We start from the raw sequence: 55234 nt of genomic DNA on the forward strand, positions 1-55234 counted from the left end.
CCCGGCGGGTGGGGGGGCGGCCCGCCGGGGGGCGGCCGATTCTTCGGGCGGGGTTTGGGCCCCCCCCCCGGGTTGGGGGGCCCCCCCCCGGGCCCGGGGGGCCCGCCCCCTCACGCGTATGTGTATGTGTCCGCGGCGGCGACGCCGAAGGCTCAGTTGCCGCCCTGTTCGTCGCGACGACGCTGCCAGCGCTGTTCGATCCGGTCCATCACGGAACGGCGGGGTCGGCTCTGCCGGCGAGCGGCGGACGAACCCGGCACGGCCTGCTCACCCGGCTTGGGAGCTTTGCGCCAACCGGTGACGGCGAGCACCGCGCAGCCCAGCATGACGAGGAAGCCCACCACGCTCAGCCAGATCTGAACCGCGACCATTCCAGCCATGAGGAGCGCGATACCCACCAGGAAGCCCACGACCGCCTGGTAGACCCGTCGCCGGGTGTACGTACGCAGCCCGCTTCCCTCAAGCGCTGTCGCGAACTTGGGATCTTCGGCGTACAGCGCTCGCTCCATCTGCTCGAGCATTCGCTGCTCGTGCTCCGAGAGCGGCACGGAGTCCTCCTCATCGTGCAGTCGCCGGGGCGACCGGGGGTCCCCTTCAGGATAGGCAGGGAATCGGCCCCGTGAAACCCGCCCTCTACGCCAATTCACCGACCGGAGCCCTTCATGGCGCCCCGATGCGCTGAGGCGTGCATTCCCCAGCGAACGGTCCGTCATGCCGGACGGTCTCCCCCGATCATACGGCGCCGAGCACTCGATCGGGTGGTCTGTGGCGTACTCCATCTGCCGCCGCGCCCCTGATCAGCGGCGCGCCACGGGAGCGGGCTCAGGCTTCCGCGGCCCCCCGGGCCTCACCGAGCACATGGAGCTGGGTGGCCACCGAGTGGAACGCGGCGAGCTCGGCCGCCGCGGCCTCCAGCTTCAGCAGCGCCTCCAGGGCACCCGGCTCGGTGTCCACCAGGACCCCCGGCACCAGGTCCGCGAAGACCCTTACCCCGTGCACGGCGGCGACGTGCAGGCCGGCGGACGCGACCAGGGACGTGAGCTGTTCGGCGGTGAACCGGTGCGGAACGGGATCACTCTCGCCCCAGCGTCCGTCCGGGTCGTCGAGCGCGTGCCGGGCCTCCTTGAAGTGCCCGGCGAGGGCGCGGGCCAGCACGGCTCCGCCGAGGCCCGCGGCGAGGAGGCTGAGCACGCCCTCGGGGCGCAGCGCGTCCACCACGTTGCGGACACCCTCCGCCGGGTCGTCGACGTACTCCAGGACCCCGTGGCACAGCACCGCGTCGTAGCGGCCGCGCTCGACCACGTCGAAGAGGCCGTGCGCGTCGCCCTGGACACCCTGCACGCGGTCGGCGACGCCGGCCTCGGCGGCACGCCGCTCCAGCGCGAACAGCGCGTTCGGACTGGGGTCGACGACGGTGACACGGTGGCCGAGGCGGGCCACGGGCACGGCGAAGTTGCCGCTGCCGCCGCCGGTGTCGAGTACGTCGAGCGACTCCCGCCCGGCGGCCTTGACCTGACGGTCCAGAGCGTCCCTGAGGACCTCCCAGACGACGGCGGTACGGAGAGAAGCGCGGGGGCGCATCGGGTCCGACACGGCAGTTGACTCCTCGGCGCGGCACCGCCAGTCGACGGCGGAGCGATCTTCGAGCCTCCCGGCGGGGAGGCAGCAGGCGCCTCCACCCTATTGCCTCCGCCGCCGTGGCCGGGCCCCCGTCCCACGCGCGCCGGATCCCGCGGGGAGCGCGCGGCGGATCGCGTGACGAGCGGGCGCCCGGCGAACGCCCGTACACCGTCGGCCCCGTGCTCCGCCCGAGGTCCCCGGCCGGTCAGCCCGCGTCCGGAACCCCCCTGTCCACCCCGTCCCGGTCCTGGTCCCGGCCCCCGTCCGGGCGGGGCTGGGGCAGCACGGGCTGCAGCACCAGCAATCGCTCGACGAGGCGCAGGAACATGGCGACGTCGCGTATCAGATCGTCGGCGTCGCGGGTGGTGGCCGCTCCCTGGATGCCGGCCTCCGCGCGGGCACGGCGGGTGGCGCCGGAGGCGAACAGCGCGCTCCACTCGGTCAGTTCGGGCGCGATCTCCGGAAGTACCTCCCAGGCGCTGCGGATCCGGACCCGGCGCCGGGAGACGGGCTCCGGGCGGGCGCGCGCGGCGAGGACCGCGGCGGCGGTGCGCAGCGCGGCCAAGTGGGCTGTCGCATAGCGCTCGTTGGACGTCTCCAGTGCCGCCGCCTCGTCGAGTCCGGCGCGGGCCTGGGCGAGCAGGTCGAGGGCGGCGGGCGGGGCCGTGGCCCGGCGGAGCACGGGGTGCACGTCGCCCGCCGGTCCGGTCAGTGAGGGGGCAGGGCCGGTGGCGCGGCGCCGACGGGCGGCGGCTGCGGACGAATGGGCCATGACGAACCTCCTGTCGTCGTGTGACGGCACTGTGGCCGTATGTGCTCATCGTGCGGTATGCCACTGACAATCCGTTCTGACCTGCGATTTTGCTTCGATCGAAAGTTCGGGTTAGTTTTTGCACTGACCAGTCAGTTCAAAAATAGTTCGATGTGTTCCAGAGGATGGGGGAGCTGTGGACGGTCCGCACGGACTGCGTGTCACGGCCGAGGACTTCGGACTCGAAGGACCCCGCGGGTGGGTTTTCCGCGGGGTCCGTCTCGACGCGGAGCCCGGATCGCTCGTCGCGGTCGAGGGGCCGTCGGGATCCGGGCGCACCTGCCTGCTGCTCGCCCTGACGGGCCGGATGAAGGCCACCGGGGGAACGGCGGCCGTGGGTTCGTCGAGGCTGCCGAAGCAGATGGCCGCGGTGCGCCGCGTGAGCGCGCTGGCCCACGTGCCCGGGGTCACGGACCTCGACCCCGCGCTGACCGTCGGGGAGCACCTGCGGGAACGGGCCCTGCTGCAGCGGCGGTTCGGGGGTTCGCTGCGCGACCTGCTGCGGCCTCGCGGCAAGCGTGCGGACACCGTCGCGTCGCGCGTCGGCGCCGCGCTGGCCGCCGCCGGGCTCGACCCGGACACCCTGCCCAAGGGACCGAGGACCGCCGTACGCGATCTGGAACGGCTCGAAGCGCTGCGGCTGTCGCTCGCGCTGGCCCTGATCGGCCGCCCGCTGCTGCTCGGCGTCGACGACACCGACCTCAAGCTCTCGGAGGCCGAACGGACCGAGATCTGGGCTCTGTTGACCTCTCTCGCCGAGTCCGGCACGACGGTCGTGGCGGTGTGCAGCGAGGCTCCCGAGGGCGCCGTCGTCGTGTCCACCGCGCCGACCGCAACGGCGAGGACCGCCGAGGGACGGGAACCCGACGCGACCGCCCCCGCCGCGGCCTCCGAAGAGGCCGCCGCCGCGAGTGCGGACACAGACGTCACCGGTACGGACACAGCCGCAGCCGCACACACAGCCACAGCCACAGAAACCGCCACCGCCGACACCGCCGACAGCGACAGCGACAGCGGAAACCATGACCGGGAGACGGCCGATGCGCTCGCCTGAACTGGCCTTTCTCGAACTCCGCCGCTTCGGCCGGGGCAAGCTCCCGAGCGCCGCCCTGGTCGCGCTCCTGCTGCTGCCCCTGCTGTACGGCGCGCTCTACCTGTGTTCGTTCTGGGACCCCTACAGCCGTCTCGACCGCATCCCCGCGGCGCTGGTGAACGACGACGAGGGAGCGACGGTCGGCGGCCACGAGGTCGCCGTCGGGGACACCATCACCGAGGGGCTGCGCGACAGCGACACCTTCGAGTGGCACGAGGTGAGTTCGGCCGAGGCCCGCCGGGGCGTGGAGGACGGCACGTACTACCTGTCGCTGACCATGCCGGGCGACTTCAGCAAAAGGATCGCGTCCAGTTCCGGGGCCTCGCCCGAGACGAGCGCGCTCCAGGTGCGGACCAACGACGCCAACAACTACATCGTCGGGCAGATCTCCCGCACGGTGTTCAGCCAGGTGCGGACGGCCGCCTCCACGAAGGCCTCGCGTTCGTTCCTCGACAAGATCTTCATCTCGTTCTCGGACATCCACGGGAAGACCGTGAAGGCCGCCGAGGGCGCCGACCGGCTCAACAACGGCCTCGGTACGGCGAAGAAGGGCTCCAAGGCTCTCGCGGACGGACTGAAGGAGGCCAAGAAGGGCAGCGGAAAGCTCTCCGGGGGCCTCACCAAACTCACCACCGGCGCGAGCGATCTGGAGGACGGATCGCGCCAGGTCGCGGACGGCACCCGGGCGCTGGCCGGCAAGGTCGACGGGGTCGCGGACAAGGTGGGGCCGTTCCTGAAGGACAACGAGAAGTCGATCGGCGACACGGCCCGGCTGGTCGCCGACTCCTCCGCGGGGATCCGCCATAACCTCGCCACCCTGGTGAAGACGGCGCCGGCCGCGGCCAAGGGCGCGCGCACGGCCTCCGACGCGCTGAACGCCGTCCACCGCACGCGCTGCGAGACCCTGCCCGTCCCCGACCCGGCGTGCCCCGAGCTGACGAAGGCCGCCCAGGCCGCCGCGGACGTCGTCAAGGTCACCGACGACGTGAACGCGCTGATCGACGACCAGGACGGCGACCTCGGCGCGCTGGACAAGAACCTGGCGACGCTGGAGAAGCAGGCCCGCGCCCTCGCCGCCCGCTCGCCGCATCTCTCCGAGGACCTCGACGACGCCGTCTCCAGGATCGACAAGCTGAACGAGGGGGCCGCCGCCGTCGCCCGGGGCGCCAAGCGGCTGCACTCCGGTCTCGGCACCGCCGGGACCGGCGCGGCGGACCTCGACAAGGGGGTCGGCCGGCTGAGGACCGGCGCGAGCGGCCTCGACGGCGGCCTGTACAAGCTCGTCGGCGGCTCCGGGAAGCTCGCGGGCGGCCTGCACGACGGCGCCGGGCGGATCCCCGACTACGACAAGCCCGACCGTGACCTGCGCACCGAGGTCATGGCCGACCCGGTGCACATGGCCTCCAGGGACCTGCACAAGGCACCCAACTACGGCACCGGTTTCGCCCCCTACTTCATCCCGCTGTCCCTGTGGGTCGGCGCGATGGTGGCGTACATGCTCATCCAGCCGCTGAACCGGCGCGCGCTGGCGGCGGGCGCCCCGGGGTGGCGCATCGCGCTGGCGGGCTGGCTGCCGGTCGCCGTCGTCGGTGTCCTGCAGACGGCCGCGCTGATGGCGGTGCTGCACTGGGCTATCGGTCTCCAGATGGTGCGGGCGGCGGGAACGGTCGGCTTCCTGTTCCTGGTGACGGCCTGCTTCGCGGCGATCGTGCAGTGGCTGAACGCCCGCTTCGGAGCGGCGGGCCGGATCCTCGTCCTGGCCCTCCTGATGCTCCAGCTGACCTCGGCGGGCGGCACGTACCCCGTCCAGACCAGTCCGGGCTTCTTCAACGCGATCCACCCCTACCTGCCGATGAGTTACGTCGTCGAGGCCCTCCGCAGGCTCATCACCGGCGGCGGCCTGGAGCCGGTACGAACGGCCTGCGCCGTGCTGGCGGCCTTCACCGTCGGCGCGCTCGCGCTCACCGCCCTGACGGCCCGCCGGAGGCAGGTGTGGACCCTCTCCCGGCTGCATCCGGATCTGAGCCTGTGACCACGCGCGCGGGTGCTCCTGTGACAATCGGAGCCATGGAAAGCAGCAGCACCACGGCGGGCGGCGGCAGCCGCCGCGAGGCGACCCGGCAGAAGCTGTACGAGGCGGCCGTCACCCTGATCGCCGAACAGGGCTTCTCCGCCACCACGGTGGACGAGATCGCCGAGCGGGCCGGGGTCGCGAAAGGCACGGTCTACTACAACTTCGCGAGCAAATCGGTCCTCTTCGAAGAGCTGCTGCGCCATGGCGTGGGGCTCCTGACCGCCTCGCTGCGGGAGGCGGCGGAGAAGACCGACCGGGACGGCGGCAGCAAGGTCGACGCGCTGGACGCGATGATCCGGGCCGGGCTCCTCTTCATCAACCGGTATCCGGCGTTCACCCAGCTCTACGTCGCGGAGCTCTGGCGCACCAACCGGGCCTGGCAGTCCACCCTGATGGTGGTGCGGCAGCAGGCGGTGGCGGTCGTCGAGGGCGTTCTGCGCGACGCCGTGGCGGGCGGGGAGCTGAGCGAGGAGATCGACATCCCGCTGACGGCGGCGGCGCTGGTCGGGATGGTCCTGGTGGCCGCCCTGGACTGGCAGGCCTTCCAGCCGGAGCGCTCCCTGGACGACGTCCACGCGGCACTCTCCCGGCTCCTCCAGGGGCGCGTGAGCGGCCACGGCTGAGGCGGGGCGCCGAAACCCGTGGCGCCCGGCCACCGGTCGGGCGCGCCATGGGGCCCGGCGCCCCGCACCGCACGCACGAAAGCGCCGGTCCGCCCGGCCGCGTCCCCCGCGGGCCGTCCGTACCGGCGCTTCGCCGTGCTCCCCCGTACCCCCGTCGGGCCCCCGTTCGGTCGTCCCCCGGGTTCCCCCGTGTCTCACTCCCGCCGAGCGGGCCGGCGGAAGGAGCGGCCAAGGGCGCGGGTTCCGTTCCGCCGCCCCGTGTCGGCGGTGCCGGAGCCACGCCCCTCTCCGTGTCTCCACTCTCTCGTTCGCGCAGGTCGAACCCATCCGTGCGCCTACTCATCTCACCCTGTAGGTACGGATACTCAGACCTGCGTGCTCAGACCCAGGACACCCCTGCCGCCCCCTGGTTACGATCCCCTCCGTGTCCGTACTCCCCCTGGTCTTCACCAGCGGCTGGGCCAGCGGCGTCAACGCGTACGCGGTGGTGCTGCTCCTCGGCCTCTTCGGCGCCACCGGACTGAGCGACGACGTCCCGGCGGCCCTGCAACGCCCTGAGATCCTGGTCACAGTCGGTGTCCTCTTCCTCTGCGAGGCGGTCGCCGACAAGATCCCCTACGTCGACTCGGTGTGGGACTCCGTGCACACCGTGATCCGGCCGGCGGTGGGCGCCTGGGTCGGGGCGCTGCTCGCCGGACACGGCGGCTCGCTCTCGGATCTGGCGGCGGCCGTGATCGGCGGTTCGACGGCGCTGGCCAGTCACACGGTCAAGGCCGGGACGCGGATGGCGGTCAACTCCTCGCCGGAGCCCTTCAGCAACTTCGTGGTGAGCACCGCCGAGGATCTCGGGGTCGCGGGCGTCGTGACGCTGGCGGTCTTCCATCCCTGGGCCGCGGCGAGCGTCGCCGGGGTCCTGCTGTTCACCGGGCTCGCGGTGCTCTGCTTCCTCGTCTCGCGGATCAGACGGTTCCTGCGCCGCCGGGCGCAGCGCCGGGAGGAACGGCGGACGGCCGCGGCGGTGCCCCGCCGGGCGACCGCGCCGCCACGGCCGTCCGGCGGGGCGCCGTGGGCGGACCGCGACTGACGGGACTGCCGACGCAGGCCGATAAAGTCGCCGGCATGGGACGGATTGCGGTGATCGGCGCCGGGATGGGCGCGATGGCGACCGCCGCCCGGCTGGCCGTCGCGGGCCACCGGGTGGTGGTGTACGAGCGGACGGACACGTACGGCGGTGCGGTGCGCCGCTTCGAGCGGGACGGCTTCGTCTTCGACACGGGCCCGGGACTGCTGCCGCTGCCCGCGGTCTACCGCGATCTGTTCGTCAAGACCGGGAAGCGGCCCCTGGAGGAGTGCGTCGAGCTGGTGCAGGTCGACCCGTCGGCCGGCCATGTCTTCGCGGACGGCACCCGGGTGTCCCTGCCGAACGCCTCGCGCGCGGGTGTGCTCACCGCGCTGGACGAGGCGCTCGGCGAGGGCGCGGGCGCGCGGTGGGGCGACTTCCTGGTGCGGGCCCGGGAGGCGTGGGACCGTGCGCGCCGGCCGCTCCTGGAGGAGCCGCTGTGGCCCAACTGGACGGTGCTGGCCGAACGCGAGCCCTATCCCTCGGTGCCGCACCGGAAGCTGCTGCGCACCCGCCGGGCCGGGACCCTCGCCGAGGTCGCCGCGTGGGAGCTGCGCGACACGCGTCTGACGGCCCTCCTGGAGAGCCACGCCCTGGTGTACGGGCTCGACCCGCGCACCACCCCGGCGAGCGCCGCCGTGCTGCCGTACATGGACCACGCCTTCGGCACCTGGTACGTGCGCGGCGGCATCAGGGAACTGGCGCGCGCCGTGTACGAGCGGTGCCTGGAGCGCAGGGTCGAGTTCCGTTTCGGCACCGCCGTCGAGCGGATCGTCGAGAAGGACGGCCGGGCCGTCGGCGTGGAGCTCTCCCCGGGGGGCGGCGCGGCTTCGGGTACCGAGGGCGGTGCCGCGCCCGCCGGGCCCGGGGGAGACACGTTCGAACCCGCGGACTTCGTGGTCGCGGGCGTGGCGCCGGGCGTCCTGGACGGCCTCGTCGCCGGGGCTCCGCTGCGGGGCGGTGACGAAGTGGCGCCGCAGTCCGGCGCGTCCAGCCGGCTGACGCTGCTGCTCGCGCTGCGCGGTGCGCGGCCCGCCGGGGTGGCGCACCGGACGGTGGTCCACTCGGCCGACCGCGACGGCGAGCTGGAGCGGCTCTTCGGCGGGCGCCGCGGGGTGCCCGCGGCACCTACCGTCGTGGTGGCGCGTCCCGACGACCCGGCGCTCGTACCGGACGCGGAGCACGAGGCGGTCACGCTGACCGTCACGGTGCCGTCCGGCGCCCAGGTGTCCGGGCAGGACGTGGAGCGGGTTCTCGACGCCGCCGGGCGGGCCCTGCCGGATCTGCGCGAGAGGCTCCTGTGGCACGAGGTCCGCACCCCGGCCGACATCGCGGAGGCGACCGGCGTGGAGGGCGGCGCCGTTCCCGCCCCGGCGCTCGCCGCGGGCGAGGGCCGGCTGCTGCACCCGTCGAACACCACGCGGACACCGGGGCTCTACGCGGCCGGGGGCTGGGCACATCCCGGCGGGGGTCTGCCGCACGCGGGCATGTCGGGCGCGCTGGTGGCCGGGCTGATCGTGGAGGGGCCGGAGTTCCAGGGCTCGCAGTGAGGGCCCTGGCGGGTGGGTGCCCGGCGGGCAGCGGTGCGGAAGAGTCCCCGGGCCGCTGTCCGGCCGGTCAGTAGCGGTACTGCTCGTCGTACCCGGCGCTGCCGTTGCCCTGGTAGGGGTACTGCTGCTGCTCGGGCGGGAGTTCGCCGCCGTACTCGTCGGTGCGCTGCTGGGGCACCCAGACACCGCCGGCCGGGGTCTCGCCGCCGTAGGTGCCGGTGGCGTACTGGTCCTGGCCGTAGTTCTGCTGCTGCGCGTACTGCTGCTGGTCGCCGCCGTTGTAGGCGCTCTGGTCGTACGTGGCGCCGGTGTACTGCTGCTGGCCGGTGTACGGGTCCGTGTAGCCGGTGTACTGCTGCTGGCCGGTGCCGTAGGCGTACTGCTGCTGGTCGTAGCCCGTGTAGCCGTCGTACGCGTAGGCCTGCTGGTTCTGCCCGGTCGCGTAGGCCTGCTGGTCCTGGCCCGTCGCGTAGGCCTGCTGGTCCTGGGACGGGGACGCGCCGGCGTAGGACTGGTCGGCGGCGGCGGAGTAGGCGGTGGTGTCGTAGACGCCGTAGGAGCCGGTGTCCTCGGGCAGGGGCTGCGGCTCGTAGACCGAGGTCGACTCGGCGGCCGCGGGCTCGGCCGGCTCCGGGGGCGTGAAGCGGTCGGACGGGGCGGGCGTGAAGACGTCGTCCTCGTCGGCGGCGTACGGGTCCTCGCGCCGGTAGGCGGCCACCTCGACCTCGTCGAGGTCGGGGCTCTCCTCGAGCTCGTCGGCCTCCTCCGGCTCGCCGCGGCGGCGCTTGCTGGGCTTGCCGGGCCTGTCCTCCGCGCCGGGGCCCTTGATGGCCCAGCCCTGCGCGAAGCCCTGGCGGAACGACAGCGTCACGTACGTCTGGCCGACCGTGAAGGCGGCCGCGCCCAGGCCGATGACGACGACCGAGTGCATCAGGACGCCGAGGACCACACCGAGGAAGCCGACGAAGGCGAGCAGCCTGAAGCGCAGCCGCGCCTTGTACTGCAGCAGCACCTCGCCGAGCAGCCACAGCGCGACGATGCCGAATGCCAGATAGAGGACCGTCAAGCCCATGTACGCCCCTCTCCCAGTGGCCGCTACGCAGTGTGTCGTACGCGGGTGCGACCGGTCTAGGCCTGCTGCGGGTGATGCAGGCCCAGATTCTCGTAGATTTCCAGCGTCGCCGTGGAGTTGTTGAGCGTGATGAAGTGCAGTCCGGGGACTCCCTCGGCCAACAGTCTCGCGCAGAACTCCGTCGCGAACTCGATCCCCAAGGAGCGTACAGCCGCCGGATCGTCTTTGACTGTGAGGATCCGCTCTTTCAGGACGTCCGGGAACGAAGCGTTCGAGAGTTTGGGCAGCCGTTCCAACATCTTCACACTTGTCACGGGCATGACTTCGGGGATGACCGGCGTCACGCAACCCGCCGCGTCCACCCGGTCACGCAGACGGAGGTAGGACTCCGGCTGGAAGAACATCTGCGTGATCGCGTAGTCGGCGCCGGCGCGGCACTTGTCGACGAAGTGCGAGACGTCCAGGTCCCACTCCGTGGACCGGGGGTGCATCTCCGGGAAGGCCGCCACCCCGACGCAGAAATCGCCGGATTCCTTGATGAGGCGCACGAGTTCGGCCGCGTAGGTCAGACCCTGGGGGTGCGGGACCCACTCGCCCATGGGGTCGCCGGGCGGGTCGCCGCGCACGGCGAGCATGTTGCGGATGCCCGCGTCCGCGTACTGCCCGATGATGTTGCGCAGTTCCGCGACGGAGTGATCGACCGCGGTGAGGTGTGCGACCGGGGTGAGGGTCGTGTCGAGGACGATCTGCTCGGTCTCCTTGACCGTGCCGGCCCGCGTGGAGCCGCCGGCTCCGTAGGTCACGGAGACGAAGTCCGGGGCCACGGCCTCGACCCGCCTCAGGGCGTTCCACAGGTTGCGCTCGCCCTTGGGGGTCTTCGGCGCCGAGAACTCGAAGGAAAAGGTCTGCTTGCCGGTCGCGAGCATGTCGCGCACGGTGCGTGCGCGGTCAGTCCTGGTGGAAGCGGATCCGAGGGCCATACTCGCAGGTTAGCCAGAGGGAGTCGGTCACCCAACCGAACCGCTGGCATTTGTCCGATCTGCCGGGTTCTTGTCCACCCCTCGGACAGCGGCCCCGCCGGAACGCTCCGTGCCGGCGGCCCGCGGGCCTACGCCTCGCGCAGCCGCTTCGCGAATTCCGCCGCCGCCGCGCCCGGATCGTCCGCGTCGGTGATCGCCCGTACGACGACGACGCGGCGGGCGCCCGCTTCGAGCACCTCGTCGAGCCGGCCGAGGTCGATGCCGCCGATCGCGAACCAGGGACGGGCGGTGCCGAGGGCGGCCGTGTGGCGGACCAGACCGAGTCCGGGTGCGTGGCGGCCGGGCTTGGTGGGGGTGGGCCAGCACGGGCCGGTGCAGAAGTAGTCCACGCCCTCCTGGACGGCGGCGGCCTCGGCCTCGGACGCGGCGTGCGTCGAGCGGCCGACGATCACCTCGTCGCCGAGGATCGCGCGGGCCGCGGGAACCGGGAGGTCCCCCTGACCCAGGTGCAGGACGTCGGCGCGGGCGGCGTGGGCCACGTCCGCCCGGTCGTTGACCGCGAGGAGCTTGCCGTGCCGGGCGCAGGCGTCCGCGAAGACCTCCAGGTGCTCCAGCTCCTCCCCCGCCTCCATGCCCTTGTCGCGCAGCTGCACGATGTCGACGCCGCCCGCCAGGACCGTGTCGAGGAACTCGGGCAGGTCTCCCTGGCGCCTGCGGGCGTCCGTGCAGAGGTAGACGCGGGCGTCGGCGAGGCGGTCCCGCGCGGTCGTGGCGGCGGTCTCGGGCATGCGTGGGTCCCCCGTTGTCGGTGCGCGGGGAGCGCGGCGGCCGGGATGGTCCCGCCGCCGCGCTCCCCGTGCCGGACGGTCTCGAACTGGTTCAGACGGCGAGCGCCTGGGCGCGGCGCTTCACCTCCGTGCCGCGATTCTCGCTCAGGGCCTGCGCGGGGGTGCCGGGCAGGGTCGGGTCGGGGGTGAAGAGCCACTCCAGGGCCTCTTCGTCGGAGAAACCGTCGTCCCGCAGGAGGGTCAGGGTGCCGGCCAGGCCCTTGACCACCTTCTGCTCGGCCACGTCGATGAAATCGGCGGGGACGTGCAGCGCGCGGTTCTCACCACGGCGTACGGCGATCAGCTGGCCTTCCTTGACCAGCTGCCGGACGCGCGTCACCTCGACGCCGAGCTGTTCGGCGATGTCGGGGAGGGTGAGCCAGGCGGGGACGAGAGCATCGGTCTTTGCGTCAATCTCGGTCACGGGACAAGCCTGCCATCCCGGACCGACAGTCGGAAGCCGAGGGCGTCCGACCCGGTGCGAGGGATCAGGCCGTGGCGCCCTTCAGCGGCCTCGACGGGTCCGCGAGCAGCTCCGGGTCCATGATGGCACCCGCCTCGATCAGGCGGCGGCCCTGGGCGAGGTCCCTCGGGCGGCCCACCGCCAGGAGGGCGACGAGCCGCGTCTCGCGGAGCCAGCACACCGACCAGGAGGCGCCCGCGGGGTCGCCGCGCCACACCAGGGTGTCGGCGGGCGCGTGGTGGCCGACGTACTGCACGAAACGGCCGAACTGCTCGGACCAGAAGTACGGCACGGGGTCGTAGGCGGCGGGCGTCTGGCCGACGATGTTCAGGGCGACCGTGCGCGGGCCCTGGAGGGCGTTGTCCCAGTGGTGGACGAGCAGGCGTTCCTCGTAGCGTCCCGACGGGAAGGAGGCGCAGTCGCCGACCGCGTAGACGTCCGGCAGGGAGGTGCGCAGGTGGTCGTCGGCGACGATCTCCCGGTGGGCGCCGAGTTCGATGCCGGAGCCGGCGATCCAGGCGGTGGCGGGGCGCGCGCCGATCCCGACCACGACGGCGTCCGCGGGCACCCGGGAGCCGTCGTCCAGGATCACGGCGCCGGGCTCGACGCGCTCCACGCGCGCGTGGGTGCGCAGCGAGGCCCCGCTGTCCGCGTACCAGGCGGCCATCGGCGCGGCCACCTCGGCCGGCAGCGCCCCGGCGAGCGGCCGGTCGGCGGCCTCGACGACGGTGACGGCGCAGCCCGCCTCGCGCGCCGCCGTGGCGAACTCGGCGCCGATCCAGCCCGCGCCGACCACCACGATGTCGTGCTGCCGGGCGAGGACGGGACGCAGCCGGTCGGCGTCGTCCAGGGTGCGCAGCAGATGCACCCCGGGCACGCCCTCGGCGCCGGGGAGCCGGATCGGTTCGGCGCCGGTGGCGACGACCAGGACGTCGTACGGGACGGGTCCGCCGTCCGTGTCCAGTTCATGGTCGCCGGGGCGCACGCCGAGCGCCTCGCTGCCCAGTCTGAGGTCGATGTCCAGGGCCTCGAAGTCGACGTCGAAGGCGGAGCCCTCGGCCTTGCCCAGCAGGACGGCCTTGGACAGCGGCGGCCGGTCGTAGGGCTGATGCGGCTCCGCGCCGATCAGGGTGACGGTGCCCGGGAAGCCCTGCTCGCGCAGGGCGACCGCGGTCTGCACCCCGGCCATGCCCGCGCCCACCACCACGACCCGCCGTGCCGTGAGCCCGTGCGACTGGGACTGTGCCTGCGTCTGATCGCTCACCCGATCACCATAAGCACCTGACAACCCGTCAGTCAGCGGACGTGCTCGGTGACCTGTTCCACACGACCGGTCTCGCGCAGTTCCTCGACCACGCTCGTCCCGGCGCCGGGCCGCGACTCCCACGTCCAGGTCTCCTCCAGCCGCACCCGCCCGTCGGGCAGTTCCACGACGAGGGACACGCAGTGGCCCGACGCGGTGGTCCCGTCGTGCCCCAGCTGGACGTACCGGAAGTCGAGGCGGTCACCCTCGCGGGTGCCCACGAGGTGTCCTCGGACGACGTCGCCGCCCGCGTAGTCGGCCCAGACCACGCCGTCCCGTTCGTGGTACGCGAACCGGGTGCGGGTGCCCACCTGGCCCGGGGCCTGGTCGGCGACGGGGGCGAGGACGAGGCCGTCGAGCGGTCGCGCCATGGGCGGAGGCTCCCTTACTGAGACGGACGGGGGCGGGCTAGGGTGGCCAACGTAAAGCACTCGCGGGAGCCCGGACGCACCGGGCTGAGAGGGAGGCTGGACGGCCTCCGACCGTACGAACCTGATCCGGGTCATGCCGGCGAAGGGAGGGGCTGGACGCCCATGTCGTCTGCACGTTCGTCGGACGTCCTCGTCGTCGGGGGCGGGATCATCGGTCTGGTCACGGCCTGGCGGGCCGCGCAGCGCGGGCTCACCACCGCGCTCGTGGACCCCGGGCCGGGCGGCGGGGCCGCCCAGGTCGCGGCCGGGATGCTGGCCGCCGTCACCGAGCTGCACTTCGGCGAGGAGACCCTGCTGGGCCTCAACCTCGCCTCGGCGCGCCGCTATCCGGACTTCGCCGCCGAGCTCACCGAGGCGACCGGCCAGGACCTCGGCTACCGCCGGTCCGGCACGCTGGCCGTCGCGCTGGACGCCGACGACCGCGCCCATCTGCGGGAACTGCACGCGCTGCAGGTCCGTTCGGGGCTGGAGTCGGAGTGGCTGAGCGGCCGTGAGTGCCGCCGTCTGGAGCCGATGCTCGCGCCCGGCGTGCGCGGGGGTCTGCGGGTGGACGGCGACCACCGGATCGACCCGCGGCGCCTCGCCGCCGCCCTGGTCACCGCGTGCGAGCGGGCCGGGGTGACCGTGCACCGGACCTGGGCGGAGCGTCTGACCGTCGCGGGGGAGCGGGCCACCGGGATCGTGACCACGGACGGCACCGAACTCGGCGCGGACCGGGTGGTGCTCGCCGGTGGCAGCCTCAGCGGGCGTCTGGCGGGGATCCCGGACGACGCCGTGCCGCCGGTGCGCCCGGTCAAGGGGCAGGTGCTGCGGCTGACCGTGCCGCCGCGGTACGCGCCCTTCCTGAACCGCACCGTGCGGGCCGTGGTGCGCGGCAGCCACGTCTACCTGGTGCCGCGCGAGAACGGCGAGCTCGTGGTGGGCGCGACCAGCGAGGAGCTGGGCTGGGACACCACCGTGACGGCGGGCGGCGTGTACGAGCTGCTGCGCGACGCCCACGAGCTGGTCCCCGGGATCACGGAGCTGCCGCTCACGGAGACCCGCGCGGGGCTGCGCCCCGGCTCGCCCGACAACGCGCCGCTGCTCGGCCCGACCGCGCTGGACGGACTGCTGCTGGCCACCGGCCACCACCGCAACGGCGTGCTGCTGACGCCGGTGACCGGCGACGTGATGGCCCACGTCCTGACCACCGGCGAACTCCCCGCCGAAGCCCGCCCCTTCACCCCCCTGCGCTTCGGCGCCACGGCCCGCACGGAGCTGCACGTATGAACGTCGTCGTCAACGGGGAGCGCCGGCGGATCGCCGCGGGAACCGCTCTGGACGCGCTCGTCGCGACCCTCACCGCCTCGTCGTCCGGGGTGGCCGCCGCCCTGAACGAGACCGTCGTGCCGCGCGCGCAGTGGCCGTCCACCGCGCTCGCCGAGGGCGACCGCGTCGAAGTCCTCACCGCCGTCCAAGGAGGCTGACCCGTGGCAGACGATCCCTTCGTCCTCGGTGGTACGACCTACGCGTCCCGGCTGATCATGGGTACGGGCGGTGCACCCAGCCTCGACGTGCTGGAGCGCGCCCTGGTGGCGTCCGGCACGGAGCTGACGACGGTCGCGATGCGGCGCGTGGACGCGTCCGTGCACGGCTCGGTCCTGTCGGTGCTCGGCCGGCTGGGCATCCGCGTCCTGCCGAACACGGCCGGCTGCTACACCGCGGGCGAGGCCGTGCTGACGGCCCGTCTGGCGCGCGAGGCGCTGGGCACCGACCTGGTCAAGCTGGAGGTCATCGCCGACGAGCGCACCCTGCTGCCCGATCCGGTCGAGCTGCTCGACGCGGCGGAGACACTGGTCGACAACGGTTTCACCGTGCTGCCCTACACGAACGACGACCCGGTGCTGGCGCGGAAGCTGGAGGACGTCGGCTGTGCGGCGATCATGCCGCTCGGCTCGCCCATCGGGTCCGGGCTAGGCATCCGCAACCCGCACAACTTCGAGCTGATCGTCGAGCGCGCGGGGGTGCCGGTGATCCTGGACGCGGGGGCGGGTACGGCGTCGGACGCCGCGCTCGCGATGGAGCTGGGGTGTGCGGGAGTGATGCTCGCCTCCGCGGTGACGCGGGCGCAGGAACCCGTGCTGATGGCGGAGGCCATGCGGCACGCGGTGGAGGCGGGGCGTCTGGCGCGGCGGGCGGGGCGCATCCCCCGGCGGCATTTCGCCACGGCGTCCTCTCCCGTGGAGGGCAGGGCGGCGCTGGACCCCGAACGCCCGGCGTTCTGACCGCCGGGCCGCCGACGTCGGTTTCCGGCCGGACGGGCCGCCGGGCCGGAGGCGGGCGCGCGCCGCGACGGCGGGCGGCCGGGGCCGAGACGTCCACGCGCCCCCGCGTGCGCCCCGTATGACGTGCGCTTCGTGTCGTGGGACGGGCCACGAGGGGGGCCGGCCGGCGCCGCCGGCCGGGGCCCCTGCCGCGTCGTCGCAGGTTGTCGTGTTGTGGCCTTGCGGTGACAGACAGGGCGTGATCGGACATCTGTGCGACGAACGAGTCTTCGCACGTGCGGCGCGCGTCACAGCTCGGCTGCAGTCGGGCGCCTGTATCGGCCGAACGGGGCGCCGTGACAGTGGCGGCTCGTAGACTCACCTGCGTGGATACGACCCTTCAGGACCCGCTTGTCGGACACGTGCTCGACGGCCGGTATCGCGTCGAGGCACGGATCGCGGTCGGCGGGATGGCCACGGTCTACAGGGCCTTGGACACCCGCCTCGACCGTGTGCTCGCGCTCAAGGTGATGCACCCGACGCTGGCCGCGGACGCCTCGTTCGTCGAGCGGTTCATCCGCGAGGCCAAGTCGGTGGCCCGGCTGGCGCACCCCAATGTGGTGCAGGTCTTCGACCAGGGGACGGACGGGTCGTACGTCTATCTGGCCATGGAGTACATCGCCGGGTGCACCCTGCGCGACGTGCTGCGCGAGCGCGGCGCCCTGCAGCCGCGGGCCGCGCTCGACATCCTGGAGCCGGTGCTCGCCGCGCTCGGCGCGGCCCACCGCGCCGGGTTCGTGCACCGCGACATGAAGCCGGAGAACGTCCTCATAGGGGACGACGGCAGGGTCAAGGTCGCGGACTTCGGCCTCGTGCGCGCCGTGGACACGGTGACCAGCACGACGGGCACCGTCCTCGGCACCGTGTCGTACCTCGCCCCCGAGCAGATCGAGCACGGCACCGCCGACACCCGGGTGGACGTCTACGCCTGCGGAGTCGTCCTCTACGAGATGCTCACCGGCGCCAAGCCGCACACCGCGGACACCGCCGCACAGGTTCTCTACCAGCACCTCCACGAGGACGTGCCGCCCCCGTCGGCCGTCGTGCCGGGTCTGGCGTACGCGCTGGACGAGCTGGTCACCGCGGCCACGGCCCGCAATCCCGAGATCCGCCCCGCCGACGCGGTGGCGCTGCTCGGCCAGGTCCTGGAGGCGCGGGCCGGTCTCACGGCCGAGCAGCTCGACGCGATTCCCCCGGGCGCCCTGTCCGTGGGCCACGACAACGCCGACGACCGTACGAGCGTGATCCCGCGCTCGCTGTCCGTCCCCCGCCTGCTGCCGGTGAACGAGGACGACGGTTCCATCGACCGGACCAGCCGGTTCGAGCAGAGCAGCCCGTTCACCACCGCGCCGGTCGCACCGCCGCGGGACCCGGGCACGCGGCCGCGGCGCGGGATGCTGCTGGTGGTCACCGCGATCGTGCTGGTGCTCGGCCTCGGCGCCGGTGTCTGGTACATCAACTCGGGCCAGTTCACCAAGGTCCCGCCCGTCCTGGCGAAGACGGAGCAGCAGGCCAGGAAGCAGCTCCAGGGCGCCGGGCTCGACGTCAAGACGGTCAAGCACGCCTACAGCGACACCGTGAAGCGGGGCACGGTCATCAGCACCGACCCCGGTGTCGGTCAGCGGATCCGCGACAACGACTCCGTGACGCTGACCGTCTCCGACGGCCCCAAAACGGTGAAGGTGCCGGATCTGAAGGGCCTCGCGCTGTTCAAGGCGAAGGACGTGCTCAAGGGCGACGGGCTCGCCCCGGGCATGGTCACGCGCGCGTTCAGCCAGGACGTGCTCAAGGGCTTCGTGATCGGTACGGATCCGGCCGCGGGCACCGAGCGGCACTCGGGATCGGCGATCGCGATCGTGGTGAGCAAGGGCGCCCCCGTGGAACTGCCCGACGTGACCGGCTCGTCGGTCGAGGACGCCACCGCGCAGTTGGAGGGCGCGGGCCTGAAGGTGAAGATCGCTGCGGAACGGGTCAACTCGGAGTTCGACAAGGGCCAGGTCGCCCGGCAGACGCCGGACGCCGGCCGCGAGGCCGCCACGGGCGACACGGTGACGCTGACCCTCTCCAAGGGCCCCGAGATGGTCGAGGTCCCGGACGTCGTGGGCGACAGCGTGGACGACGCCAAGAAGGCGCTGGAGGACGCCGGGTTCAAGGTCGACGAGGACCGCGGACTGCTCGGACTCTTCGGCGACACGGTCAAGAAGCAGTCGGTGCACGGCGGCGACACGGCGCCCAAGGGCTCGACGATCACGATCCAGATCCGCTGAACCCGCGGGACGTACGGCCTCCGACCGGGCAGCCGCTCGGAGGCCGCGCTCTCCCCCGCGAGGTCCGCCCGCGCGGTCCGATCCGGCCCCCATGGGTCCGCCCGCGGGGTGCGCGGCGGCGCGTGACACCCTGGCGGGTGTGACCAGCAAGCAGCTCCGCAACCCCGTCGGCGGGCACGTCCCCGTGGCCGGCGGCCTCCATTCCGTCGGTCTGGCCTACGCCCGCGACCTCGCGGCCGAGACCGTGCAGGTCTTCGTCGCGAACCCGCGCGGCTGGGCGACGCCCGCCGGGAACCCGCAGCAGGACGAGGACTTCCGCGCCGCCTGCGCCGCCCGGTCGATCCCCGCGTACGTCCACGCCCCGTATCTGATCAACTTCGGCTCGCACACCGAGGCGACGGCCGAGAAGTCGGTGGAGTCCCTGCGGCACTCGCTGCGGCGCGGGCGGGAGATCGGCGCCCTGGGGGTGGTCGTGCACACCGGGAGCGCCACCGGCGGCCGGGAGCGGTCCGTCGCCCTGAAGCAGGTGCGCGACCGTCTGCTGCCGCTGCTGGACGAACTGACCCATGACGACGACCCGTTCCTCCTGCTGGAGTCGACGGCCGGCCAGGGCTCCTCGCTCTGCTCGCGCACCTGGGACTTCGGCCCCTACTTCGAGGCCCTGGACGCGCACCCCAGGCTGGGCGTCTGCCTCGACACCTGCCACATCTTCGCGGCGGGCCACGATCTGACCGGACCGAGCGGCATGCACCAGACCCTCGATTCCCTGGTCGACACCGTCGGCGAGGGGCGGCTGAAACTGATCCACGCCAACGACTCCAAGAACGTGGTCGGCGCGCACAAGGACCGCCACGAGAACATCGGCTCCGGCCACATAGGCGAGGACCCGTTCCGCGCCCTGATGACCCATCCCGCCACGGAGGGCGTCCCGCTGATCATCGAGACGCCCGGCGGGAAGGAGGGGCACGCGGCGGACGTGGAGCGGCTGAAGAAGCTGCGCGACGGCTGAGCCCGGGGCCCGGGCCCGGTGTTCCGGGCTCAGAGTTCGGGGCCGTCCCCGGGTTCCTCCTGGTAGGAGTAGCGCTGCTCGCGCCAGGGGTCACCGACGTTGTGGTAGCCGCGCTCCTCCCAGAAGCCGCGGCGGTCGGCGGTCATGTACTCGACGCCGCGCACCCACTTGGGGCCCTTCCACGCGTACAGGTGCGGGACGACCAGGCGCAGCGGGAACCCGTGCTCCGCCGTCAGCAGCTCGCCGTCCTTGTGGGTGGCGAAGATGGCGCGCTCGGAGGCGAAGTCCGCGAGGCGCAGGTTCGAGCTGAAGCCGTACTCGGCCCAGACCATCACATGGGTGACGGCGGGCGCGGGCGGGGCTATCTCCAGGATCGTACGAGCGGGGACGCCACCCCATTCGGCCCCCAGCATGCTGAACTTCGTGACGCAGTGCAGATCGGCGACGACGGACGCGTACGGGAGGGCGGTGAACTCGTCGTGGTTCCAGCACTGCTTCCCGCCGTCGGCGGTGGCGCCGAAGACCCTGAATTCCCAGCGCTCGGGGCGGAACTTGGGGACGGGCCCGTAGTGCGTGACCGGCCAGCCGCGCTGAAGTCGCTGTCCCGGCGGAAGCTCCGACTGTGCCGTTTCTCCAGATTCGCGCTGCACCGGCTGACCCATGACTCCATCCTGACAGACCCGGAACAGTGCCCATGACCAGCGCGGGCCGGATGGGGGCAACTCGGAGTAAGCATGCACTTACTGGACGCTCCCGGACACCGGTGCAAAGATGCGGCGCAATCTGCCCAGTCCCCCCGTGTGGAAGGAGCCTCTGCGATGCAGGGCGACCCCGAGGTCATCGAATTCCTCAACGAGCAGCTGACCGCCGAGCTGACCGCGATCAACCAGTACTTCCTGCACGCGAAGATGCAGGAGAACTTCGGCTGGACGAAGCTCGCGAAGTACACCCGGCACGAGTCGTTCGACGAGATGAAGCACGCGGAGGTGCTCACCGACCGCATTCTCTTCCTGGACGGACTGCCGAACTACCAGCGGCTCTTCCACGTCCGGGTGGGGCAGACCGTCACCGAGATGTTCCAGGCCGACCGGCAGGTGGAGGTCGAGGCGATCGACCGCCTCAAGCGCGGGATCGAGGTGATGCGCACGAAGGGCGACATCACGTCCGCGAACATCTTCGAGTCGATCCTCGAGGACGAGGAACACCACATCGACTACCTGGACACCCAGCTCGAACTGGTCGAGAAGCTCGGCGAGGCGCTCTACATCGCGCAGCTCATCGAGCAGCCGGAGAGCTAGGCGGCCCGCAGCGCCGGACGTCCGGGCACCGGGCGGCCGGAGGGCTAGGCGGCCTCGCGCCCGGCGGTCTCGCGCCGATCGGCCCCGGCCTCGCCGAGCACCTCGGAGAGCACCGGCATGCCCCGGTCGGCCAGTTCGCGGCGCGGACACGAGCCCCTGCCCAGCAGCGCCTGGATCCGACGCACGCACGAACCGCAGTCCGTGCCCGCCTTGGAGGCCGAGGCTATCTGCCGAGGAGTACAGGCGCCGTCCTCCGCGTGCTTCTTCACCTGCTGTTCGGTGATCCCGAAGCAACTGCAGACGTACACGCGGTTCACCTCCCGCCGGAATCGCTGGGTCGTGCCGTCCCGATGATCGGTGAGGCTAACCTAACCTTACCCGTCGCACAGGAACCACAAAAGTGGCGTGGGGCGCGGATCGTATGTGATCCGCGCCCCACTTCAGCTGCCCGTAACAGGCGTGACGCCTGTTGATCTGCTACTGGTCGCGGTACATCTCGGCGACGAGGAAGGCCAGGTCAAGGGACTGGCTGCGGTTCAGACGGGGGTCGCAGGCCGTCTCGTAGCGCTGGTGCAGGTCGTCGACGAAGATCTCGTCGCCGCCGCCCACGCACTCGGTGACGTCGTCACCGGTGAGCTCGACGTGGATGCCGCCCGGGTGCGTGCCGAGGCCCTTGTGGACCTCGAAGAAGCCCTTGACCTCGTCGAGCACGTCGTCGAAGCGGCGGGTCTTGTGACCCGAGGCCGCCTCGAAGGTGTTGCCGTGCATCGGGTCGGTCACCCAGGCCACGGTCGCGCCGGAGGCGGTGACCTTCTCGACCAGCTCGGGCAGCTTGTCGCGGACCTTGTCCGCGCCCATGCGCACGATGAAGGTGAGACGGCCCGGCTCGCGGTCGGGGTCGAGGCGCTCGATGTACTGCAGCGCCTCCTCGGCCGTCGTCGTCGGGCCCAGCTTGATCCCGACGGGGTTGCGGATCTTCGACGCGAACTCGATGTGCGCCCCGTCCAGCTGGCGGGTGCGCTCGCCGATCCACACCATGTGGCCCGAGACGTCGTACAGGTTGCCGGTGCGCGAGTCGACGCGGGTCAGAGCCGACTCGTAGTCGAGGAGCAGCGCCTCGTGGGAGGCGTAGAACTCGACGGTCTTGAACTCCTCCGGGTCGGTACCGCAGGCCCGCATGAAGTTCATCGCGTTGTCGATCTCACGCGCGAGCTGCTCGTAGCGCTGACCGGACGGGGACGACTTCACGAAGTCCTGGTTCCAGGCGTGCACCTGGCGCAGGTCGGCGTAACCGCCGGTGGTGAAGGCGCGCACCAGGTTGAGCGTGGAGGCGGACGCGTTGTACATCCGCTTCAGGCGCTCGGGGTCCGGGATGCGGGCCTTCTCGTTGAAGTCGAAGCCGTTGACCGAGTCGCCCCGGTAGGTCGGCAGGGTCACGCCGTCGCGGGTCTCGGTGCCCTTGGAGCGGGGCTTGGAGTACTGGCCGGCGATACGGCCGACCTTCACGACGGGAACCGAGGCGGCGTACGTGAGGACGGCGCCCATCTGGAGCAGCGTCTTGAGCTTGTTGCGGATGTGGTCCGCCGACACGGCGTCGAAGGCCTCGGCACAGTCGCCGCCCTGGAGAAGGAACGCCTCTCCCTTGGCGACGGACGCCATCCGGGCGCGCAGCTGGTCGCACTCGCCCGCGAAGACGAGCGGCGGATACGACTCGAGGTCCGCGATCACATCGCGCAGAGCCTCGGCATCGGGGTACTCGGGCTGCTGCGCCGCGGGCAGGTCTCGCCAGGTGTTGCCAGCGCTCGCGCTGGACTTAGCGTTCACGGTCACCCGGACAACATTACGGGGTCGTGTCGGGCGTCCCATCCACATGCCCATCAAGTGAGACGAACCGCGCTCGGACGGTGACTCCCCGGACGGGCGCCGCGACCGTTCGCGGCGCCCGTCCGGGGAGCGGAACCGCGGTCCTAGTCGACGTCGAGGCGGTCGCGGTCGATGGAGATCCGCACCCCGCCGTGGGTCTCGGTCGTGTCGCCCACGTACTGGTGGACGCGCTGGTGCTTGGCCCACAGGGTCGAGGGGATCGAGGAGTCGGACGTGCTCGACACCCGGTTCCAGCGGGCGAAGTGGATCACGTCGGGCAGGACGACGGTGCTCTTGTTGGCGATCAGGTCGGACACCAGGGACGAGGTGTTGCCGTAGGCGCCGGAGCGGTAGCCGAGCGCGTGCAGGCGCACGGTGTACGCCTGGAGGTAGGCGAGCACCTGGTCGGTGACCTTGCCCCCGGGCTCGTAGTGCTCCAGGTCGAGATAGATCACCGCGCTCTTGCCGAAGCCCAGCGCCGCCGCCTGCTTGACGGCGTCGTCGGCGGCCGCGGTGCCCTGCGACACCGGACTGGTGATCGCCGCGCAGCCGCCCCCGCAGCTGCCACCGTCGGAGGAGGGCTGCCGGCCGACGTACAGCGGGAAGAACCTCCAGCCGCGCGTGTACTGCGCGCGCACCCAGGCGGCCGTCAGGTGCTGCTGGGCACAGGCGCGGTTGAGACCGCCCACGTAGACACCGATGGCACCGTACGGGGAGTCGTCGCGCCAGGCGTCCATCGCCGACTGGCTCGGGGCGGTGCAGGCGTCGAAGCCCTCGCCGCGGAACGAGGTCGCGTCCTTGGGCAGCGGGGTCACCGCGCGCTGTTGCGCGGGCTCCTCGCGGCGGGCGGTGGCGACCGGCAGTCCGGCGCTGCTCAGGACGTCCTGGATCCGCGCGCGGTCGTATCCGTAGGCCGCGGTGACGGCGATGCGGTCGGCGGTGGCCCGGTAGGTGCGGGCCGTCGGGTTCTCGGTGACGGCCCTGGGGGCCACGGGAGCGGGCTGCACCAGAACCGCCTCGGTGCGGCCGGTGGCCCTGGCCGGGCAGTTCTGGTCGTTGCCCGGGGTGCCGAGGTAGACGGCGTGCCGGTCGAAGCGGACACAGGTGTCGGGATGCTTCTTCAGGTCCACGATCTGCCAGGAGTCGGGGACGGTGAACTTGTAGCCGCGGTAGGCGATCTGGGTCTGGTCCTCGGAGTCGCTCGGGCGCGGGGCCGAGCTCGCGGGGACGAGCGGCCCGGCGGCGAGGGCGGCCGCCGCGAGGAGCACGGTCAGGGCGCGGACGCCGGTCCGGCGGGTCTGGGACGAACGAGCTGCGTGCATGGTTCTCGTTTCTCGGTGCGTCATGGCTGTCTGGCCATCCATGGCCGGTGACCGGACGGTCGGAACGCCCCGCGGGACCGTTTCACGCTGTTGCGCGCCCCTCACGGTCGGGTAGTGTGCGGCGCATGTTCGCGCATTCGAACCAGAACTGGTGGTGGACCGCTCATCCGGCGGCCCACTGACTGCGCGTAGACACGACTTCGCGAAGGCCGCCCGAGGGGCGGCCTTCGGTGTTTGCGGACCCGGGTCGTTCCTCTCCGAGATGCACCGTCCGAGAGAAGGACCGCACCCATGAACCTGCTCGACCTGCTCGACGATCCCCGTCCCTTCGCGCTGCTGCGCCGCCGCACCCCGGGCCGCGACCACGAGGTGGTCGAACTGCTGCTGGGGCCGGTGCGCGAGGTGGAGCGCCTCGCCGACATCCCCGACGAGGCGCTCGCGCTGATCCCGTTCCGGCAGATCCGCGAGCGCGGTTTCGACGTCCGCGACGACGGCACCCCGCTCACGGTGCTCATCCCCGAGGAACGCCGTGAACTGCCGCTCGCCGAGGCGCTGGCACAGCTGCCGGCGCACGACGTACGGGTCGAGGGCGGCGGCTTCGACGTCGGTGACGAGGAGTACTCCGGGATCGTCGAGCGGGTGCTGCGCGAGGAGATCGGGCGCGGCGAGGGCGCCAACTTCGTGATCCGGCGGACGTACGAGGGCCGGATCCCGGGGTTCGGCCGGGCCGACGCGCTGGCGCTGTTCCGCCGGCTGCTGGTCGGCGAGCGGGGCGCGTACTGGACGTTCGTCGTGCACACCGGAAATGAGCAAGGGCCCGAAGGGCCTTCCTTGGAAGGGCGGGGGCGGGAGACGGGTGGGCGGACCCTGGTCGGGGCGAGCCCGGAGGTGCACGTGCGGATGTCCGCCGGGACGGTCGTGATGAACCCGATCAGCGGGACGTACCGCTACCCGGCCGGGGGGCCGACGCCCGAGGACCTCCTCGCGTTCCTGGCCGACGGCAAGGAGATCGAGGAGCTCTCGATGGTCGTCGACGAGGAGCTCAAGATGATGTGCACGGTCGGTGACATGGGCGGGGTGGTGATCGGGCCGCGGCTCAAGGAGATGGCCCATCTCGCGCACACCGAGTACGAGTTGCGGGGCCGCTCCTCGCTGGACGTGCGCGACGTGCTGCGGGAGACCATGTTCGCGGCGACCGTCACCGGCTCGCCGGTGCAGAACGCCTGCCGGGTCATCGAACGTCACGAGGTGGGCGGGCGCGGCTACTACGCGGGCGCGCTGGCGCTCGTCGGGCGGCAGCGGGAGGACGGGCCGGACGGCGGGCCCGGAGCGCAGACCCTCGACTCCCCCATCCTCATCCGCACCGCCGACATCGACGCGGACGGCCGGCTGAGGGTGCCGGTCGGCGCCACCCTCGTCCGGGGATCCGACCCGGCGGGCGAGGTCGCCGAGACGCACGCCAAGGCGGCGGGGGTGCTGGCGGCGCTGGGGGTGCGGCCCGGCCGGCCGCGCCCGGACGGCGCCCTGCCGCGCCTCGGCGACGATCCGCGGGTGCGGGCGTCGCTGGACGGGCGGCGGGCCTCGCTGGCGCCGTTCTGGCTGCGGATGCAGGAGCGGTCCCGGGACCTCGCGGGACACGCGCTGGTCGTGGACGCCGAGGACACCTTCACCGCGATGCTCGCGCATCTGCTGCGGTCGTCCGGGCTGGAGGTGACGGTACGCCGCTACGACGAGCCGGGGCTGCGCGAGGCGGTCCTCGCGCACGAGGGGCCCATCGTCCTCGGCCCGGGTCCCGGCGACCCCTCCGACGCGACGGACCCCAAGATGCGTTTCCTGCGCGGACTGACCGCCGAGGTGCTCCGGGAGCACCGGCACGGCGTCCTCGGCGTCTGCCTCGGGCACGAGCTGATCGCGGCCGAGCTGGGGCTGGAGATCGTCCGCAAGGACGTGCCGTACCAGGGCGCGCAGACGCGTATCGACCTCTTCGGGCGGCCCGAGACCGTCGGTTTCTACAACAGTTTCGTGGCGGCCTGCGACGACGAGGCGCTGGCCGAGCTGTCGGCGCACGGCGTCGAGGTCAGCCGGGCCGCGAACGGGGAGGTGCACGCGCTGCGCGGTCCCGGGTTCGCGGGCGTGCAGTTCCACCCGGAGTCGGTGCTGACGCTGAACGGCGTGGCCGTGGTGCGGGAGCTGACGGGTCAGCTGCGGGGCACGAGCACGTTCTGCGAGCGGCGGCCCTCGGTGTAGTCGAGGACGTTGGCGGCGGTGGCGTCGACGATCTGGCCGACGGCGTCCCGGGTGTAGTACGCCTGGTGCGAGGTGACCAGGACGTTCGGGAAGGTGACCAGGCGGGCCAGGGTGTCGTCCTCGACGGTCTCGAGGGACTTGTCGAGGAAGAAGAGGCCGGCCTCGGCCTCGTACACGTCGAGGCCGACGCCCGTGAAGCGGCCCTCGCGCAACTCGGCGACGAGGGCCTTGCTGTCGATGAGGCCGCCGCGGCTGGAGTTCACCAGGATCGCGTCGTCCTTCATCAGGCGCAGGGCCTCGGCGTCGATGAGGTGCTGGGTCCCCGGCATCAGCGGGACGTGCAGGGTGACGATGTCGGACTCGGCGAGCAGGCGCTCCTTGGAGACGTACTTCATGCCGAGTGCGGTGCACGCCGGGTTCTCGGCGACGTCCCAGCCGAGCAGGTTCATGCCGAAGCCGTGGGCGATCCGGGTGAAGGCCTCGCCGATCTTCCCGGTGCCGACGACTCCCGCGGTGCGGCCGTGCATGTCCCGGCCCATCAGCCCTTCGAGGCGGAAGTCGAAGTCGCGGGTGCGGTTGGCGGCGCGCACGATACGGCGGTTGACGGCCATGCCGAGGGTCCAGGCGAACTCGGCGACCGAGTACGGCGAGTAGGAGGAGACCCGGGCGACCGTCATGCCGAGGCGCTCGGCGACGTCGAGATCGATGTTGTTGAACCCGGTGGAGCGCTGGGCGACGAGCTGGGTGCCGCCGGCCGCCAGGGTCTGCAGAACCCGGTGTCCCAGCGCGCAGTTGACGCTGGTGGACACGGCCTCGTGGCCGGCGGCGATGGGCGCGGTGTCCTCGGTGAGGAAGACGTCGAGGCAGCGGACCTCGTGGCGCCCCGCGAAGGCCTTCTCGATCAGGGGCTTCTCGTCGGCCTGGACGCCGAACGCCAGAATCTCCACCGGTCTCTCCCGTGCTGGGGTACGGGCCGAATATACGGCCCGTACCCACGAGCCGCCGAGACACCGCCTGACGCCCGGCGTGAGCCGTCGGGCGTCGGACGTCGGGCGTCGGGCGTCGGGGCGCCCGGTCTCGGCCGTCAGCCGAAGAAGACGCCGACCTCGGCGTACAGGCTGGGGTCGACCGTCTTCAGCCTGGCGGTGGCCTCCGAGAGCGGGACGCGGACGATGTCGGTACCGCGCAGGGCCACCATCTTGCCGAAGTCGCCGTCACGGACGGCCTCGATGGCGTGCAGCCCGAAGCGGGTGGCGAGCCAGCGGTCGAAGGCGCTGGGCGATCCGCCGCGCTGGACGTGCCCGAGGACCGTGGTACGGGCCTCCTTGCCGGTGCGCCGTTCGATCTCCTTGGCCAGCCACTCGCCGACACCGGAGAGCCGGACGTGCCCGAAGGAGTCCAGACTGCCGTCCTTGAGGACCATGTCGCCGTCCTTGGGCATGGCGCCCTCGGCGATGACGACGATCGGCGCGTACGACGCCTTGAAGCGCGAGGTCACCCAGGCGCAGACCTGCTCGACGTCGAAGCGCTGCTCGGGGATGAGGATGACGTTCGCGCCGCCGGCCAGACCCGAGTGGATGGCGATCCAGCCCGCGTGACGGCCCATCACCTCGCAGACGAGGACGCGCATGTGCGATTCGGCGGTGGTGTGGAGACGGTCGATGGCCTCGGTCGCGATGTTGACCGCCGTGTCGAAGCCGAAGGTGTAGTCGGTGGCGGAGAGGTCGTTGTCGATGGTCTTCGGTACGCCGACGACGTTGATGCCGTACTCGTCGCCGAGCCGCGCGGCGACGCCCAGGGTGTCCTCGCCGCCGATCGCGACGAGGGCCTCGACCTCCTGCTTGACGAGGTTCTCCTTGATCCGGCGGATGCCGTTCTCGTGCTTGAGGGGGTTGGTGCGCGAGGATCCGAGGATCGTGCCGCCGCGCGGCAGGATCCCGCGCACGGCGGGGATGTCGAGCCGTACGGTGTCGCCTTCGAGCGGCCCCCGCCAGCCGTCCCGGTAGCCGACGAAGTCATAGCCGTACTCCTGCACGCCCTTGCGGACGATGCCCCGGATGACGGCGTTGAGTCCGGGGCAGTCGCCGCCCCCGGTCAGTACTCCGACCCGCATGGAAAGTCCCTTCGCCATGGTTGGCTGTCGGACTCACGCTAATAGTGATCCAGGTCACTTCGGCATGGTGCGGACGGGCCGTTCCGGTGAAATGTCGGAAAGTTGACCGGAGCGGATCACCCGAAGGGCGCGTCCGCGCCGATCACGCCTCGTCCAGTCCCCGCTCTATGGCGTAGCGGACCAGCTCGACGCGGTTGTGCAACTGGAGCTTGCCCAGGGTGTTCTGCACATGGTTCTGGACGGTGCGGTGGGAGATGACCAGGCGCTCGGCGATCTGCTTGTAGCTCAGGCCCTTGGCCACCAGGCGCAGCACCTCCGTCTCACGGTCGGTCAGCTGCGGGGCCCTCGGCTCGTCGGCGCCCGTCGCGGTGACGGGTTCCGAGGCCAGCCGGCGGTACTCGCCGAGGACCAGGCCCGCGAGGCCGGGGGTGAACACCGGGTCGCCCGCGGCCGTCCGGCGCACCGCGTCGGTCAGCTCCTCCGCGGACGCCGACTTCAGGAGGTAGCCGGTCGCGCCGGACTTCACCGCCTCCAGCACGTCGGCGTGCTCGCCGCTGGCCGACAGGACCAGCACCCGGAGCGCCTGATCGGCGCCGACCAGTTCCTTGCAGACCTGGACCCCGGGCTTGGCCGGCAGGTTCAGGTCGAGGACGAGGACGTCGGGTGCCGCCGCCAGTGCGCGGCGCACGGCCTGTTCGCCGTCGCCCGCGGTCGCCACCACGTCGAACCCGGCGGCCTCCAGGTCACGGGCCACGGCGTCACGCCACATGGGATGGTCGTCCACGACCATGACCTTGATGGGGTTCTCCCCCGTCCGCGGCTGCGCCGCCGCCTCGCCCGTCATCACCCTGCCGCCGCCTTCGTCATCGTCTCTTCGCCTTCCCCCGCGCGTCCTTCGGGACCGTCAGCTCGACCTCGGTGCCCTGTCCGGGGACGGAGATCAGTTCCGCCGTGCCGCCCAGGTCGCGCAGCCTGCCGCGGATCGACAGCGCCACGCCGAGCCGCCCCTCGCCCTCGGCCTGGGCGAGCCGCCCCTCCGGGATGCCGGGGCCGTCGTCGCGCACCGTCACGATCACGGCGTCCGGTTCGTCCTCGACCAGGATCCAGGCACGGGCGTCCGCGCCCACGTGCTCGCGGACATTGTCCAGGGCCGCGCCCACGGCCGCGGCCAGTTCCCGGGCGGCGGGCGCATCGAGCGGCACCGGCGCCCCGGGCTCGGAGAGGCTCACGCGCGCGGTGGCGTACGGGGCGAGCAGGGCGCGCAGGTCGAGCGGACCCGGGGGATCCTCGTCGTCGGGTTCGTCGACGGCGCGTACCACCGCGCCGAGCGCCGCGTCCTCCGACACCCGGGAGACGGGCACCAGACCGCCCGACACCAGGGTGCGCAGCGCGACCTCCTGCTCACCGGCCATCCGGCCGAGCTCCGCGGCCTCGCCGCCGAGCGCGCTGCCGCGACGCTGGACCATGGCGAGGACCTGGAGCACGCCGTCGTGGATGTCCCGGGCAAGGCGCTCGCGTTCGCGGCCGGCCGCCTCGATCTCCAGGGCGCGGGCGAGGGTGCGCTCGGAGGCGCGGGCGACCTCGACGACGTAGCCGATCGCGATGGAGGCGACCCAGACGAGGATCACGTTGTGCACGGTGTCCCGGGTCGGGGCACCGCGTTCGACGAGGTTGGCCGCGGCGACGAGCGTGGAGGCGAAGGCCGCCCACCGCCAGCCGCCCTTGATCGCGAAGGCCAGGACGGCGCCCGCCGTCCATATCGAGGGCAGGGTCGGGCCGCCCGCGTCGATGCGCGAGGCGGAGTCGGCGACGCGGGTGAGCATGACGCCGGTCAGCGCGACGGTGAGGTCGGCGGCCAGGAACCGCTTGGTGCAGGCCGCCGCGCCGGCGACTCTGGGGAGCGTGGCCAGCGTCCAGACGAACAGGAACGCGAAGAACACGACGGCCACCCACGGGCGGGCGAACTTGTCGTACGCGGTGGCGAAGAGCCCGATCGCGTACAGCATGGTCAGCACCCGGTACCCGGTCAGCGCACGCCACAGCGGCTGCTCGACCGACATCCTCATGACTCTCTCGCGTCTGGCCATGCCCCCCACCCCGAACCGCCGACGTCCCTACGGACGCTCCTGGGAGCCGGACCGTTGCCTGTCGGCCGGCCCGTCTTCCCCCTCGCCCCCCGAACCGGTTTCCGGACCGGCCTGCTCCGCGGACGTCGGACCGGTGTGTTCCGCGGACGCCTGGCCGGCCTGTTCGGCGGCCGCCTGCTTCTCCGCCTGGACGAGGGCCGCCTTCGCCGCCTTCTCCGCGTCCTTCTCGGCCTTCGCCGCGTCCGCGATCTGCCGCTTGGCGGCCGCCGCGTAGATGTCGACGTACTCCTGGCCGGACAGCTTCATGATCTCGTACATGACCTCGTCGGTCACCGCGCGGAGCACGAACCGGTCGTGCTCCATGCCGCTGTAGCGGCTGAAGTCCAGCGGCTTGCCGATGCGGATGCCCGGACGCATCAGCTTGGGCATCAGCTTGCCGGGCGGCTGGATCTTCTCGGTGCCGATCATCGCGACCGGGATGACGGGCGCGCCGGTGGCGAGGGCCACCCGCGCGAGGCCGCCGGGCTTGCCGCGGTAGAGGCGGCCGTCGGGCGAGCGCGTTCCCTCCGGGTAGATGCCGAACAGCTCACCGCGCTCGATCACCTCGATGCCGCTCTTGATGGCCGCCTCGCCCGCGCCGCGCGCGCCGGAGCGGTCCACCGGGAGCTGGCCCACGCCCTTGAAGAACGCGGCCGTCATCCGGCCCTTGATGCCCGGGGTGGTGAAGTACTCGGCCTTCGCGATGAAGGTCACCTTGCGTTCGAGGACCGCCGGCAGGAAGAACGAGTCCGAGAACGACAGATGATTGCTCGCCAGAATGGCCGGGCCCTCGGCGGGGATGTTCTCGAGGCCTTCCACCCAGGGTCTGAAGGCGAGCTTCAGCGGCCCTCCGATGGAAAACTTCATTGCGCCGTAGATCACCCGCGTGCCTCCTGTGTCGTAGATCAGACCTTAACCCGGAGCGGCGTCAAAGGACCCGACGACCCTGGTCGGTGTCAGTACCGTCGCGTACGGTGAAGCACACCCGGAGTCGTTTTCCGCCCAACTCATGAACAGGAGACCGAGGTGCCGGTCCTTCCTGGAGCCGAGCCGTTCCGCCACGAGGGCGGAGAGGTCGGCGTCCTTCTCTGCCACGGTTTCACCGGCTCCCCGCAGTCACTGCGACCGTGGGCGGAGTACCTCGCCGAGCGCGGTCTGACCGTCTCGCTGCCCCTGCTGCCGGGACACGGCACCCGCTGGGAGGACATGCAGGTCACCGGCTGGCAGGACTGGTACGCGGAGGTCGACCGCGAACTGCGCGCCCTGCGCGAGAACTGCTCGCGGGTGTTCGTCTTCGGGCTCTCGATGGGCGGCGCCCTGGCCCTGCGGCTCGCGGCCCGGCGCGGCGACGAGATCAGCGGCATCGTGCTCGTCAACCCGCTGAACAAGGTGCAGGGTCTGGCCGCGCACGCCCTGCCCGTGCTCCGTCACCTCGTTCCGTCCGTGAAGGGCATCGCGAGCGACATCGCGAAGGAGGGCTCCGAGGAGCTCGGTTACGACCGGGTGCCGCTGCACGCCGCGCATTCGATGCGCCGGCTGTGCGCGGTCGTGGACGCGGAGCTGCCGCAGGTCACCCAGCCGCTCCTGCTGCTGCACAGCCTGCAGGACCATGTGGTCTCCCCCGCCGACTCGGCCCGCATCCTCGGCCGGGTGTCGTCCGTGGACGTGACGGAGATCGTGCTGGAACAGAGCTACCACGTCGCGACGTTGGACCACGACGCGGACCGGATCTTCGAGGAGAGCCACTCCTTCGTCACCCGGCTCGCGCCCGGTGCAGGCAAGGAGGCCGACACCGGTCAGGCGGGTCGGAAGGAAGGGACGGCAGCCGGTGGCTGAGCACGACGCGGACCGCGGCGATTCCGAGGAGAAGGGCGTACCCGTCGGCGAGCCGCTCGACGGGGCTCGCGGCGAGGGACTCGGCGACGCGCTCACCGAGTCCGCCGGGGACCCGCTCAAGGAGTCGCCCGGTGACGCCCGCGGGGGGCCGGCCGACGACGAGCAGAGCGTGCCCTTCGACGAGGAGGCCGCCTGGAAGTCGATCGTCGAGGGCTACGGGGAGGAGCCGCCGGATCCGCCCGGTTCGCGGCCGTTCCGGCCCATCGAGGACCTGGCCCTCCCCGAGCCGGGGCCGGACACCGGCTCCGGAACCGGTGACGGCTCCGGGGGCACGGGGGACGGCACGGACGAGGGTGACGACTCCCCGGCTCCGGAAGCCGGGTCCGAGCCGGAGGCCTCCTCCGGCGACCTGCCCTCCGTCGTCAAGCCCCTCGGCAGTTCCATCCGCTTCGCGCCCGGTGTCGGCGGCCCGCGGGACTACCGCGTGGCCGAGCCGTCCGAGGACGACTTCGACGAGGACGACGAGGGCCACTTCGTTCCGCCGGAGCCGCCTCCGCTGCCCGCCTCGGACACGACCGCCCGGTTCGCCTGGCTCGGCGTGCTCGGCGGCCCCGCCCTGCTGCTGCTGGCCGTCCTGCTCGGCTGGGACATGACCTGGTGGCTCACCACCCTCGGCATCGGCGGTTTCCTCGGCGGCTTCGCCACGCTGGTGACGCGCATGAAGGACGACGACGAGGACCACGACGACCCGGGACGCGGCGCGGTGGTCTGACCGGCCCGGGACGCGGCGCGGTGGTCCGCCCGGGACGCGGCGCGGTGGTCCTCCCCGGCCCGACCCGGCCGGGCCCCTAGGACGCGGGCACCCTGAGGGCGGCCAGTACGGGCAGGTGGTCCGTGGCCGCCCTCAGGTCCGTCTCGCTCACACCGGGAAGGCCGAGCGGCACCCCGCAGCCGAGGACCTCGATGCCGGGCGTGGCGAAGACGGCGTCGATGCGCCGGTCGGGTCCGTCGAACGTCCAGGTGTGCTCCCCGCCCCAGGGGCGGGTCGCCCAGCCGTCCTGGAGCGCGCCCGCGAGCCGCCGGAAGGCCGGTCCCGTCGGGCGTTCGTTGAGGTCGCCGCCCGCGACGGCGTGCGGGGTGCCGAGACCGGCGAGCCGGTCCAGGAGCATGCCGCTCTGCTCGTGGCGCTCCTCGTTCCGGAGCGACAGATGGCAGCTGAGGACCCCGAGCCGGGCTCCCCCGAAGCGGACGACCGCGGTGGCGAAGCCGCGCCGGTGCTGCCCCGGGGTCAGCGGGAGCAGCACGTCCTCGGTGCGCTCCACGGTGGCCCGCAGGGTGCACAGCAGCGCGGGCCCCGCGGCGGTGGCGCCTCCGGACAGGATGACGAGGCCCGAGGCGGCGGCGAGACGCGCGAGCTTCTTGCGCCAGCGGAAGAAGCGCGGCGCCTCCTGGACCAGGACGAGGTCCGGTGCGCAGGCGCTGATCACGCGGGCGAGCGCGGCGGTGTCGTCGCGCATCGAGCGGATGTTGTAGCTGAGCACGCGGATGACGGCGGAGCCGTCGGACTCGGTGCGGGACGCGGGCAGCGGACTGGCGGAGAAGCTGGTCGGCATGGCGATCAAGATACGCCCCGGGAGCCCGCCGGAAGGGCCGAAGAAGACATGGCGGCACACTCCGTCGCGTGGAGACCGGCCGGACACGGCGGCGCCCGCCGTCCTGTGCGGGGGCGGCGGACGCTGCCGTACGGCGTGTGCGGGTGCTACATGATCGGGTCGGGCTCCCGGGCGAGGTCCGCCGCCCCGACGAGACCCGCCTTGTTGCCCAGCTGGGCGGCGATCACATCGGCGACCGGACGCCAGTTGCCACCGACCAGCCAGCGCTTGTACGACTTACGGATCGGGTCGAGGACCAGTTCGCCCTCGTCCGAGAGGCCGCCGCCGACGATGAAGGCGGACGGGTCGAAGAGCGAGGCGAGGTCGGCCAGACCCGCGCCGGCCCAGCGGGCCAGCTCGCGGTAGGAGTCCACCGCCACGTGGTCGCCCTGCCGGGCGGCCATGGAGATGTGCTTGCCCTCGATGCCGTCGGGGGTGCCGTCGCCGAGGCTCAGCAGGACCTCCGCCGCCTCCGGGGTGGCGTTGGCGCGCTGCTTCGCGTAACGGACGAGGGCGCGCCCGGAGGCGTACTGCTCCCAGCAGCCCTGCGAGCCGCAGCCGCACAGCAGTCCGTCCGGCACCATCCGGATGTGGCCGAACTCGGCGGCCACGCCGAAGTGACCGCGGCGCAGCTTGTTGCCGATGATGATGCCGCCGCCGAGGCCCGTGCCCAGGGTGATGCAGATGACGTTGCGGTGGCCCTTGCCCGCGCCGAACTTGTACTCGCCCCAGGCGGCCGCGTTCGCGTCGTTCTCGACGACGACCGGCAGGCCCACACGCCGCTCGACCTCGGCCTTGAGCGGCTCGTTGCGCCAGTCGATGTTCGGCGCGAAGTACACCGTCGAGCGCTGGCGGTTCACATATCCGGCGGCACCGATGCCGACACCGACGATGTCGTGGCCGGCACGCGCGCCCTCCACCGCCGAGGCGATGGCGTCCACGATCGCCTGCGGCGTGCCCGGGGTCGGCACCTTGTGGGTCGAGAGAATATTGCCTTCCTCGTCGACCACACCGGCCGCGATCTTCGTGCCGCCGATATCGACGCCGATGGTGAGTCCCATGAATCCCTCAGTTTCGGTCGAGCCCCGCTACGGCCAACCGTACCCGAGGGGCGATTAGTCCAAGTCGATGTGTTCGCCCGGACCCGGCTCGTCGTCGCCGGAACGTGTGCCCCGAGTGGTCCAGCGGCGCTCCTGGTTCTCGACGGCCGAGCGGTACGCGGCGAGCAGTTCCGAGCCCGCGGCCGCGAGGTGGTCGAAGACCTCGGGATTGCGCTCCAGCACCGGTTCCACGGCGGCCCTGGCCTGCTGCACGACCTGGCTGACCATCTCCTGGGCGGTGCCGGAGGCGACCGCGCCGAACAACGGGGACTGGAGCCCGGAGAGCTTGTCGGCGACGGCGTCGACGAGTTTGCGCAGTTCCTCGGCGGCCGAGCCGGGCGGCGGGCCGTGCTGGGCGCGGCGGCGGGCCTTCTCCGCGGCGAGGTCCTCCGCGCAGGCCGTCGCCCAGGCGTCGGCGTCGGTGGCGTGCGGTTCCTCGACGCGTGTCTCGTCGACACGCACCTCGTCGGCCGTCTCCTCCTGAGCGGCGTCGGACGGTGGGCGCTCTTCGCTCATGGCGGGACTCCTGCCTACGTTTTCGTGCTTTCGACGGTACCCGAACGGGGGTACCCCGTTCACCGTGCCGGGTGCCCCGGACGACGGCACGGTCACTTCTCGCGCGGCCACAGCCCGGGGTCGGGCGTGAAGCGGATGCGCAGCTCGCCCTCGCGCAGGGCCGCTCCGGCCACCGTGCAGCGGCGCAGCGCGGACGGGAGCGGGACGATCCTGCGGAACTGGCCGACGGTGACGACGAGTTCGTCGCCGCGCCGGACGAGGTCGAGTTCGTCGCGTATCGCACCGGGCAGCGGGATGTGCCAGACGAGCACGCCGTCGTCGGCGAGACGGTCGGCGACGGGCCACTCGACGGGGGTGGGCGCGGTGTTGACGCCGGGCACGGCGAGCGCGGCGAGGTCGTCGGTGCCGCGCGGGTCGTGGCCGCGGTGCGGGACCTCGTGGACCGCGTACGTCTCCCGCCACTCGTCCAGGGCCTTGCGCTGCTGGGCCGCGAGGGCGGCCGGCCAGGCGTCGTGGCCGTCACCGGGCAGCACCCGGTTCGCGACGAGGCATTCGACGGGCAGGCCGCGCAGGGCCAGCGCGGTGACGGTGGTGCGGACGGCGTCGGTGCCGGCGGGTCCGGGCTCGGCGACCAGCCGTACGGTCGTGGAGCGGTCCTCGACGACGCCCTGCACGGCGGCCAGCTCGACGTCCCAGCGCCCCGCCGTCTCGTACAGCCACTCGGCGGGCATGGGCACGCCCGCGAGCCGCCCGAGGACCGGGCGCAGGGCCCGGGCCGCCTGGCGCTCCGGCGGGAGCAGGCGACGCAGATAGCGGCGGAGTTCCTCGGGCAGGGCGAGGAGGGCGAGGGCCTGGGGGGCCGGGGGCAGGTCCACGACGAGCAGGCCGTACCGCTCCGACAGCGCGGCGTCGCGCAGGGCGCGCAGCAGGGCGAGTTCCTCGGCGCCGGGGAGCGGGGTGACTTCCTCGGCGTCCAGGCGGGAGGCGCCGAGGAGGTCGAGGGCGGTGGTGGCACGGCGCTGGAAGGCGGTGAGATCGTCGCGGAAGCGGGCGGCGGCGTCGGGGCGCCAGGCGGTGAGGCCGGGGGCGGCTTCCACGGGGGCCGGGCCGGTGGGGACGCCGAGGACGGCACCGAGGGTGTCGGTGCGGTCGGCGGTGAGCACCAGGGTGCGGGTGCCTTTCCTCGCCGCGTTCAGCGCGGTGGCCGCGGCGACGGTGGTGCGGCCCGTGCCGCCTTGGCCGGTGATCAGGATGGTGCGCATGGGGGTGAACGCTACCTGTGCGGCGGCCTCGGCGGTTTTCGGGTTCGGCCCGGTGGGGGTTCGCGGTCCGGGCCGGTGGGGTTCGCGGTCCGGGCCGGTGGGTGGGTCGGGGCCGCGCCGGTACATCCGCCCGTCGCCGTTGGGTGAGAGGTGGGCGTCGGTGGCGACGGGCATGTGATGTACCGGCGCGGCCCCTCACGCGCGTACCCGGCTGCGGGTGCGTCGTGGCCGGCGTGAGTTTCAGCCCCTCCGGCGTTCGAGGAGCGGGGTCCGGGAGAGCCCCGGGTAGGGGCGAGGAAAGGTCTGCGAGCCCCTGGGGGTCAGGCCGTTTCCTCTACGCGCTTCTTCAGGCCGGCCAGGGCTCGGTCGATGATGACCTTCTCGGCCTTGCGCTTGATCATGCCGAGCATCGGGATCTTGACGTCGACGGTCAGCCGGTAGGTGACCTCGGTGGCCCCCTCGCCCGCGGGCTTCAGGAGGTACGAGCCGTCCAGGGAACGGAGCATCTGGGACTTGACCAGGGTCCAGGAGACCTCGTGGTCGCCGGTCCAGGTGTAACCGAGGGTCTGGTCGTCCTTGATGGCGCCGGCGTCCATGACGAGACGGACCTGCTGGGCGCGGCCGTGCTCGTCCGTCTTGAGGACCTCGGCCTCCTTCACCTCACCCGTCCAGTCCGGGTAGCGGGCGAAGTCGGCGATCACCGCCATGACGTCAGCCGGTGCCGCCTCGATCGTGATGCTCGAACTGGTGTGTTCCGCCATCGCGGTGGCTCCTCGAGATGCGGTCCGGTGAGGGAGGGTGGTGCGCACGTGTGTGCAGCGTGAAGGCTACCGCGCACGGCCGCGGGCGCCGTCACCCCACCTGGCCTTCCGCCCTGTCGCCACGTCACCACTCCAGTACCCAGGGACGGCCGGACCCCGCGAAGTGCCCCACATTCACGCATTCCGTCGCCCCGACGCGCATCCGGCGGGCGAGGGGCTGGTGGACGTGGCCGAAGAGCGCGTACCGGGGGCGCGTACGCCGGATCGCGTCGAGCAGCGCACGGGAGCCGCGCTCGAAGCGGCGCGCCACCGTGTCGTACACGAGCTCCGGCACCTCCGGCGGAATGTGCGTGCACAGCACGTCGACCTCGCCGACCGCCTCGATCTTGGCCGCGTACTCCTCGTCACTGATCTCGTACGGCGTCCGCATCGGTGTGCGCAGCCCCCCTCCGACGAACCCGAAGACGCGGCCGCCGATCTCGACCCGCTCACCGTCGAGGACGGTGGTGCCCGGTCCGGCGTACTCCGGCCACAGGGCCGGCATGTCGACATTGCCGTAGGTCGCGTACGTCGGTGTCGGAAACGCGGCGAACATCTCGGCGTACTGCTTGCGCACCGCCTTCTCGATCATCGCGGCCCGGTCGGTGCCGGTGCCCGCCCACAGCCGGGCACCGAACGCGCGCGCCTCCTCGAAACGGCGGGCGGTGCGCAGCTCGACGATGCGGTCGGCGTTCTCCACGCCGAAGAGGTCCGGGAAGATGCCGCGCGCGTGATCGGCGTAGTCGAGGAAGAGGACCAGGTCACCGAGGCAGATCAGGGCGTCGGCGCCGTCGCCGGCCCGGGCCAGGTCGCGGGCGTTGCCGTGCACGTCACTGACCACATGAATGCGCGTCCTTCGACGGCCGACCGGTGTGGATGCCATGACGATCAAGCGTAGGCCGGTGCGGCAGAGGTGAACAGAGGGGGCCGGACCTGCGGTTACTGGCACCCCTGGAAGCGCGTGGACTACTGTGCGCGCAGGAACGCCACCACGTGTGACGCATGGAACATCTCGCCCGGACCCCCTGTCGAAGAAGCCATACCGGCGGGTAACGTCCGGGCAGTCCAGTCGTACTCGGGATTTCAACAAGTGATTTCTTGAGTACTTGCCCGAGCCTTGGACCGCATCGGCGCATCACACAGAGTCGTGGCGTCGGCGCCCTATGAGGAGCAGCAGTCTTGCGCGAGTTCAGCCTTCCGGCTTTGTACGAGGTCCCTGCGGACGGAAATCTCACCGACATCGTCCGCCGAAACGCCGCGCAGCATCCCGACGTAGCCGTGATCGCCCGCAAGGTGGGCGGTACCTGGACGGACGTCAGTGCCACCACCTTCCTCGCCGAGGTGCGGGCTGCGGCCAAAGGTCTGATCGCCTCGGGCGTGCAGCCCGGTGACCGGGTCGCCCTGATGTCCCGTACCCGCTACGAGTGGACGCTGCTCGACTTCGCGATCTGGAGCGCCGGCGCCATCACCGTGCCGGTGTACGAGACCAGCTCCCCCGAGCAGGTGCAGTGGATCCTCGGCGACTCGGGTGCTCGGGCCTGCATCGTGGAGCTGCCCGCGCACGCGGCCTCCGTGGAGTCGGTGCGCGACCGGCTGCCCGCCCTCGAACACGTCTGGCAGATCGAGGCCGGCGGCGTCGAGGAGCTGGAGCGCCTGGGCGCGGACGTCAGCGACACGACCGTCGAGGAGCGCAGCTCGCTCGCCAAGGCGGACGACCCGGCGACCATCGTCTACACCTCCGGGACCACCGGCCGCCCCAAGGGCTGCGTCCTGACCCACCGCGCCTTCTTCGCGGAGTGCGGCAACATCGTGGAGCGGCTGCGCCCGCTGTTCCGCACCGGTGAGTGTTCCGTCCTGCTCTTCCTCCCGCTCGCGCACGTCTTCGGGCGGCTCGTGCAGGTCGCGCCGATGATGGCGCCGATCAAGCTGGGCTGCGTCCCTGACATCAAGAACCTCACCGACGAGCTGGCCTCGTTCCGGCCGACGCTGATCCTCGGTGTGCCGCGCGTCTTCGAGAAGGTCTACAACTCGGCGCGCGCCAAGGCCCAGGCGGACGGCAAGGGCAAGATCTTCGACAAGGCGGCGGACACGGCGATCGCGTACAGCCGCGCGCTGGACACCCCCTCGGGGCCGTCGTTCGGTCTGAAGATCAAGTACAAGACGTTCGACAAACTCGTCTACAGCAAGCTGCGCGCGGTGCTCGGCGGTCGCGGCGAGTACGCGATCTCGGGCGGCGCCCCGCTCGGTGAGCGGCTCGGCCACTTCTTCCGCGGTATCGGTTTCACGGTCCTGGAGGGCTACGGCCTCACCGAGTCCTGCGCGGCCACGGCCTTCAACCCGTGGGACCGTACGAAGATCGGCACGGTCGGCCAGCCGCTGCCCGGTTCCGTGATCCGTATCGCCGACGACGGCGAGGTGCTGCTGCACGGCGAGCACCTGTTCAAGGAGTACTGGAACAACGAGGGCGCGACCGCCGAGGCGCTCGCCGACGGCTGGTTCCACACCGGTGACATCGGCACCCTCGACGAGGACGGCTACCTCAGGATCACCGGCCGCAAGAAGGAGATCATCGTCACCGCGGGCGGCAAGAACGTCGCCCCGGCCGTCATAGAGGACCGTATCCGCGCCCACGCGCTGGTCGCGGAGTGCATGGTGGTCGGCGACGGGCGTCCGTTCGTCGGCGCGCTCGTCACCGTCGACGAGGAGTTCCTGGGCCGGTGGGCCGCGGAGCACGGGAAGCCGGCCGGCTCGACCGCGGAGTCGCTGCGCGAGGACGCGGACCTGATGGCCGCCATCCAGGACGCGATCGACGACGGCAACGCGGCGGTGTCCAAGGCCGAGTCGGTCCGCAAGTTCCGTATCCTCGCCCACCAGTTCACCGAGGAGTCGGGGCACCTGACGCCGTCTCTGAAGCTGAAGCGGAACGTGGTGGCGAAGGACTACGCGAACGAGATCGAGGCACTTTATCGGGGCTGACGCCCGAGCGACCGGGTACTGCCCCGGCCGGGAACATACGGCTCGGCCCCCTCTGCTGGAGGGGGCCGAGCCGTTTCCGTCCCCGAGGCCGTTCGCCCTGGTCCGCCGGGTGGGGTTCCGGCTCCCGCCGTGGGAATCGGGGTTCGTCCCGGGCGGAAGGCTCGTCGTGGTTGCCCGCGCAGTTCCTCGCGCCCCTGAGCGCCCTGGCGGGCGCCCGCCAGGGCGCTCAGGGGCGCGGGGAACTGCGCGGGCGGGCCAAGGCGGCCCGCAGGCGCCCGCGGGCCGCAAGTGGCAGCCCGGTGGGCGCACCCGGTGAACGCTAGAGCAGCTCTCGCAGGCGTTCCGCCAAGAGGTCCCAGCGCCATTTCTCCTCGACCCACGCCCGGCCGCGTTCGCCCATGCGGCGGCGCAGTTCGGGGTCGCCGAGCAGGGTGACGATCCGGTCGGCGGCCTCCTCGGGGGAGCCGCCGCGGACGACCCAGCCCGTCTCGCCGTCGAGCACGGCGTCGGGCGCGCCCCCCGAGTCGCCGGCCACCACCGGAAGGCCCGTCGCCGACGCCTCCAGGTAGACGATGCCGAGTCCCTCCACGTCGAGCCCGCCCCTGCGGGTCCGGCACGGCATCGCGAAGACGTCCCCGGCCCCGTAGTGCGCGGGCAGCTCCGACCAGGGCACCGCCCCGGTGAACCGGACCGAGCCGGCCACCCCGGTTTCCGCGGCCAGCCTGCGCAGGTCCTTCTCGTACGGCCCGCCGCCGACGATCAGCAGCACCGCGTCCGGCTCCTTGGCCAGGATCTGCGGCATCGCGAGCACGAGGGTGTCCTGGCCCTTGCGCGGGACCAGGCGGGAGACGCAGACGACCACGGGCCGGTCGGTGAGGCCGAGCCTGGCCCGGACCTCCTCACCGCCCGAGCCCGGGTGGAAGGTCCGCTCGTCGACGCCGGGCGGCAGCTGCACCATGCGTGCCGCCGCGGCGGGGGTCAGCGCGGAGGCGATCCGCGAGCGCGTGTACTCCCCGAGGTAGGTGATCGTGTCGGTGGACTCACCGATCCGGCGCAGCAGGGTGCGCGCGGCGGGCAGCTGGGCCCAGCCGGCCTCGTGGCCGTGCGTGGTCGCCACCAGGCGTGCCGCGCCCGCTCTGCGCAGGGCCGGGGCCATCAGGCCGAGCGGGGCGGCCGCGCCGAACCACACCGACGTACAGCCGTGTTCACGCAGCAGGTCCGCCGCCCGCCGGGTGGCGCCCGGCGTCGGGAGCAGCATGGTCGTACGGTCCCGTACGACGGTGAAGGGCTGCTCGGCGTCGAAGGCCGCGGTCGCCTCGGCGCCCTCGTGGCCGCGCTTCCAGGTCGAGGCGTAGACGACGAGCCGCTCGGGTTCCAGGCGCAGGGCCATGTTGTGCAGAAAGGCCTGGATGCCGCCGGGGCGGGGCGGGAAATCGTTCGTCACGATCAGGGTCTTATGCATCGTGTTCGACGATATCGAACCTATACTCACAGCTCCGCACGGCCGCGCTCGACGGCTCGCACACAGACCGGTGCGTCACCCTGGTTCCGCGAAGAGCGCGGCGGCGAGGCACACGGATTCCGAACGATGAGGGCCAGGTGGGCATGGCGGGGGCACGGAGCACGAGGTTCCCGTTCGGCATGGCCGTACTGCTGGGAACCTGGGGCCTGACCAGGCTGGCGCTGCTCCTCTTCGTGGCCAAGGTGTACGTCTTCCCGGGGCCGGACGTCACCAGCGACGTCTCCGTGATCTACCACGGCTGGTTCGACGTCCTGCGGCACGGCAGCTTCCCTCGGCACGACGTCACCTGGCAGTACCCGCCGGCCGCCGCCCTCGCGATCCTCTCCCCCTTCCTGCTGCCCTTCCTCGACTACGCGCACGCCTTCTTCGTGCTGGCCTTCGTCGCGGACCTGCTGGTCTTCGGCATGCTCCTGCGCGAGGGTTCGCGCCCCGGCATGACCCTGCGCGGCGCCTGGGTGTGGATGATCGGGGTCCCGCTCCTCGGGCCGACCGTGTTCGCCCGCTACGACGTGATGGTGACGGCCGTCGCGGTCGCCGCGCTGCTGGCCGGCGCCCGCCACCCACGGGCGATGGGGGTGCTCACGGGCTTCGGCGCGATGGTGAAGGTGTGGCCGGTGCTGCTGCTGCTCGGCGCCGTGCGCCGCCGGGCCTGGGTCTCGGCCGCGGCGACGATCGCCGGGCTCGCGGGGCTGTTCTGGGTGGCGATGCCGGGCGCGTTCGCGTTCCTGACCTTCCAGCGCGACCGCGGCACCGAGGTGGAGTCGCTCGGCTCCCTCGTCTTCCACGTGGCCCGGCACCACGGCTGGAACGGGCGGGTGCTGCTCAACTACGGCTCGGTGGAGTTCGTCGGCCCCTACGTCGACGTGGTGAGCACGGCGGCCCTGGTCCTGACCGCGCTCGCCTTCGGCTGGCTGCTGCTGTGGCGGCTGTGCGCCAAGCGGTTCCTGTCGCACACGCTCGCCGACGCGGCGTTCGTCGCCGTCCTGATGTTCACCACCACCAGCCGGGTCATCAGCCCGCAGTACCTGGTGTGGCTGGTCGGGATCGCCGCGGTCTGCCTGTGTTCTCGCGCGAGCCGGATGCCGGTGCCCGCCTGCCTGGTACTGGTCGCGTGCTTCGTGACGGTGCTGGAGTTCCCGACCTGGTTCGCGGACGTCGTGGGCAGTACGACGCTGGGCATCACCCTCCTGGTCCTGCGCAACGGCCTGCTGGTGATCGCCACGGTGCTGGCCGCCCGGGTGCTGTGGCGCGGCACGGTCTCCCGGCCGGCGCCTGATCTCCCCGCTCAGGCGGCCCTCGCCAAGGAGACCCTGGCGTCCTCCTGACGCCCGGTCCGCACCGCCCGCCGGGCCCACAGCCACAGGGCCGCGCACTGCACCGTCATGGACAGCGCGAGGGCCAGGCAGATGCCCGGCAGCCCCAGTCCGGACAGGGCGAGGGCGAGCGGCAGCTGGACGGCCGTGCCGGCCAGCGTCACCCGCAGCAGCACCGGCGCTCCCCCGCTGCCCTCGAAGACCCCGCCGAGGGCGATGAAGCAGGCCATCAGCAGCAGGTAGGGGCCGACGCAACGCAGGAACAGCACGCCGTCGTGGGCGACCGCGGGACCGGCGCCGAAGGCCCGCATGATCCAGGGGGCCAGGGCGCCGAGCAGGGCCGCGGCGAGCACGCCGACGGTCCCCGAGACCGCGACGGCCTGCCGTCCGATGGCACCCCGCTCGTCCCGGCCCGCGCCGCGGCTGTGCGCGGTGTGGATCGAGGCGGCCTGCCGGACCGAGTAGAACGCCATGGTGGCGAGGTACATGACCTTGTAGGCGATCGCGTAGGCCGCGACCGCCGTCGTCCCGAGCCGGGCCACGACGGCGACCAGTACCAGGGCGCCGCCCTGGCGCACCGTGAAGTCGGCGGACATGGGCAGACCGGTGGTGAGGGTGCGGCGCAGGGCCGCGCCGGTGCCCTCGGCGGGCGTCGCGCCGGCCGCCCGGGACAGCAGGGGGTCGCGGCGCAGGGCGCGCAGGCCCGCGGCGAGGGCCACCGAGCGGCACAGCACGGTCGACAGGGCGGCGCCCGGGACGCCGTACGCGTGGATGAGGAACGGGTCGAGGCCGAGGATCAGGCCGTTGGCCAGCAGGGCGAGGCGCATCGGGGTGCGGGTGTCGCCGGCGCCCTTGAGGATGCCGTCGACGAGGTTCTGCGCGAAGAAGACGGCGATGCCGGGCAGGGAGATCGCGAAGTACTGGACGGCGAGGGCCGGTGCGCGTCCGTCGCCGTCCAGCACCAGGCGGGCCAGCGGCTCGCGCAGCAGGAAGCCGCCGACGGCGACCACCGGGGTGACCGCGGCGCACAGCGCCCAGCCTCCGCGTACGGCCGCCCGGACCGCTCCGGGGTCGCGGGCTCCCCGGGCGTGCGCGACGAGGACGGTGGTACCGGAGGCGAAGACCAGGGCGACGCCGAGCAGCACGTTCTCGGTGTTGGTCGCGACGGCGACGGCCGCCACGGCGGCGCCGCCGAGCCGGGAGACCCAGACGGTGTTGATGATTCCGGCGGCGACGGAGGCGAGCAGCGAGAGGTAGACGGGGTGGGCGAGTGCTATGAGCTGCTTGCGGTGGGCGTTCACGAAGGCTCCCTCGATGCGAGTTACCTCGTTTCGAGGTAACTCGATAAGAGGTACCATGGGTGGGTGAACCCCGCAAGCACCCGGCGAACGCCCGGGGTGCCGACCGCGCGGGGCGTCCACGAGGGAAGGGACGGCCGGATGCTGGAGCTGTCGATCCTGGGGTTCCTGTACGAGGAGCCCCTGCACGGCTATGAGCTGAAGGAGCGCATCAAGGCCCTCAGCGGCCACGTCCGGCCGGTCAGCGACGGCGCCCTCTACCCGGCGATCACCCGCCTGGTCGACAAGGGCCTGCTCGACCAGCACACCGAGCCCGGCAGCGGCGCGGCCCCGCGGCGCATCCTCGCGCTGACCGGCGAGGGGCGCGAGAGCCTCCTGGAGCGGCTGCGGCACCCCAAGCAGGCCGAGATCACCGACCAGGTCCGCTTCAACACCCTGCTGGCGTTCCTGCGCCACCTGGACGACCCCCGTGAGCAGGCCGCGGTGCTGCGCCGCCGCCAGGAGTTCCTCCAGGCCCCGGCGAGCTTCTTCTACGAGGACGGCGAGCCCGTGCGCGCGGAGGAGGCCGGCGATCTGTTCCGGCAGGGCATGCTGCGGGTGGCGCGGGCGACCGGCGCGGCGGAGCGGGCCTGGCTCGCGGAGGCCATCGACCGGCTGGAGGGGTGAACGGCCCGGCAGGTCAGCCGAGTTGGTCCCTGAGGTACTGCTGCCACAACCGGGTGAACTCCTCCGGCGTCGTGTGCAGCACGTCCCGCAGCGCGTCCTCGACCGCCCCCGCCCGCTTCCCGTGGTCGCCCACCGCGCGGTAGAAGTCGTTCAGCCTGACCTCGCCCCAGTGGTCCGCGATCAGCCGGCAGGCCATCCAGCCGCCCTCGTAGGCCCGCGCCAGCGCGCCCGCGTCCGCGGTGAACCCGAAGTCCCCGTCGTCGGGCAGCGCGTCCGGTACCCGCCCCTCGGCCACCGCCCGCTCCAGTTCCGGCGCGACCTGTCCGGGCGTCCGCCCGCTGCCGCGGTAGCCGGTCCAGTCCGCGTACCCCTCGGAGAGCCACAGCGGGGTGGCGGCCGTGGTGTGGGCGCGGGTGGCGACGTGCGTGGTCTCGTGGGTGAGCACGACCTGCTTGCCGAGGTCGCCGAGGACGCCGTACGCGTCCGGGTTGACGATGATCCGGTCCGCGGGCGCCTTCGCCGAGCCTCCCGCCTCCCCGGTGGTGACCGCCGCGATCCCCCGGTACCCGGACGCGGGGGCCCCGAGCAGCCCCGCCATGCCCTCCAGCGACTTCGGTACGAGGACGACGACGTGCCGCGACCAGTCCGTGCCCCAGGCGTCGGACACGGCCGGCACGGCGCGGTCCGCGAGGGACGCGAAGGAACGCAGCCGCTCACCGGACTGCCCGACCCCGAGGACGAGGCTGTGCTCACCCCGTACGGCCGTCACCGCCCCCTCGTCCCACAGCTGGTCGCCGCCCTTGCCGGCCGGCTCGTCGGAGGTGACGCGCCAGGTCCTGCCGGTACGGGCCAGCCCGAGGGTGCGGTCCACCGAGACCGGCGCGGTGTCGTAGCCCGCGATGCGGTAGCGCAGTTCGGCGCGGGCGGTGGCGTGGTCGCCGGAGCGGCTCAGACCGGCCAGCCGGTAGGACCAGCCCGCCAGCGGCACGTTCCGCAGGTTCTCGAGGCCCTCTCCGGCGCCGGCCGCGACGCCGGTGGACCGGAACGCCGCCTCGTCCCGGTCGAGGACCGCGGCCGCCCTCCGGTCGAGGACCCGCTGCACGTCGGCCGTCGCGGTGTCCGGGGCCGTCCGGCCGCCGCAGCCGACGAGCCCGGCGAGCAGCAGCACCACGCAGAGCCCCGCTCGCGACGCACTCCTTCGACCGGCCATTCTCCCGATCGTACGGTGCCCGCGCCCGGCCGCCGGAACGTCCGCCCGGCCCTCGCGGGGCCGGCCCCGCGGTCCGTCAGACCCGGGTGACGGACGAGATCGGCATCATCCCGACCGGGTCGTAGCGCACCGGGGCGCCCGGATAGGGCGCGTGGATCACCTGGCCGTTGCCCACGTACATCCCGACATGGCTGGCGTCGGACCGGTAGGTGACCAGGTCACCGGGCCGCGCCTGGGAGAGCGGGATCTGCCGCCCGGCGAACCGCTGGGCCTGCGAGGTGCGCGGCAGACCGACACCGGCGTGCGCGTAGGACCACTGCATGAGGCCCGAACAGTCGAAGCCGCCGGGCCCGTTGGCACCCCACACATAGGGGCGGCCGAGCGCGGAGCGGGCCGCGGCGACGGCGACGGCCGCGCGCGACGAGGAGGCGATGGAGTCGCCGAGGCCGGACAGGTCGCCCCGGACCGAGCGCGACGCCCGGCCGTAGGCGGCCCGGTCGGCGTACGGCAGCGAGTCGAGCAGTTGCCGCGCCTTGGCCAGTTTGCCCTCGATGACCCGCTTGTTCCGGGCGACCACCGTACGGCTGCGCTCCAGTTCGGCGAGCTTCCCGTCGGCCTCCGCGCGTTCCTGGGCCAGGTCGCGCAAGGCGAGCCGGAGGCCCTTGAGTTCGCCGGCCTGGCGGGTGCTGATCCGGTCGAGCACGGAGGCCCGGTCGAGATAGTCGTCCGGGTGGGCGGAGAAGAGCAGCGCGAGAGAGGGGTCGAGGCCGCCCGAGCGGTACTGCGCCCCGGCGAGCGAACCGAGCGCGTCCCGCATGGTGTTGACCCGGTCCTGCCGCCGGGCGATCTCGTCCTGCGCCGTGCCGATCTGCTCGCGCAGCGCGTCGCCGCGCTCGTCGGCCTCGTCGTACGCCTCGGTGGCCTTCTCCGCCTGGGCGTAGAGGCGGTCCACCTCGGCCCGGGTGTCGTCCCGCGGCGCCGCCGAGGCGGGCAGGGTGCCGAGTGCGGCGGCCGCCGCGGACATCACGCAGGCGGCGACACCGAAGGCGCCGGCGCCCCGGTCGAGGCCGGTCGGTGCAAGGCGGCGATGGGACCCCACGAGTGGCCGCACTCCCTTCCGCTGACGGTCCCCCGCCGTCGGGGGAACGCGGCAGACAGTAACCGCGCGACCACGCGCCGACCAAAGACCCTTGCGGGCACGCACAGTGACGCCCCGCCGGAGACGCAGGTCACCGACGGGGCGTGAGGTCAGCGCGAGTTGTCGCAATTCGCCCGTTTGGGCGGTGCGGCGGGAGAGCGCTTCGGGCGACGGGGGCCGAACCCCGTTCCGCCCGTGCGGATCAGATCCGGACGCCGAACTGGAAGGGCATGTTGGCGATCGACTCGTAGCGGACGACCGCGCCGGTGTGCGGGGCGTGCAGCACCTGGCCGTTGCCCGCGTAGAGGCCGACGTGGTGCTGGTCGCCGTAGAAGATGACCAGGTCACCGACCTGCAGGTCGCTCTGCGAGTAGATGCGGGTGCCGTAGCTGGCCTGGGCCTCGGAGGTGCGGGGTATGTTCACGCCGGCCTGGGCGTACGCCCAGGAGGTGAGGCCCGAGCAGTCGAACGAGCTGGGGCCGGAAGCGCCGTAGACGTACGGGGAGCCGATCACGCTCTGGGCGGCGGCGAACGCGGCGCCGGCACGGCCCGACCCCTTGCTGTTGCCGAGGTCGACGCGCTCGCTGGCGCGGGTCGCCCGCTCCTGCTCCTTGGTGGCCAGCGCCGCCTTCTCCTGCGCCGTCAGCGAGTTCAGGAGCTTCTGCGCGGAGCCCAGCTTGCCCTGGACTTCCTTCTTCTTCCTGGCGAGCTCGGCCCGGGTGTCGGCGAGGTCCTTGAGCTTCGCGGAGGCCTCGGCGCGCTGCTGGGCGAGCGAACGCTGCTTCTCCTGGACCTTCTTGAGCGACTCGACCTGCTGGGCGCTCAGCTGGTCCATGGCCGAGGCCTTGTCCAGGAAGTCGTCCGGGTCGGAGGAGAGGAAGAGCGCCACGGAGGGGTCGATGCCGCCGGTGCGGTACTGGGCACTGGCCATCGAACCCAGGCCGTCGCGCAGCTCGTTCAGAGCCTCCTGGCCGCGGGCGACGTTGTCCTGGAGAGCGCTGATCTCCTTCTGGAGCTTCTGCTGCTTCTCCTTGGCGCCGTCGAGCTTCTCGGTCGCCTGCTCGGCCTCTTCGTAGAGCTTGTCGACCTTGGTCTTGACCTCGTCCTTGTTGGGCTTCTCGGACGGGGCCGCGTTGGCGGCGTTGGCGCTCAGCACAACGGCTGCTGCGGCTGCGGTGGTGAGCACGGTCACACGGGCGCGGCTCGGCTGCTTGGGTCGACGGTGGGACGCCACGAAGGCGAGCTCCTTCTTCCTCCAGCCGCCTGCCGAAAACGCCGACGGGCGGTGCCCCTCCACTGTCACTCCCCATGAAGTGATCACCCGAGTTAGAGGTTCGAGCCACGACCCTAGTGACCTACTTGTGATCAGTTCAAATCCAAACCTGAAAATTCTTTGTCACCGAGCGCATTCTTTGCCATCAACTCACCTGCAGTGATGTCCGCTTGACACTACGTCGCGTGAAGACCGGACCAATTGGGGCATCAGGCCTAGACGTTACGGATGGTGCGTACGCGGCCCATGCGACTTAGGGAACCGATCGCCGGACGCACAAAACCGGGGCGCCGAAGCGGAGCGAAAGGGACGAAAGAGGGAAAAGAGCGCTCAGCCGCGCGAGAAGCGCTTGAGGAGCACCGCGGACGCCACCGGCCGGGCGCCCGCCTTGGCGATCCCGTCGGCCACCTCGCGGTCGGTCGAGACGACGATGACCGGCCGGCCGGGCGGCTCGGCCCGCACCAGCTGACGGATCAGCTCGTCCGCCGTGACACCGGGCTTGGAGAACAGCACCCGCACCCCGCGCGGGGGCGCGAGCAGCACCGGCGCGGCCAGTTCGGCCCCGTCGAAGACACAGGTGACCTCGGCGCCGGTCTGCGCGGCCAGCTGCGAGAGCTGTCCGAGCAGCCGCAGCCGCTGCTTCTCCAGAGGCATCTGGGGATAGCCGGTCTTGGTGACGTTGTAGCCGTCGACGACCAGATGCGCCTGGGGCAGCGCGAGCAACTGGTCGAGGATCGCGGGGTCGTTCTCGGACAGCGCGCGGGTGGCGATGTCCTTCGGGGTCATCCGCCCCGGCTCGACCGCCTCCACCGTCTCCGCGGGCCGCACGGAGACGGGGGGCAGCGCCAGTTCCCGGCGCAGCCCCTGGGTCGCCTCCAGCACCGTGTCGAGCAGCAGCCGCACCCGCATGTCCTCGACACTGCGTCCCTCGCGGGCCGCCTTGCGGGTGGCCTCCAGGGCGGCCTCGGCCTCCGACAGACGCGTCTTGAGCCGCCGCGTCTCGCTCTCGGCCGCGGACACCTGTGCCTGGCTCTCCGCCTTCGCCCCGTCCGACTCCGCCTGCAGCCTGCGCAGGGCCGCCTCGCCGCGCTTGACGTCACTGAGAGCCCCACGCAGCTTGCGGTGAAGCGATTCCGCTTCCTTCCTGGCCGACTCCAGTTCCGCGCGCAGCCGTTCGGTCTCCGCGCGCGTCTGCCCGCGGGCCTCCGCGAGCTGCGCGCGCAGCCGGTCCAGCTCGGCGCGGCTCTCCTCGCCTGCGCGCTCGGCGTCCGCCCGCAGAGCCTCCTCGCCCGCGGCGGTCACCAGCTTCACCCAGCCGACCGGACGCACGACATAGGCCGCGGCCGCCACGTCCAGCGGATCCGCGGCCGGGGGCGGCGCGCCCGAGTCGAGAGCGCCGACGATCTCCGGCTGGGCCTCTCTGAGCTTCTCGGCGATGCGCTGTCTGAACAGCGGATCCGTCTCCAGCGCCGCGGCCATCGCGTTGCCCGCGAACTTGGCACGACGATTCGGAGCGAATCGGGCGTACTGCCTCAATTGTGCGGGCAGTTCGGTCACCGTCAGCCCGCCGAAGCCGTCCGAGACGATCTGCACGACGCGCCTGCGCACGCCGTCGGGCAGCGGACGGTCGAGCACCTCGGCGGTGCCGTCGTCCGGCTCCCCGCCTGCGGTCTCCACCATCCGTTCACCCCAATATCCGTGCGGGGCCCGCTCCGTCAGGAGCCGGCGCCCGGCCTGTCCACGAGTTCGACCTGATCCACCGCGTTGCACCAACGGCACCGCACCGACTCGATGGTCTCACTGACCACCTCACGCTCCTCGACCTTGGGCTCACCGGCCAGGTCGAGGTGTACATACTCGACGACCTTCGACGAGCGGGTCACGTCGAACCGCGTGAGGTTGCCGCAGAGTGTGCAGCGCCAACGGGTCTTGGCGTCGGGCAGGGGAACTGTCATAGGGCAGCCGCTTTCCTTAACTAGTGTCCGTCCGATGCCGGCCTCCCGGCACTTATGGCTCGTAACCCTACGGCCTGGCGGGTACCCGACGCTCGGCTGTCCACGGCGGCGAGGCGGTCTGTGCGCATCGGTGCGGTTACGTCATGCTCTGCACCATGATCGGCAATTGGAGTACGACGGTCGGCAGGGCGCTGCGGGACCGGCCGGCGCCGGTGACGTACGGACTGATCGTCCTGTGCTGTCTGATCTTCGTGATCGGACCCGCCTCGGGCCTGGATCCCGCGTACGGCACCGGGGACGGGCTGCTGGTCGCCCAGCGGGCGTACTTCCGCCGCTGGGGCGTGGTGCCGACCGGTCTGTTCGGCGGGGCCCCGGGCGAGGTCCTCACCCCGGCGACCGCCCTGTTCATCCACGGCAGCTGGCTCCATCTCCTGGGCAACATGCTCTTCTTCTACGTCTTCGGGCTGATGACCGAGGAACGCATGGGTCATCTGGAGTTCGCCCTCTTCTACCTGGGCTGCGGATATCTGGCCCTGCTCGGTTACGCCGCCGCCAACGCGACCTCGCAGCAGTCCCTGGTCGGGGCCTCCGGGGCGATCTCCGCGGTGCTCGGCGCGTTCCTGTACCTGTTCCCCAGGGCCCGGGTGACCAGTCTCTTCCCGTTCCTGTTCTTCCTGCCGCTGCGGTTCCCGGCCTGGGTGGTGCTGCCGTTCTGGTTCACCCTGCAGTGGATGGCGGCGGGCCGCAGCAGCTCGGGCCCCGGGGTCGCCTACCTGGCCCACCTCGTGGGCTTCTCCCTGGGTTTCGTCTACGCGTGGGCGCGGTTCCGCCACCGCCCGGCCGCCGTGCCCGCCGCGGGGGTGCCGCCGGGGCCCCCGGTGGAGCGGCCGGGCCGGGTGGACCGCGAGTAGGGTGAGATCCCCAGCAGCGGCCCCCTAGGGAGAGAACCAGCCGTGATCACCGCGATCGTCCTCATCAAGACCAGCGTGGACCGGATCCCCGAGATCGCCGAGTCGATCGCGTCGCTGGAGAGCGTCAGCGAGGTCTTCTCCGTCACCGGTACCTACGACCTGATCGCGATGGTCCGGGTCAAGGCCCACGACGATCTCGCGGACGTCATCCCCGGCAAGATCAGCAAGATCCCGGGGGTCGAGGCGACGGACACGCACGTGGCGTTCCGTACCTACTCCCAGCACGACCTGGAGGCGGCGTTCGCGATCGGTCTCGACTCCTGACCGACGCGGCGCCGCCTCCGGGCGAGCGGATCGCGGGTGTCAGACCGCGGGGACGCAGCGGCCGTCCTCGGTGCGGTACTGCCAGCGCGCGCCGTCCCTGACGAGCTCGCGCACCGCGCGGACGAACCGCTCGACGTGCTCGTCGGGGGTGCCGGCCCCGAAGCTGACGCGGATCGCGTTGAGGGACTTCTCGCCCGGGGCCGCCTCGGGGGCGCCGCACTCCCCCTGGGTCTCGGGCGCGCTGCCGAGCAGCGTGCGGACCAGCGGGTGGGCGCAGAAGAGGCCGTCGCGCACCCCGATGCCGTACTCGGCGGAGAGCGCGGCCGCGAAGTGCGAGCTGTTCCAGCCCTCGACGACGAAGGAGATGACGCCGACCCGCGGGGCGTCGTCGCCGAAGAGGGACAGGACCCGGACCTCGGGGACCTCGGCGAGGCCCGCGCGGACGGTACGGATCAGGTGCTGCTCGCGGGTGACGAGCCGGTCGAAGCCCTCCTCGGTGAGCGCCTTGCAGGCCGACGCGATCGAGTAGGCGCCGATGACGTTCGGCGAGCCGGCCTCGTGCCGGGCGGCGCTGTCGTGCCACTCCACGTCCACCCCGCCGTCCGCGCGCCGGGTGACCCTGCGGCTGGCGCCGCCGCCCGCGAGGTAGGGGTCGGCCGCGCGCAGCCAGTCGGAGCGGCCCGCGAGGACGCCGGAGCCGAAGGGCGCGTACAGCTTGTGCCCGGAGAAGGCGACCCAGTCGACGTCGAGGTCCTGGACCGAGACGGGGTGGTGCGGGGCGAGCTGCGCGGCGTCGAGGACGATGCGGGCGCCGTGGGCGTGCGCGGCGGCGGCCAGCTCCCGCACCGGCCACAGTTCACCGGTGACGTTCGAGGCGCCGGTGACGCAGACCAGGGCCGGTCCGTAGGGGTCTCGGGCGGCGAGGGCGCGCTCCAGGGTGTCGACGGCCTCGGCGGGGGTGCGCGGGGCGTTCAGGTACGTCACCCGGGCGTCGCGCCAGGGCAGCAGCGAGGCGTGGTGCTCGGTCTCGAAGACGAAGACCTGGCAGTCGGCGGGAAGAGCCGCGGCGAGCAGGTTCAGCGAGTCGGTGGTGGAGCGGGTGAAGACCACCTGGTCACCGGCGCGGCAGTCGAGGAACTCCGCGACGGTCCTGCGGGCGTTCTCGAAGAGGTCGGTGGACAGCTGCGAGAGGTAGCCGGCGCCCCGGTGGACGCTGCCGTAGTACGGCGCGTACGCGGCGACGTCGTCCCACACCCGCTGGAGGGCGGGCGCGCTGGCGGCGTAGTCGAGGGCCGCGTAGGTCACCTCGCCGCCGGTGACGAGCGGGACGGTGACATCCCGGCCCAGAACCGGCAGAGGGGCACAAACGGACGAGTCGGCGGCAACGACGGAGACAGACATGGCGAGCTCCTGTGAGAGGCAGGCGGGATCACCGCGGGAGCCGGCCGCCAAAAGGCGTCGCTCAGCGCGGGAGAAGGGTGAAAAGGGTGTGCGGAGGCGGGGCTCGGCGCCCTAGCGCATTCGCTTGCTCACAGAAGGCTCCCTCGAACGACCAGGACCCCTGGTGGTCCGCCCGGAGAGCGGGAGGGGTCCGCGCTTGCCGTAGGCCTCGCTGCCTACGACCTGGTCTTCACCCGGGGCACCCCGCCACGGACGGAGGGTTGCCGGACAGCCGGCCGGGGCCTGATGGCTGTCACTCATGACCTGGTACAGCATCTTGCCAGAGGATCTTCCCCGCGCAAGACGCAGTCCGGATCGTGGACCGCGTCCCGCGCGGGGTCTCGCGTCGGTCAGGCGTTGCTGGCGGCCACCCAGCGCTCCAGCGTGCGCTTCGCGGCGCCGGAGTCGATCGCCTCGGCGGCCTTCTCCATCTGGTCGCGGAGCTGGCCGGCGAGCGGCGCGCCGGTCGGCGACAGGGCCACCAGGGCCGCCGCCGAGTTCAGCAGGACCGCGTCCCGTACGGGCCCCTTCTCGCCGTCCAGCAGGCGCCGGGCGACCTCCGCGTTGTACGAGGCGTCGGCGCCGCGCAGGGCCTCCACCGGGACGACGTCGAGGCCGACGTCACGCGGGTCGAAGCGCTCCTCGGTGACCTTGCCGTCGCGGACCACCCAGACGTGGGAGCCCCCGGTGGTCGTCAGCTCGTCGAGGCCGTCGTCGCCGCGGAAGACCAGCGAGGAGTTGCCGCGCTCGGCGAACACACCCGCCACGATCGGCGCCATCCGGGGATCGGCGACGCCGACCGCCTGGGCCTTCACCCGCGCCGGGTTGGTCAGCGGTCCGAGCACGTTGAACGTGGTCCGGATCCCCAACTGGCCGCGCGCCGCCGCCACATGACGCAGCGCCGGGTGGAACTTGACCGCGAAGCAGAAGGTGATCCCGGCCTCCTCGGCCACCTCGGCCACCCGCTTCACCGGCAGCTGGAGGTTGACGCCGAGCTTCTCCAGGACGTCCGACGAGCCGGACGCCGAGGACGCGGCCCGGTTCCCGTGCTTGACCACCTTGGCGCCGGTCCCGGCCACCACGATCGAGGACATCGTGGAGATGTTGACGGTCTTCGCGCCGTCGCCGCCCGTTCCGACGATGTCGACGGTGCGTCCGGGCACCTCGATCACGTTGGCGTGCTCGTACATCGCCCGGACGAGTCCGGTGATCTCCTGGACGGTCTCGCCCTTGGCCCGCAGTGCCACCACGAATCCGGCGATCTGCGCGTCGGTCGCCTCGCCGCGCATGATGCGGTCCATCGCCCAGGCCGTGTCGTCCGCGCTCTGGTCGCGGCCTTCGAGCAGTCCGTTCAGTACCGCGGGCCAGGAACGGCCCGCCGCGGTGTCGCCTCCAGCGGGGTTCACAGCGCTCATGGTCGCTCCTGGGTTCGTGGGTCACGCGGTCGCGGGTGACACGGGTCGTGGGTGACGCGGGGTGGATCGCCCCGCACCACCGGGTGAGTCCACCCTATCCAGCCCGGGGGAC

54 protein-coding genes and 2 riboswitches are annotated in these 55234 nt (G+C 72.3%); of the genes, 21 read left to right on the plus strand and 33 right to left on the minus strand.

Features of this window, described 5'->3' with window-relative positions; all coding sequences use genetic code 11:
• Nucleotides 1–152 precede the first annotated feature (152 nt).
• From ACH4S8_RS19195 to ACH4S8_RS19205, 3 genes are all read right to left on the minus strand, one after another.
• Nucleotides 153–548, minus strand: a complete 396-nt coding sequence (locus tag ACH4S8_RS19195; protein WP_398395415.1) for a DUF3040 domain-containing protein — start codon at nt 546–548, stop codon at nt 153–155.
• 274 nt (nt 549–822) lie between these two features.
• On the minus strand, nt 823–1593 hold the full coding sequence (locus tag ACH4S8_RS19200; RefSeq protein ID WP_398395417.1) for a methyltransferase: 771 nt from the start codon (nt 1591–1593) through the stop codon (nt 823–825).
• A gap of 232 nt (nt 1594–1825) precedes the next feature.
• Nucleotides 1826–2392 carry an SAV_6107 family HEPN domain-containing protein gene (locus ACH4S8_RS19205; RefSeq protein ID WP_398395419.1) on the minus strand — a complete coding sequence of 189 codons (567 nt, stop codon included), beginning with the start codon at nt 2390–2392 and terminating at the stop codon, nt 1826–1828.
• A 175-nt stretch (nt 2393–2567) separates the two neighbouring features.
• Here ACH4S8_RS19205 and ACH4S8_RS19210 point away from each other — a divergent pair, with 175 nt between their 5' ends.
• The 5 genes from ACH4S8_RS19210 to ACH4S8_RS19230 all read left to right on the plus strand — a co-directional run bounded on the left by ACH4S8_RS19210 (nt 2568) and on the right by ACH4S8_RS19230 (nt 8891).
• A complete protein-coding gene (locus tag ACH4S8_RS19210; RefSeq protein ID WP_398395421.1) occupies nt 2568–3485 on the plus strand; it encodes an ATP-binding cassette domain-containing protein in 918 nt (305 codons plus the stop codon).
• Entirely contained in the window at nt 3472–5556 is a 2085-nt protein-coding gene (locus ACH4S8_RS19215; RefSeq protein ID WP_398395423.1) for a YhgE/Pip family protein, read from the plus strand. Before ACH4S8_RS19210 ends, ACH4S8_RS19215 begins: the two co-directional genes overlap by 14 nt.
• Nucleotides 5557–5591: 35 nt before the next feature.
• Nucleotides 5592–6221 carry a TetR/AcrR family transcriptional regulator gene (locus ACH4S8_RS19220; protein WP_398395424.1) on the plus strand — a complete coding sequence of 210 codons (630 nt, stop codon included), beginning with the start codon at nt 5592–5594 and terminating at the stop codon, nt 6219–6221.
• 424 nt (nt 6222–6645) lie between these two features.
• Nucleotides 6646–7305, plus strand: a complete 660-nt coding sequence (locus ACH4S8_RS19225; RefSeq protein WP_398395425.1) for a DUF4126 domain-containing protein — start codon at nt 6646–6648, stop codon at nt 7303–7305.
• Between the two features lie 35 nt (nt 7306–7340).
• Nucleotides 7341–8891 carry a phytoene desaturase family protein gene (locus ACH4S8_RS19230; RefSeq protein WP_398395426.1) on the plus strand — a complete coding sequence of 517 codons (1551 nt, stop codon included), beginning with the start codon at nt 7341–7343 and terminating at the stop codon, nt 8889–8891.
• Nucleotides 8892–8958: 67 nt separating this feature from the next.
• Here ACH4S8_RS19230 and ACH4S8_RS19235 read toward each other — a convergent pair whose 3' ends face one another.
• The 6 genes from ACH4S8_RS19235 to ACH4S8_RS19260 form a co-directional block, all read right to left on the minus strand.
• Complete coding sequence (locus tag ACH4S8_RS19235; protein WP_398395427.1) at nt 8959–9963, minus strand: hypothetical protein; 1005 nt, start codon at nt 9961–9963, stop codon at nt 8959–8961.
• 56 nt (nt 9964–10019) lie between these two features.
• Nucleotides 10020–10943 (minus strand): methylenetetrahydrofolate reductase [NAD(P)H], encoded by a 924-nt coding sequence (gene metF, locus ACH4S8_RS19240; protein ID WP_398395428.1) that lies wholly within the window; start codon nt 10941–10943, stop codon nt 10020–10022.
• Between the two features lie 128 nt (nt 10944–11071).
• On the minus strand, nt 11072–11731 hold the full coding sequence (thiE, locus tag ACH4S8_RS19245) for a thiamine phosphate synthase (RefSeq protein WP_398395429.1): 660 nt from the start codon (nt 11729–11731) through the stop codon (nt 11072–11074).
• 91 nt (nt 11732–11822) lie between these two features.
• Nucleotides 11823–12194, minus strand: a complete 372-nt coding sequence (locus ACH4S8_RS19250) for an Rv2175c family DNA-binding protein (protein ID WP_398395430.1) — start codon at nt 12192–12194, stop codon at nt 11823–11825.
• Between the two features lie 64 nt (nt 12195–12258).
• Nucleotides 12259–13497, minus strand: coding sequence for an NAD(P)/FAD-dependent oxidoreductase (locus ACH4S8_RS19255; RefSeq protein WP_398395432.1), 1239 nt, complete (start codon nt 13495–13497; stop codon nt 12259–12261).
• A gap of 32 nt (nt 13498–13529) precedes the next feature.
• Nucleotides 13530–13907: a hypothetical protein gene (locus ACH4S8_RS19260; protein ID WP_398395434.1), complete on the minus strand. Its 378-nt coding sequence runs from the start codon at nt 13905–13907 to the stop codon at nt 13530–13532.
• A gap of 52 nt (nt 13908–13959) precedes the next feature.
• A riboswitch (TPP riboswitch) is annotated at nt 13960–14072 on the plus strand.
• Here ACH4S8_RS19260 and thiO point away from each other — a divergent pair.
• The 5 genes from thiO (at nt 14070) to ACH4S8_RS19285 (ending at nt 19546) form a co-directional block, all read left to right on the plus strand.
• Nucleotides 14070–15236, plus strand: coding sequence for a glycine oxidase ThiO (thiO, locus tag ACH4S8_RS19265; RefSeq protein ID WP_398395436.1), 1167 nt, complete (start codon nt 14070–14072; stop codon nt 15234–15236). Its footprint overlaps the riboswitch before it by 3 nt.
• Entirely contained in the window at nt 15233–15433 is a 201-nt protein-coding gene (thiS, locus tag ACH4S8_RS19270; RefSeq protein ID WP_398395438.1) for a sulfur carrier protein ThiS, read from the plus strand. Before thiO ends, thiS begins: the two co-directional genes overlap by 4 nt.
• Nucleotides 15434–15436: 3 nt before the next feature.
• Nucleotides 15437–16231: a thiazole synthase gene (locus tag ACH4S8_RS19275; RefSeq protein WP_398395440.1), complete on the plus strand. Its 795-nt coding sequence runs from the start codon at nt 15437–15439 to the stop codon at nt 16229–16231.
• A gap of 365 nt (nt 16232–16596) precedes the next feature.
• Entirely contained in the window at nt 16597–18537 is a 1941-nt protein-coding gene (gene pknB / locus ACH4S8_RS19280) for a Stk1 family PASTA domain-containing Ser/Thr kinase (RefSeq protein ID WP_398395442.1), read from the plus strand.
• Nucleotides 18538–18676: 139 nt separating this feature from the next.
• Complete coding sequence (locus ACH4S8_RS19285; protein WP_398395444.1) at nt 18677–19546, plus strand: deoxyribonuclease IV; 870 nt, start codon at nt 18677–18679, stop codon at nt 19544–19546.
• 29 nt (nt 19547–19575) lie between these two features.
• Here the strand turns inward: ACH4S8_RS19285 and ACH4S8_RS19290 are convergent, their stop codons facing one another.
• Nucleotides 19576–20208, minus strand: a complete 633-nt coding sequence (locus ACH4S8_RS19290) for a sulfite oxidase-like oxidoreductase (RefSeq protein WP_398395446.1) — start codon at nt 20206–20208, stop codon at nt 19576–19578.
• 156 nt (nt 20209–20364) lie between these two features.
• Between ACH4S8_RS19290 and bfr the strand changes: the two genes are divergently transcribed.
• Nucleotides 20365–20844 carry a bacterioferritin gene (gene bfr, locus ACH4S8_RS19295; protein WP_382780994.1) on the plus strand — a complete coding sequence of 160 codons (480 nt, stop codon included), beginning with the start codon at nt 20365–20367 and terminating at the stop codon, nt 20842–20844.
• Nucleotides 20845–20888: 44 nt separating this feature from the next.
• Here the strand turns inward: bfr and ACH4S8_RS19300 are convergent, their stop codons facing one another.
• The 3 genes from ACH4S8_RS19300 to ACH4S8_RS19310 form a co-directional block, all read right to left on the minus strand.
• Nucleotides 20889–21161: a bacterioferritin-associated ferredoxin gene (locus ACH4S8_RS19300; protein WP_398395449.1), complete on the minus strand. Its 273-nt coding sequence runs from the start codon at nt 21159–21161 to the stop codon at nt 20889–20891.
• Nucleotides 21162–21321: 160 nt separating this feature from the next.
• Nucleotides 21322–22674: a class II 3-deoxy-7-phosphoheptulonate synthase gene (locus ACH4S8_RS19305; RefSeq protein WP_103552105.1), complete on the minus strand. Its 1353-nt coding sequence runs from the start codon at nt 22672–22674 to the stop codon at nt 21322–21324.
• A gap of 137 nt (nt 22675–22811) precedes the next feature.
• Nucleotides 22812–24029, minus strand: coding sequence for a glycoside hydrolase domain-containing protein (locus tag ACH4S8_RS19310; protein WP_398395452.1), 1218 nt, complete (start codon nt 24027–24029; stop codon nt 22812–22814).
• Between the two features lie 125 nt (nt 24030–24154).
• Here ACH4S8_RS19310 and ACH4S8_RS19315 point away from each other — a divergent pair, with 125 nt between their 5' ends.
• Together ACH4S8_RS19315 and ACH4S8_RS19320 are read left to right on the plus strand one after the other, a co-directional pair.
• Nucleotides 24155–24211 carry a trp operon leader peptide gene (locus ACH4S8_RS19315; protein WP_101392327.1) on the plus strand — a complete coding sequence of 19 codons (57 nt, stop codon included), beginning with the start codon at nt 24155–24157 and terminating at the stop codon, nt 24209–24211.
• A 109-nt stretch (nt 24212–24320) separates the two neighbouring features.
• Complete coding sequence (locus tag ACH4S8_RS19320; protein ID WP_398395454.1) at nt 24321–26276, plus strand: anthranilate synthase family protein; 1956 nt, start codon at nt 24321–24323, stop codon at nt 26274–26276.
• On the opposite strand, the gene ACH4S8_RS19325 is transcribed toward ACH4S8_RS19320, so the two are convergent.
• From ACH4S8_RS19325 to ACH4S8_RS19345, 5 genes are all read right to left on the minus strand, one after another.
• Complete coding sequence (locus tag ACH4S8_RS19325) at nt 26228–27223, minus strand: 2-hydroxyacid dehydrogenase (RefSeq protein ID WP_398395456.1); 996 nt, start codon at nt 27221–27223, stop codon at nt 26228–26230. The two genes, ACH4S8_RS19320 and ACH4S8_RS19325, sit on opposite strands and share 49 nt — an antisense overlap.
• Nucleotides 27224–27360: 137 nt before the next feature.
• Nucleotides 27361–28389, minus strand: a complete 1029-nt coding sequence (locus tag ACH4S8_RS19330) for a 6-phosphofructokinase (protein WP_398395458.1) — start codon at nt 28387–28389, stop codon at nt 27361–27363.
• Nucleotides 28390–28531: 142 nt separating this feature from the next.
• Nucleotides 28532–29233: a response regulator gene (locus ACH4S8_RS19335; protein WP_398395460.1), complete on the minus strand. Its 702-nt coding sequence runs from the start codon at nt 29231–29233 to the stop codon at nt 28532–28534.
• Nucleotides 29234–29252: 19 nt separating this feature from the next.
• Nucleotides 29253–30476 (minus strand): MacS family sensor histidine kinase, encoded by a 1224-nt coding sequence (macS, locus tag ACH4S8_RS19340; protein WP_398395462.1) that lies wholly within the window; start codon nt 30474–30476, stop codon nt 29253–29255.
• 27 nt (nt 30477–30503) lie between these two features.
• Nucleotides 30504–31382, minus strand: a complete 879-nt coding sequence (locus ACH4S8_RS19345; protein WP_398395464.1) for a lysophospholipid acyltransferase family protein — start codon at nt 31380–31382, stop codon at nt 30504–30506.
• 159 nt (nt 31383–31541) lie between these two features.
• Here ACH4S8_RS19345 and ACH4S8_RS19350 point away from each other — a divergent pair, with 159 nt between their 5' ends.
• On the plus strand, nt 31542–32351 hold the full coding sequence (locus ACH4S8_RS19350; RefSeq protein WP_398395466.1) for an alpha/beta hydrolase: 810 nt from the start codon (nt 31542–31544) through the stop codon (nt 32349–32351).
• Entirely contained in the window at nt 32344–33123 is a 780-nt protein-coding gene (locus ACH4S8_RS19355; RefSeq protein WP_398395468.1) for a hypothetical protein, read from the plus strand. Before ACH4S8_RS19350 ends, ACH4S8_RS19355 begins: the two co-directional genes overlap by 8 nt.
• Before the next feature lie 76 nt (nt 33124–33199).
• Here the strand turns inward: ACH4S8_RS19355 and ACH4S8_RS19360 are convergent, their stop codons facing one another.
• The 6 genes from ACH4S8_RS19360 to ACH4S8_RS19385 form a co-directional block, all read right to left on the minus strand.
• Nucleotides 33200–33964, minus strand: coding sequence for an endonuclease/exonuclease/phosphatase family protein (locus tag ACH4S8_RS19360; RefSeq protein ID WP_398395470.1), 765 nt, complete (start codon nt 33962–33964; stop codon nt 33200–33202).
• Between the two features lie 146 nt (nt 33965–34110).
• The gene (locus tag ACH4S8_RS19365; protein ID WP_398395472.1) at nt 34111–35064 is read right to left on the minus strand and encodes an ROK family glucokinase; all 954 of its coding nucleotides are present in this window, start codon (nt 35062–35064) and stop codon (nt 34111–34113) included.
• Nucleotides 35065–35118: 54 nt separating this feature from the next.
• A complete protein-coding gene (locus tag ACH4S8_RS19370) occupies nt 35119–35619 on the minus strand; it encodes a DUF5304 domain-containing protein (protein ID WP_398395474.1) in 501 nt (166 codons plus the stop codon).
• 92 nt (nt 35620–35711) lie between these two features.
• Complete coding sequence (locus tag ACH4S8_RS19375) at nt 35712–36881, minus strand: ArsA family ATPase (RefSeq protein ID WP_398395476.1); 1170 nt, start codon at nt 36879–36881, stop codon at nt 35712–35714.
• A gap of 320 nt (nt 36882–37201) precedes the next feature.
• Entirely contained in the window at nt 37202–37642 is a 441-nt protein-coding gene (locus ACH4S8_RS19380) for an SRPBCC family protein (RefSeq protein ID WP_398395478.1), read from the minus strand.
• 124 nt (nt 37643–37766) lie between these two features.
• Nucleotides 37767–38522: a metallophosphoesterase gene (locus ACH4S8_RS19385; RefSeq protein WP_398395909.1), complete on the minus strand. Its 756-nt coding sequence runs from the start codon at nt 38520–38522 to the stop codon at nt 37767–37769.
• Between the two features lie 338 nt (nt 38523–38860).
• Here ACH4S8_RS19385 and ACH4S8_RS19390 point away from each other — a divergent pair, with 338 nt between their 5' ends.
• Both ACH4S8_RS19390 and ACH4S8_RS19395 read left to right on the plus strand, forming a co-directional pair.
• Nucleotides 38861–40657 carry an AMP-dependent synthetase/ligase gene (locus ACH4S8_RS19390; RefSeq protein ID WP_398395480.1) on the plus strand — a complete coding sequence of 599 codons (1797 nt, stop codon included), beginning with the start codon at nt 38861–38863 and terminating at the stop codon, nt 40655–40657.
• Between the two features lie 170 nt (nt 40658–40827).
• On the plus strand, nt 40828–40980 hold the full coding sequence (locus tag ACH4S8_RS19395; RefSeq protein WP_398395482.1) for a hypothetical protein: 153 nt from the start codon (nt 40828–40830) through the stop codon (nt 40978–40980).
• Here ACH4S8_RS19395 and ACH4S8_RS19400 read toward each other — a convergent pair.
• Nucleotides 40977–42119: a glycosyltransferase family 4 protein gene (locus tag ACH4S8_RS19400; RefSeq protein WP_398395484.1), complete on the minus strand. Its 1143-nt coding sequence runs from the start codon at nt 42117–42119 to the stop codon at nt 40977–40979. The two genes, ACH4S8_RS19395 and ACH4S8_RS19400, sit on opposite strands and share 4 nt — an antisense overlap.
• 179 nt (nt 42120–42298) lie before the next feature.
• Between ACH4S8_RS19400 and ACH4S8_RS19405 the strand changes: the two genes are divergently transcribed.
• Nucleotides 42299–43504, plus strand: coding sequence for a glycosyltransferase 87 family protein (locus ACH4S8_RS19405; RefSeq protein WP_398395486.1), 1206 nt, complete (start codon nt 42299–42301; stop codon nt 43502–43504).
• Here the strand turns inward: ACH4S8_RS19405 and ACH4S8_RS19410 are convergent.
• The gene (locus ACH4S8_RS19410; RefSeq protein WP_398395488.1) at nt 43465–44793 is read right to left on the minus strand and encodes an MATE family efflux transporter; all 1329 of its coding nucleotides are present in this window, start codon (nt 44791–44793) and stop codon (nt 43465–43467) included. The genes ACH4S8_RS19405 and ACH4S8_RS19410 overlap by 40 nt on opposite strands.
• A gap of 138 nt (nt 44794–44931) precedes the next feature.
• On the opposite strand from ACH4S8_RS19410, the gene ACH4S8_RS19415 reads away from it, so the two are divergent.
• Nucleotides 44932–45456: a PadR family transcriptional regulator gene (locus tag ACH4S8_RS19415; RefSeq protein WP_398395911.1), complete on the plus strand. Its 525-nt coding sequence runs from the start codon at nt 44932–44934 to the stop codon at nt 45454–45456.
• Nucleotides 45457–45469: 13 nt separating this feature from the next.
• Here the strand turns inward: ACH4S8_RS19415 and ACH4S8_RS19420 are convergent, their stop codons facing one another.
• The 5 genes from ACH4S8_RS19420 to ACH4S8_RS19440 all read right to left on the minus strand — a co-directional run bounded on the left by ACH4S8_RS19420 (nt 45470) and on the right by ACH4S8_RS19440 (nt 51032).
• Complete coding sequence (locus ACH4S8_RS19420) at nt 45470–46666, minus strand: hypothetical protein (RefSeq protein ID WP_398395490.1); 1197 nt, start codon at nt 46664–46666, stop codon at nt 45470–45472.
• 76 nt (nt 46667–46742) lie between these two features.
• On the minus strand, nt 46743–47765 hold the full coding sequence (locus ACH4S8_RS19425) for an NlpC/P60 family protein (protein ID WP_398395492.1): 1023 nt from the start codon (nt 47763–47765) through the stop codon (nt 46743–46745).
• A 241-nt stretch (nt 47766–48006) separates the two neighbouring features.
• Nucleotides 48007–49038 (minus strand): NlpC/P60 family protein, encoded by a 1032-nt coding sequence (locus tag ACH4S8_RS19430; protein WP_398395494.1) that lies wholly within the window; start codon nt 49036–49038, stop codon nt 48007–48009.
• Between the two features lie 369 nt (nt 49039–49407).
• The gene (locus ACH4S8_RS19435) at nt 49408–50757 is read right to left on the minus strand and encodes an NYN domain-containing protein (RefSeq protein WP_398395496.1); all 1350 of its coding nucleotides are present in this window, start codon (nt 50755–50757) and stop codon (nt 49408–49410) included.
• Nucleotides 50758–50792: 35 nt separating this feature from the next.
• The gene (locus tag ACH4S8_RS19440) at nt 50793–51032 is read right to left on the minus strand and encodes a hypothetical protein (protein ID WP_037624014.1); all 240 of its coding nucleotides are present in this window, start codon (nt 51030–51032) and stop codon (nt 50793–50795) included.
• Between the two features lie 155 nt (nt 51033–51187).
• Here ACH4S8_RS19440 and ACH4S8_RS19445 point away from each other — a divergent pair, with 155 nt between their 5' ends.
• Complete coding sequence (locus ACH4S8_RS19445; protein ID WP_398395499.1) at nt 51188–51943, plus strand: rhomboid family intramembrane serine protease; 756 nt, start codon at nt 51188–51190, stop codon at nt 51941–51943.
• Between the two features lie 42 nt (nt 51944–51985).
• Nucleotides 51986–52267, plus strand: coding sequence for an Lrp/AsnC ligand binding domain-containing protein (locus ACH4S8_RS19450; RefSeq protein ID WP_326788250.1), 282 nt, complete (start codon nt 51986–51988; stop codon nt 52265–52267).
• A 39-nt stretch (nt 52268–52306) separates the two neighbouring features.
• On the opposite strand, the gene ACH4S8_RS19455 is transcribed toward ACH4S8_RS19450, so the two are convergent.
• Nucleotides 52307–53668 carry an aminotransferase class V-fold PLP-dependent enzyme gene (locus ACH4S8_RS19455; RefSeq protein ID WP_398395501.1) on the minus strand — a complete coding sequence of 454 codons (1362 nt, stop codon included), beginning with the start codon at nt 53666–53668 and terminating at the stop codon, nt 52307–52309.
• A 187-nt stretch (nt 53669–53855) separates the two neighbouring features.
• Nucleotides 53856–53972: riboswitch (SAM riboswitch) on the minus strand.
• An 85-nt stretch (nt 53973–54057) separates the two neighbouring features.
• Complete coding sequence (gene trpD / locus ACH4S8_RS19460; protein WP_398395503.1) at nt 54058–55122, minus strand: anthranilate phosphoribosyltransferase; 1065 nt, start codon at nt 55120–55122, stop codon at nt 54058–54060.
• Nucleotides 55123–55234 lie beyond the last annotated feature (112 nt).

This window comes from Streptomyces sp. NPDC021080 (assembly GCF_044333225.1).
Lineage (GTDB): Bacteria > Actinomycetota > Actinomycetes > Streptomycetales > Streptomycetaceae > Streptomyces.

Bases quoted from the DNA above. Each gene is read 5' to 3' on its own strand.
- ACH4S8_RS19345 (WP_398395464.1), bottom strand. From the start codon at position 31,382: ATGAAGTTTTCCATCGGAGGGCCGCTGAAGCTCGCCTTCAGACCCTGG.
- ACH4S8_RS19360 (WP_398395470.1), bottom strand. From the start codon at position 33,964: ATGCCGACCAGCTTCTCCGCCAGTCCGCTGCCCGCGTCCCGCACCGAG.
- ACH4S8_RS19230 (WP_398395426.1), top strand. From the start codon at position 7,341: ATGGGACGGATTGCGGTGATCGGCGCCGGGATGGGCGCGATGGCGACC.
- trpD (WP_398395503.1), bottom strand. From the start codon at position 55,122: ATGAGCGCTGTGAACCCCGCTGGAGGCGACACCGCGGCGGGCCGTTCC.
- ACH4S8_RS19370 (WP_398395474.1), bottom strand. From the start codon at position 35,619: ATGAGCGAAGAGCGCCCACCGTCCGACGCCGCTCAGGAGGAGACGGCC.
- ACH4S8_RS19310 (WP_398395452.1), bottom strand. From the start codon at position 24,029: ATGCACGCAGCTCGTTCGTCCCAGACCCGCCGGACCGGCGTCCGCGCC.
- ACH4S8_RS19435 (WP_398395496.1), bottom strand. From the start codon at position 50,757: ATGGTGGAGACCGCAGGCGGGGAGCCGGACGACGGCACCGCCGAGGTG.
- ACH4S8_RS19235 (WP_398395427.1), bottom strand. From the start codon at position 9,963: ATGGGCTTGACGGTCCTCTATCTGGCATTCGGCATCGTCGCGCTGTGG.
- ACH4S8_RS19365 (WP_398395472.1), bottom strand. From the start codon at position 35,064: ATGGGACTCACCATCGGCGTCGATATCGGCGGCACGAAGATCGCGGCC.
- ACH4S8_RS19290 (WP_398395446.1), bottom strand. From the start codon at position 20,208: ATGGGTCAGCCGGTGCAGCGCGAATCTGGAGAAACGGCACAGTCGGAG.
- ACH4S8_RS19375 (WP_398395476.1), bottom strand. From the start codon at position 36,881: ATGCGCACCATCCTGATCACCGGCCAAGGCGGCACGGGCCGCACCACC.
- bfr (WP_382780994.1), top strand. From the start codon at position 20,365: ATGCAGGGCGACCCCGAGGTCATCGAATTCCTCAACGAGCAGCTGACC.
- metF (WP_398395428.1), bottom strand. From the start codon at position 10,943: ATGGCCCTCGGATCCGCTTCCACCAGGACTGACCGCGCACGCACCGTG.
- ACH4S8_RS19260 (WP_398395434.1), bottom strand. From the start codon at position 13,907: ATGGCGCGACCGCTCGACGGCCTCGTCCTCGCCCCCGTCGCCGACCAG.
- ACH4S8_RS19380 (WP_398395478.1), bottom strand. From the start codon at position 37,642: ATGGCGGAACACACCAGTTCGAGCATCACGATCGAGGCGGCACCGGCT.
- ACH4S8_RS19205 (WP_398395419.1), bottom strand. From the start codon at position 2,392: ATGGCCCATTCGTCCGCAGCCGCCGCCCGTCGGCGCCGCGCCACCGGC.
- ACH4S8_RS19405 (WP_398395486.1), top strand. From the start codon at position 42,299: ATGGCCGTACTGCTGGGAACCTGGGGCCTGACCAGGCTGGCGCTGCTC.
- thiO (WP_398395436.1), top strand. From the start codon at position 14,070: ATGTCGTCTGCACGTTCGTCGGACGTCCTCGTCGTCGGGGGCGGGATC.
- thiS (WP_398395438.1), top strand. From the start codon at position 15,233: ATGAACGTCGTCGTCAACGGGGAGCGCCGGCGGATCGCCGCGGGAACC.
- ACH4S8_RS19445 (WP_398395499.1), top strand. From the start codon at position 51,188: ATGATCGGCAATTGGAGTACGACGGTCGGCAGGGCGCTGCGGGACCGG.
- ACH4S8_RS19320 (WP_398395454.1), top strand. From the start codon at position 24,321: ATGAACCTGCTCGACCTGCTCGACGATCCCCGTCCCTTCGCGCTGCTG.
- ACH4S8_RS19400 (WP_398395484.1), bottom strand. From the start codon at position 42,119: ATGCATAAGACCCTGATCGTGACGAACGATTTCCCGCCCCGCCCCGGC.
- thiE (WP_398395429.1), bottom strand. From the start codon at position 11,731: ATGCCCGAGACCGCCGCCACGACCGCGCGGGACCGCCTCGCCGACGCC.
- ACH4S8_RS19335 (WP_398395460.1), bottom strand. From the start codon at position 29,233: ATGACGGGCGAGGCGGCGGCGCAGCCGCGGACGGGGGAGAACCCCATC.
- ACH4S8_RS19215 (WP_398395423.1), top strand. From the start codon at position 3,472: ATGCGCTCGCCTGAACTGGCCTTTCTCGAACTCCGCCGCTTCGGCCGG.
- ACH4S8_RS19420 (WP_398395490.1), bottom strand. From the start codon at position 46,666: ATGGCCGGTCGAAGGAGTGCGTCGCGAGCGGGGCTCTGCGTGGTGCTG.
- ACH4S8_RS19440 (WP_037624014.1), bottom strand. From the start codon at position 51,032: ATGACAGTTCCCCTGCCCGACGCCAAGACCCGTTGGCGCTGCACACTC.
- ACH4S8_RS19455 (WP_398395501.1), bottom strand. From the start codon at position 53,668: ATGTCTGTCTCCGTCGTTGCCGCCGACTCGTCCGTTTGTGCCCCTCTG.
- ACH4S8_RS19415 (WP_398395911.1), top strand. From the start codon at position 44,932: ATGCTGGAGCTGTCGATCCTGGGGTTCCTGTACGAGGAGCCCCTGCAC.
- ACH4S8_RS19220 (WP_398395424.1), top strand. From the start codon at position 5,592: ATGGAAAGCAGCAGCACCACGGCGGGCGGCGGCAGCCGCCGCGAGGCG.
- macS (WP_398395462.1), bottom strand. From the start codon at position 30,476: ATGGCCAGACGCGAGAGAGTCATGAGGATGTCGGTCGAGCAGCCGCTG.
- ACH4S8_RS19330 (WP_398395458.1), bottom strand. From the start codon at position 28,389: ATGCGGGTCGGAGTACTGACCGGGGGCGGCGACTGCCCCGGACTCAAC.